The following is a 57,671-nucleotide window of genomic DNA, read 5'->3' on the forward strand; positions in this document are numbered from 1 at the left end:
CCACCTCCTTCACACCAGCTGCACAAGGCATGCGAGGATGCCGCTTAGCTCGGCGGTCCCATGCCGGGAAAAGAGGGAAGAACGCCAGTGAAGTCAAGAAAACTGAAGCACACGCGACGCCGGGCGACGATACTCACGGCGGCGGCCACATCGGCCGTCGCGGGCGTCGCACTGCTGCCCAACTGGAACGCGGGCGCCTCCACGACGGCCGAGCCCCAGGTCGACGCCAGGACCAAGGCCGCCTTCCAGAGTCTGGCCGACGCGGTCTTCACCGACCGCACCAACGCGCTGGTCGACCAGCCGCGTCACGGCGGCAAGAAGGCCCTCGCCGGACGCTTTTCGGGCAAGGTGGAGCTCTCCTCCGGCATCGGCCGCACCGAGGACGCCGCCCGGAAGCAGCTCGACGACCGCAGGAACCGGCTGGCGAGCAACGGCGAGAAGTACAGCGCCGGCACCACCAAGGTCACCCTGGACCGCACCCAGGTCAAGGGCCGCACCGCCGTCGTCGTGGTCACCGAGAACACCACCCTGACGTACGCGAAGGTCACCGGCGGCGAGCCGGGCACCACCGGCTTCCAGGCCCACCACGAGCTGACCTTCAGGGCGGACAAGCAGGGCACCTGGAAGGTCACGAAGATCCGCGAGACCGGCGACGGCTACCTCGCGGTCAACCAGCTCGCGCAGCCGAAGACCACGACCGTGGCGGCCAAGACCACCACCACCACTCCGGCCGCACCCCGCGCCGCCATCACGAAGCGCCCGACGGCTGTCCCCAAGAAGCTCACCGGCGGCGAGTACGACTACCAGGCGATGGCCGCGTACGCGGAGAAGTACTGGACGAACTACAACCCGGCCTACCCCAACTTCAACGGGGCCGGCGCGGGCGGCGACTGCACCAACTTCGTCAGCCAGGCCCTCAAGGCCGGCGGCTGGAAGCACGTGCCCGGTTACGTCTACGACTACACGCGCTGGTTCGGCACCGCCGACATCCAGTCGCACTCCTTCGTCGGCGTCAACGAGTGGTCCTGGTTCGCGCAGAACTCCAAGCGCACCACCAGCCTTGCCAACGTCTACCAGATGGACGTCGGCGACGTCCTCCAGGTCGACTTCAACAAGGACGGGTCCAAGGACCACACCATGATCGTCACGTCCCGCCGCAACGGCGTGCCGTACCTGACGTACCACTCCACCAACACCCTGCGCCGTTCGGTGACGAGCATCATCTCGTCCTACCCGAACGCCGCGTACTACGCCTACCGCACCTGACGGTCGGCCACCCCCGAACCACAGCGCCCCTCGTCCATGGACGAGGGGCGCTGTGGTGTTCCGGCCGGCCTTCTCACTCGGCCGCCGGTCCGCCTACTTGCGGATCAGGCTGCGGAGCACGTACTGCAGGATGCCGCCGTTGCGGTAGTAGTCCGCCTCGCCGGGGGTGTCGATACGGACGACACCGTCGAACTCCACACCGGTGTCGGTGGTGACCTTGACCGTGCGCGGGGTGGTGCCGTTGTTCAGCTCGGTGACGCCGGTGAAGGAGAAGGTTTCCTCGCCGGTGAGGCCGAGGGTCTCGGCGTTCTGGCCCTCGGGGAACTGGAGGGGGAGGACGCCCATGCCGATGAGGTTCGAGCGGTGGATGCGCTCGTAGGACTCGGCGATGACGGCCTTGACGCCGAGGAGCGCGGTGCCCTTGGCGGCCCAGTCGCGGGACGAGCCGGAGCCGTACTCCTTGCCCGCGAGGATCGCGAGGGGGGTGCCGGCGGCCTGGTAGTTCTGCGAGGCGTCGTAGATGAACGACACCGGGCCGTCAGCCTGGGTGAAGTCGCGGGTGTAGCCGCCCTCGGTGCCCGGCGCGATCTGGTTGCGCAGGCGGATGTTGGCGAACGTGCCGCGGATCATGACCTCGTGGTTACCACGGCGCGAGCCGTAGGAGTTGAAGTCACGGCGCTCGATGCCGTGCTCCGTGAGGTACTTGCCGGCCGGGGTGTCGGCCTTGATGGCGCCGGCCGGGGAGATGTGGTCGGTGGTGACCGAGTCGCCGAGCTTGGCGAGGACCCGGGCGCCGGTGATGTCCTCGACCGGGGTCGTCTCCATCGTCATGCCCTCGAAGTACGGGGGCTTGCGCACGTAGGTGGACTCGGAGTCCCACTCGAAGGTGTTGCCGGTCGGGATCGGCAGCGCCTGCCACTGGGCGTCGCCCGCGAAGACGTCCTGGTAGGACTTGTTGAACATGTCCTCGCCGATGGCGTTCGCCACGACGTCGTTGACCTCGGCCTCGGTCGGCCAGATGTCGGTCAGGTGGACCGGCTTGCCGTCCTGGTCGACTCCGAGGGCGTCCTTGGTGATGTCGACCTTCATCGAACCGGCGATGGCGTACGCGACGACCAGCGGCGGGGACGCCAGGTAGTTCATCTTGACGTCGGGGTTGATGCGGCCCTCGAAGTTGCGGTTGCCGGAGAGCACCGACGTGACCGCGAGGTCGTTCTCGTTGACCGCCTTGGAGACCTCCTCCGGCAGCGGGCCGGAGTTGCCGATGCAGGTGGTGCAGCCGTAGCCGACGAGGTTGAAGCCGACCTTGTCGAGGTACGGGGTCAGGCCCGCCTTGTCGAAGTAGTCGGTGACGACCTTCGAGCCCGGGGCGAGGGTGGTCTTGACCCACGGCTTGCGGGTCAGGCCCTTCTCGACCGCCTTCTTCGCCACGAGCGCGGCGGCGACCATGACGTACGGGTTCGAGGTGTTGGTGCAGGAGGTGATCGCGGCGACGGTGACGGCGCCGTGGTCGATCTCGTACGTCGAGCCGTCGGGGGCCGTGACGGTGACCGGCTTGGACGGGACGCCGTTCGGCGTCGTGGACGGGGCGTCGGAGGCCGGGAAGGACTCCTTGCTCGCCTCCATCTCGTCCGACACGTAGTTACGGACGTCCTGCGCGAACTGCTGGGAGGCGTTGGCCAGGATGATGCGGTCCTGCGGGCGCTTCGGGCCGGCGATGGAGGGGACGACCGTGGAGAGGTCGAGCTCCAGCTTCTCGGAGAAGTCCGGCTCGGCGGCCGGGTCCAGCCAGAGGCCCTGCTCCTTGGCGTACGCCTCGACGAGGGCGACCTGCTGCTCGTCGCGGCCGGTCAGGCGCAGGTACTTCAGCGTCTCGTCGTCGATCGGGAAGATCGCGGCGGTGGAGCCGAACTCCGGCGACATGTTGCCGATGGTGGCGCGGTTGGCCAGCGAGGTGGCGGCGACGCCCTCACCGTAGAACTCGACGAACTTGCCGACGACGCCGTGCTTGCGGAGCATCTCGGTGATGGTCAGCACGAGGTCGGTTGCGGTGGTGCCGGGGGTCAGCTCACCGGTCAGCTTGAAGCCGACGACGCGCGGGATGAGCATGGAGACCGGCTGGCCGAGCATCGCGGCCTCGGCCTCGATGCCGCCGACGCCCCAGCCCAGCACGCCGAGGCCGTTGACCATGGTGGTGTGCGAGTCGGTGCCGACGAGGGTGTCGGGGTAGGCCTGTCCGTTGCGGACCATGACCGTACGCGCCAGGTGCTCGATGTTCACCTGGTGGACGATGCCGGTGCCCGGGGGGACGACCTTGAACTCGTCGAAGGCGGTCTGCCCCCAGCGCAGGAACTGGTAGCGCTCCTTGTTGCGGCCGTACTCCAGCTCGACGTTCTGGGCGAACGCGTCGTTGGTGCCGAACTTGTCGGCGATGACCGAGTGGTCGATGACCAGCTCGGCCGGGGCCAGCGGGTTGATCTTCGCCGGGTCACCGCCGAGCTCCTTGACGGCCTCACGCATGGTGGCGAGGTCCACGACACAGGGCACGCCGGTGAAGTCCTGCATGATCACGCGGGCCGGCGTGAACTGGATCTCCTGGCTGGGCTGCGCCTGGGAGTCCCAGCCGCCGATGGCACGGATGTGGTCGGCGGTGATGTTCGCGCCGTCCTCGGTACGGAGCAGGTTCTCCAGCAGGACCTTCAGGCTGTACGGCAGGCGCGCGGAGCCCTCTACCTTGTCCAGCTTGAAGATCTCGTACGACTCGTCGCCCACGCGCAGCGTGCTGCGGGCGTCGAAGCTGTTCGCCGACACGACAGTCTCCTTCTTCAATGTGCGCGTCTGCCGCGCCGCGCCTCATTGGCAGCGGGCGCCGCGTTGTGCCGCCTACGGCCCCGACCATCCGCTAAGGTAAGGCTTAGTTAGGTATGCCTTACCGGGCGGCGGCTGCGGTGCGCCTCGGCAGATATCTCGATGTCGAGATAACTCTAGTACATAGCCGCCGCTCGGTCATGCCCAGGTGCCCTCTACCCGCTTCTACCCGCGCCCTCGTACCCGATGCCGCCGGTAGTAGGAGACCGTGACGGCCGCGGTCAGCGGGCCCCAGAGGAACAGCGGCTGATAGAGGATGCCGACGACCAGGTTCCCGGTGGCGGTCAGGTCCGCGTGCGGGTAGGTCCACCAGAACGGAACGGCTGCCCACATCAGGGTCAGACCCACCGCGCCGAGGGCGGCGGGGACGACGGCGGCCAGGGGGCGGACCCTCCGCCCGCCGATCAGCGGGATCCAGCGCGGTACGACATCGCCCCACGGGCGGACCAGGCCGATGGTCAGGAGGGCGACCAGCTCGCCGGCCACGGTGAGGGTCAGCATCCAGATCTTGGCGTCGACCGTCGCGAAGGGCTCGAAGCCCGCCTCCGTGTAGCCGGCGGGGTGGCCGAGCACCAGGGCGATGCGCCACAGCCCGCTCGGCAGGACCACCAGCGCGGTGAGGTGCGCGGCCAGGACCGCCCAGCGGGGCGGGGGCGGGGGCGCCACGGGGGTCTGCGGGGTCGCGGGGGTCTGCGAGGTGGCGGGGGTCCACGAGGTGGCGGGAGGCTTCCGTAAGGTCATGCGACTCATCGTGGCCGTCCGCCTCCGCACGTTCATCAGCCTGCGCGGCGGAGCTCGTGAGTCCCCGGTACGAGGGGTACGCGGCGGGGTCGGCCGGGCGGCGGAGGCGCGGTCGTCCCGGGGGCCCGGACACTCCAGGGGCCCGGACAGCGGTCCGGCCCCTCCGCCAGGTCGCGGAGGGGCCGGACGCGGTACAGCGGACGGGGCTACGGCGTGTCGCGGACCGTGCCCTCGAAGGGCGGGCCCAGCGGCTTGTCGTCGCTGTCCGAGAGCTGGAAGCGGACGTACTCGGCCGGCTCCTTCATCTGGTCACGGATGGTCGGGACGGTCAGGTCGGCGGACTTCTGCCCCGCCTCGACCGTCGTCCACAGCGTGCCGTACTCGACCTGGGAGAGCGGGATCGCCGGGTTCGGGACCCTCTCCACGAGCTGGGACAGCCACTCCTGGTCGACGTCGGCCGTGGAGAGCTCCGGGCGGCCGTCGGGGACGGGGAGCAGCTGGGCCGTGGTCCAGATCTCGACGTCCGCCTTCTCCGAGAGCGAGATGCGCCACGTCAGCGGCGCGCCCTCGGTGACGTCGGCGGCCACCGGCCTGATGCTCACCTTCGGCATCGGGTCGTCGTTCTCGGCGATGACGCCACCGGCGTCAGCGCCGACGACCGTGCCGCGGACCGCCTTGACCGCGACCCCGTGGGTCTTGTCCCAGCCGTAGCGCTTGTTGCCCTCCACCTTCACCGTGACCTTGATCCCGGCGGTGCCGGGGCCGACCTTGACCAGCCGGCCGGTCGACTTGCCGGTCTCCGGGTCGTCGACGTACAGCCGGACCGCGCCCGCGTTCTTGCCGGTGGTGCGGACGGGCACCTGGTACGTACGGAATCCCGAGTCGCCCTCCTTGACCGTGAGGGTGCCGATGTCGACGCGGGCGAGCCCGGCGGCCTTCACCGCGGGGGTGCCCGGCTGCCAGGACCAGGCGTCCATGAGCCACGCCTTGCCGGAGGAGGACTTGGGGGTCAGCTCCAGGGAGGCGATCTTGGCGAGGTTCAGCTTGGCGCGGGTCGCGGCGGCCAGCGGGAGGCGGACCTCCTGCGCCCAGTACGAGGTGGTGCGGTCGGTGCCGGGGAGCCCGTCGATCTTGACGCTGCCCAGCTTGGCCCGCTTGCCCTTGGCATCCTTGACGTGGACGTCGAAGCGGGTGCCGCTGGTGTTCGCGGGGACGGCGACGCGGAGCGCGAGGCTCTTGGCGCCCTTGACCGAGACCGGCTTCTTCGGGGTGACGCGGGCGATGGTGCCTGGCTTCTTCCAGTCCAGGGCGACCGCGCGGCGGCCGGCCTCGTGCTCGGCGCGCCAGGAGGCGAAGTGCGGCGAGGAGCCGGGGTCCTTCTCACCCATGCAGGCCGAGCGGCCGGGGGCGATGGCGTCGCACAGCCTGGCGCCGCTGACCTTCGGTGAGCCCTGGGGGTCGTCGGGGAGGAAGGCAGCACCGCGGTTGCCGCCGACCGCGTGGGTCAGGACGCGGGCGGGGTCGGCGGAGGGGGCGCGGCGGCCGGTGCCGTCGACGAGCTGGCGTACGCGGTCGTCACCGCCGACGAACAGCCGTGCGGCGGCGGCGATGTAGGTCGCGCCCGCCTTGTGCTGCTGGTTGGCGGAGAGCCGTCCGGCGGCGCCGGGCGAGCAGAGCGGGTCGCGCGCCTCGGGGTCGTGCCAGAAGTCGTCGTCGGCCGGGGCCTGGGCCTGGCCGGGCGTCCACTCGGTGTTGAAGTAGTTGTGGTTGGCGCCGATCATGTAGACCGAGCTGTGCAGGGCCTTGCCGCGGCTGACGCCTCGGGTGCCGTCCGTGAACACCTGGCCCTGGAGGTCGGAGACGTCACCGTCGCAGCCGGGCAGGATGGTGAGCGAGGGGACGTCCGGCACCGGGTTCTGGCCGAAGATGGTGGGGCCGATGTGGACCGTGCCGCGGATGTTCCAGCGGGCCTTGGACCGGTAGCCGTCCTGGGCGGCCGGCGGCTTGTACAGGCTGTCCATCACCGCGCGGTTGACGCCCTCGCCGCCGCGCGAGTGGCCGACGAGGAGCACCTTGGACAGGTCGGTCTTCGGGCCCTTGCGGACGGCGGCGGGCGCGGAGGAGGGCTTGGCGGCCCAGTCGGCCCAGCGGCCGAGGTGGTTGCGGATCAGCGAGGAACGGGCCTGCGCACCGCCGTCCTCGGCGTTCCAGTCCTGGCCGTTGATGCCGTTGGCGGAGATGGAGACGGTCACGTACCCCTGGGAGGCCAGCAGCTTCTGGTCGCGCAGATAGCCCCGGTGGCTGGGGATCGGCTTGCTGCCCTTGGCGCAGGGCCAGTCGCCGGAGGCCTCCCTGTCCTTGCCGGGGACGTAGCAGGTGGCGTGGCGGCCGTGCAGGAAGAGGGCGACGGGACGCTTGCCGGGTGCCTTCTTCGGGGCGACCACGACACCGCGCATCTCGACCGGTGCGGGGAAGCCCGGGAGCTTCACGGAGGCGAGGCTGTACTCGCCGGTGGTGGTGGCGTACTTGCCGGGCTTGCCCGGGTCGACGGTCCCCGCGGGCAGCTTGGGCGGAAGCTTCGGGGCGGGCGGCTTGGCCCGGCGGCTCGCGCCCGCGTCAGGCGCCTCGTCGAGCCGGCGCCCGGCCGCCTCGACGGCGAGGTCGCCGAGGTCGGCGGTGCTGACCTCGTCCAGGGGGAGCCGGAAGGTCCGGCCGTCGTCCTGCGGTTCGGGTACGCCCACGAGTTCGCCGTTCGCGCGGAACTCCACGCGGGCGTCACCCATGGGGACCGGCTCGGGCGCGCGCCACTCCAGGTGGTTCTGCCCCTTCTCACCGGCGATGCGCCAGCCGGGCGGCAGCGCGTCACCGGGCTGGCCTGTCGCGGTGGCGCCGGGTATCTCCGGCGGCGTCGGCGCGGCGTACACCCCCGTCGGCGCCACCCCCGCCACCGTCAGCACCGCTATCGCGGTGGCCCATGCTCTCCGGCCACGTATCAAAGCTCCTCCTCAACCCTGGTCGTGCGCGCGTCCGTTCCGGTGGTCTGTTCCGGTTCGAACGCGCTCTCGGAGATCGAGACGGGGAGGCGAACCTGTGGGTTGCCTCTGCGGGCGGAGTGATCGGCGGCCCCGGTGTTGTCGTAGCCGATCGGTAGGGTCGTGCGCCGGGAATGTTCTGCACGGGGATTGTTCTGCACGGCGGAGGGGTGGCGGAGTGAAGGTCACGGAGAGCGATCTACGGCTGGAGGACGGCCGCACGCTCCATGTGTACGACACCGGCGGCGACGGACTCGCGGTCTTCTGGCACCACGGCACGCCGAACATCGGCTCGCCGCCCGTTCCGCTCTTCGCCGCCGCCGGGAAGCTGTCCGTCCGCTGGGTGTCGTACGACCGTCCCGGCTACGGCGGTTCGTCCCCGCTCCCCGCCCGGGACGTGGCGTCGGCCGCGGCCGATGTACGGGCGGTCGCCGACGCGCTCGGCATCGACCGGTTCGCCGTCCTCGGCCACTCCGGCGGCGGCCCGCACGCGCTGGCCTGCGGCGCCCTGCTGCCCGACCGGGTCCTCGGGGTGGTGACGGCCGCGGGACTCGCCCCGTACGGCGCCGAGGGGCTCGACTGGTTCGCGGGCATGGTGCCGTCCTCGGCCGCCTCGCTGCGGGCGGCCGCGGAGGGGCGTGCGGCGAAGGAGGCGTACGAGGCGGGCGCCGGGTACGACCCGGAGATGTTCACCGACGCCGACCACGAGGCACTGGCCGGTACGTGGTCCTGGTTCGACGAGGTGGTGGGCCCCGCGCTGGAGGCCGGGCCGGACGGCCTGATCACCGACGACCTGGCGTACGTCACTCCGTGGGGCTTCGACCCCGTCCGGATCGCCGCGCCCCTGCTCCTGCTCCACGGCGGCCAGGACCGGATAGCACCGGCCGCCCACAGCCGCTGGCTCGCCGACCGCTGCCCGACGGCCGAACTGCGGGTGCGCCCGGCGGACGGCCACATCTCCGTGCTCGACGGGGGTGCGGAGGCCCTGGAGTGGCTGGCGGCGCTGCGCGGCTGAGGTCCGGGCCTTCCCCGTACAGCCGCGCGCCGCGCGCCCCGTCGTCCCGCCCGGGGGACGATGGGGCGCGGACGACCGTTGCCCCCCGCACTTCTCCCTCCTCCCTCCTCCCTCCTCACTCGAACGGCGCACCCCCACATCAGCCTCATCTCATATCTGAGATAACCTGCCGCCATGTCAGACGACTACCTCGCACGCATCGGCAAGCTCATCCGTGACGCCCGGCAGCACCGGGGCTGGACACAGACGCAGCTGGCCGAGGCGCTCGGCACGAGCCAGAGTGCCGTCAACCGCATCGAGCGCGGCAACCAGAACATCAGCCTTGAGATGATCGCCCGCATCGGCGAAGCTCTCGACAGCGAGATCGTGTCGCTCGGTTACTCCGGGCCCATGCATCTGCGGGTCGTCGGGGGCCGTCGCCTCTCCGGCGCCATCGACGTCAAGACCAGCAAGAACGCCTGTGTCGCGCTGCTGTGCGCCTCACTGCTCAACAAGGGCCGTACGGTCCTGCGCCGGGTCGCGCGGATCGAGGAGGTCTTCCGCCTCCTGGAGGTGCTGAACTCCATCGGGGTGCGCACCCGCTGGGTCAACGACGGCGTGGACCTGGAGATCGTGCCGCCCGCGCAGCTGGAGATGGAGGCGATCGACGCCGACGCCGCGCGCCGCACCCGCTCCATCATCATGTTCCTGGGCCCCCTGCTGCACCGTATGGAGCAGTTCACCCTCCCCTACGCCGGCGGCTGCGACCTGGGCACCCGCACGATCGAGCCGCACATGATCGCGCTGCGCCGGTTCGGCCTGGAGATCGCCGCCACCGAGGGGCTCTACCACGCCCAGGTGGACCGCTCCGTCTCCCCCGGCCGCCCCATCGTGCTGACCGAGCGCGGCGACACCGTGACCGAGAACGCCCTGCTGGCCGCCGCCCGCCACGACGGCACGACGGTCATCCGCAACGCCTCCTCCAACTACATGGTCCAGGACCTCTGCTTCTTCCTGGAGGCGCTGGGCGTACGGGTCGACGGCATCGGCACGACGACGCTCACCGTGCACGGGGTCCCGCAGATCGACGTGGACGTGGACTACTCCCCCTCCGAGGACCCGGTCGAGGCGATGAGCCTGCTGGCCGCCGCGGTGGTGACCGAGTCCGAACTCACCATCCGCCGGGTGCCGATCGAGTTCCTGGAGATCGAGCTCGCGGTCCTGGAGGAGATGGGCGTCGACTGCGACCGCACCCCGGAGTACGCGGCCGACAACGCCCGCACCCGGCTGGTGGACCTGACGGTCCGGCCCTCCAAGCTGGAGGCACCGATCGACAAGATCCACCCGATGCCGTTCCCCGGCCTCAACATCGACAACGTCCCGTTCTTCGCGGCCATCGCGGCCGCCGCGCACGGCCAGACCCTGATCCACGACTGGGTCTACGACAACCGCGCGATCTACCTCACCGACCTCAACCGCCTGGGCGGCCGCCTCCAACTCCTCGACCCGCACCGGGTCCTGGTCGAAGGCCCCACCCGCTGGCGCGCCGCCGAGATGATGTGCCCGCCCGCCCTGCGGCCCGCCGTGGTGGTGCTGTTGGCGATGATGGCGGCCGAAGGCACCTCCGTACTGCGCAACGTCTATGTCATCAACCGGGGTTACGAGGAGCTGGCGGAGCGGCTCAACTCGGTGGGCGCGCAGATCGAGATCTTCCGGGACATCTGAAAGCTCTCAGAAGTCGCGGGTCACAGCGAACGGCCTCCAGCGCCCAAGAGCGCCGACGACAGCAACGCCTGCCGGAACACGCATCCGGCAGGCGTTGTGCTGCCCAGGGCGCCCAGGAGAAAGGGAAACGGGACAGGTCAGTGACCGGCGACCGTGCCGGACAGTTCGTTGGTGCCCTTCGGCAGGGTGACGGATGCCAGCTTCTTCCCCGATTCCAGTTCGATGGAGTGGAGTTGGCGCTTGCCGGGGTCGGAGACGTACGCCGTGTGGTCCCGGACGAACAGGGTGGGCCTGGGCTGCTGCCAGTCCAGGGGCTCGGTCCAGTCGCCGACCGCTTCGATCTTCTTCTCGACCTTACCGGTCTCCGGGTCGATGACGTGGAGGATGCCGTTGGTGCCGAGCACGAGGGCTTCGCCGTGCGGGCCGCGGGCGAGGGAGCGGAAGGAGTAGCTGGTGCCGAGGTCGACCAGCTTCATCTTCGCCGTACGCGTGTCGATCAGGGATATGCGGGTGGGGCGTTCCAGTTCGGCGTCGGGGTCGGTCTTGTAGTCGCCGAGGAGGATCGGGGAGGCGTCGCTGCCTGCCTGGTTGCCGGTACGGGCGTAGTCGCCGGGGGCGTCGACCTTGGTGAACTCGCCGTCCTTGTAGAGCAGGACGCCGTCCTCGCAGCCGAAACCGACCACCTCGCCCTGGGCGGCGGCCTCGCCGTGGACACCCGGGCAGTTCTCGGCGCGTGCGATCTCCTTGCTGTCCTTGTCCAGGACGAGGGCTCCGGTGCGCTTCTCCTCGGTGCCGAGGGTGGTGACGAGTTCTCCGTCGGCCAGTTCGATGGCGACACCGTGATGGGGCTTCGCGGACGTGTAGGTGCGGCTCTCCGGCTTCTTCCCGTCGGACAGGGCGGCGGGGTCGAAGACGTTCACCTCGCCGGTGCCGTCGGTGAACAGGACCGTCTTGCCGCCGTGCCGGACGACGTGCCCCGGCTTGGCACCCTTGAACTCGGCGGCGGTGAACTTCTGCCGGGTGGCGTCGAACACGCGGAAGCCGGAGTCCGTGGAGACGACGACGTGGTCCTTGTCGCCCGCCGGGTTGACCCGGTTGAAGCCGGGCAGCGCGATCGTCTTCGCGAGCTTCAGGGTCTCGCCGTCGAGGACGTACAGTCCCCCGTCGTACGAGGCGACGATCGGGTTCCCGACCGCCGCGGCCTCGCTGCTCTTCTGCTCCTTGGCCTCTCCGCCGGCAGGGGCGTCGTCATGGCCGTTGCCGCCGCAGGCGGTCAGCGCCATCGACACCGCCACGGCCAGCGCCGTGCCCGTGAGGACTCTGGCGCGCGTGGGCTTGTTCATGATCGGTCTTTCCTCTCCGGCCCTCAGGCACGGGTTTGTGGGGTGGAGCGGCCGGCGTTCGACGTGCCGTACCGCGGGGAAGCTCGTTCAGTCGTCGGTGAGGCCCTCGGCCATGGCCGAGGCGTTGGCGCGCATCATTTCCAGGTAGGTACCGGCGCCCTTGCCCTTCTCGGTCAGCGACTCGGAGTGGAGCGAGACGACATTCACGTCGCCGCCCATCTCGCGCCGCAGGACCTCGGCGAGCCGGCTGGGCTGGGAGGAGTCGGCGAAGACGGTGCGCACCTTGGCCTTCTTCATGGCCTGGGTGAGGGAGCGCAGGTCGGAGGAGCTGGGCGAGGCGAGCGTGGTTCCGCTGGGGATGATCGCGCCGATGACGCGGAAGCCGAAGCGGTCGGCGAGGTAGCCGAAGACGTGGTGGTTGGTCACCAGGGCACGTCGGTCCTCGGGGATGGCGGCGAAGGACTTCTCCATCCACCCGGTGAGGTCGGCGAGTTGTCCGTCGTACCGCTCGGCGTTCTCCCGGACCTTCTTCTCGTCGACGCCCTCCACGTGCTCGGCGACCTGGTCGGCGATCAGACCGGCGGCCTCGCGTACCCGGTCGGGGTCGGTCCAGAAGTGCGGGTCGGGCTTGCCGGCGTCCGCTTCCGGGCCGCCGTCCTGTCCGGCATGGAAGGTGAGGGGGTCGGCCGCCTCAGCCGCGGCGAAGGTGGCCACTCCGGACTCGCGGGCCGCCTCCACGTGCCGCAACACGTTCTCCTCCAGGCCGAGCCCGTTGTAGACGACCAGGTCCGCGTTCTCCAACTCCGCGGCCTGCACGGCCGAGAGGCCGAAGGAGTGCGGGTCGGCGTTGGGCTTCATCAGGACACTGACCTCGGCCTCGTCCCCGACGATCTCCCGGGTGACGTCGCCGAGGATGTTGGTGGTCACCACGACCCGGGGCCGTTCGTCCCCGCCGCCCGCGCAGCCGGTCGCCGCACCGGCGATGACGAACAAGCCGACCAGGGACACCAGCAGGGCGCGCATCCGTGGAGCGCCCATGCGCGCGCTCATCGGCCCGTCTCCACCATCAGGGACGGCCGTACGTCGACGTCGAACGTACGGGCCACGCGGAGATCGTCGTTGTAGTCGATCTCGTACACGCGTTTGCCCTCGGGGTCGTTGAGGTAGGCGCGGCTGCGGTCCACCTCGATCACCGGGGCCGCGCCGCCGCCCGCACCGGCTTCGGGCAGTTCCTTCAGCAGGGGATCGGTCGCGCCGGTCTCCTTGCCGGTGGGTATGTCGTAGCCGTGCAGGGACCCGTCGGTCTCCAGGACGACCAGTGGCGAGCCTTCGCCGGCCGTGTTGGCGGCGACCACGGTGCCGGTCTTCACCCGGGTCCAGGCGCCTTCGCTGACATCCAGTACCCAGACGGCGTCCTCGCCGGCGGGTGCCGTGAGGGTGCTGCTGCCCGGGCGGTGCCGGAACTCCACGGCCCGCTCGGTCTTCGGCACGTCCTCGCCGTACGGGATCCTCTCGGCCGTGAAGGTGCCGTCGTCGCCCTCGTGGACGAGCAGGGCGCCGTCGGCGCAGCCGAGGACGACCCCGCGCCGGGTGACCGCGTCGCCCCGGGGCTCCTCGCACTCCGTCTCCGGGGCGGCGACGCGCTTGCCGGAACGGTCCAGCACGGCAACCTTCGCCGGAGCGCCGCTCTCGGTGGTGAGCGTCACCAGGTGTTCCGCGTACGGCACGACGGCGCCGGCGAACGTTCCGGGCAGCGGGGACGGCGTGCCCGGGGCGCCCTTCTCCAGGTTCGCCCGGCGATACACGCTCGCCTTCCCGTCCGCCGACGTGGCCACGGTCACGCGCGCGTCGCTGCGGATGCTCGTACCGGTGCCGCCCGGGAGGTCGCCGACCTCCCGGACTTTCGCGCGGTAGTAGTGGACGTGGTCGCCGTGGTCGACCATCCACGCACCGCTGTCGAGCACGCGTATGCCGTCCGGGCCGTAGAAGTAGCCGAAGCGGCCGTCCGTGGTGAGCACGGTGGCGCCGGGGCTGCGGGCGATGTCGTGCACCGTGCCGGTGATCAGGTCCAGCACACGGGCCTCACCGCTCCCGGCGTCGCCGAGCAGAAGTCTGGACTGCTGCTCGGCCGCCTCGGTGGCGCCTTCGACGTAGCCGTGCGGAGTGGCGGACGAAGTGGACTTCTTGGAACCGGACTTGGCCTCGTCCCCGGCCCCGCATCCGGCGGTCAGGAGGATCACTGCCGCGAGGGCCGGAGCCAGTGATGTGACGTTCTTTCGGACGAGCAAGGAGATCGCCTCAGTCCTCTCTCGGTCAGGGCGTGGGGGAGATCGCGGCCGGGGCGACCGCCGGTTCGGGAAGACCGGCACGGCGCGCAGCGCGGCGGTGCCGCAGTCCGGCTGCGAAGTGGGACAGGAAGAAGAGTCCGACGGCGAGGGCCGAGACGGTCGCTCCGGCCGCGGTGCTCAGATGCCAGGACAGGAGCAGGCCCCCGAAGGTGGCGGCGGCACCGAGGAGCGCCGCGAGGGCCATGACGCCGCTGACGCTGCGCGCCCAGGGCAGGGCGGCCGCGGGCGGGGCGATGAGCAGACCGAGGACGAGCAGCGTGCCCACGATGTGGAAGGAGGCCACGATGGCCAGCGCCAGCAGGCCGAGCAGCACGGCATGGGCGAGCCGAGGGCGCAGCCCGAGCGTCCGGGCCTTGCGCTCGTCGAACGCGAGGGCCAGGAAAGCCCGGTAGCCGAACACCGAGACGGCCAGCGCCAGCAGCAGGGCTACGCCAAGAAGCAGCAGATCGCTCCCCCGCACGGCGAGGACGTCTCCGAACAGAAAGCCGGTGAGGTCCACCGCGAAGGACTGCGAGCGCGACACGATGATGACACCGAGCGACAGCATGCCCACGAACAGCAGGCCGATGCCGGTGTCTTGGGACAGTCGCGGAGTCCGGCCGAGGGCCGTGACGCCCGCCGCCATCACGGCCGCGCTCACCACCGCCCCCACCAGCAGACTGCTTCCGAGCAGCGAAGCGACCGCGACGCCGGGCAGCAGCCCGTGCGACATGGCGTCACCGAGGAAGGCCATCCCGCGGAGCACCACCCACGTTCCCGCGAGGGCGCATATCGCCGACACCAGGATCCCGGCCCATAGGGCCCTCTGCACAAAGGCCACCTCGAAAGGGGCCGTCAACCACTCCATACGAGGACCATATAATGACAACCATGTTCAATAACAACCCCTCGCTCTCGTCGGACGTCGAATCGCGGAATGAACGCGTCCGGTTCCAGCGACTGAGCGCCGGCTACCCCGGTCGCCCCGTGCTCCACCAACTCAGCGCCGATATACCGTCGTTGGCCATGACCGCCCTGGTCGGACCCAACGGAAGCGGCAAGTCGACGTTGCTGGGCGTCCTGGCCGGAGTGATCGCCGCCACATCCGGAGAACTGCTGTACACAGAGGGCTCCCCGCCCGCTTTCGTCCCGCAGCGCGGCGCCGTCGGCGACACGCTTCCCCTCACGGCGCGGCAGACGGTGGAGATGGGCCGCTGGGGACAGCGGGGCCTGTGGCGGCGGCTGACCCGCACGGACCGCAGCGCGGTCGACTCCGCCATGGAGAGGCTGGGGATCGCCGACGTCGGCGCCCGCCAGCTCGGCGAACTGTCGGGGGGCCAGCGTCAGCGCGTCCTGATCGCGCAGGGCCTCGCCCAGCAGTCCGACCTGCTCCTCCTGGACGAGCCGACCACCGGACTCGACCCCGAGGCGCGGGAGCGGATCACGGCCCTGCTGACGGACCTGGTCGCCGACGGCACCACCGTCGTCCAGGCCACCCACGACCTGGAAGCCGCCCGCTCGGCCGACGCCTGCCTGCTCCTGGCCGACGGACGACTGGTCGGGCAGGGATCACCGGAGGAAGTGCTCACCCCGGAGGCACTGGCCCGGATCTGGCAGTCGGCGTGACGCATCCACGCAGAGCCAGGATGCGCGCTCCGGCCGACTCCAGGAGGACTCGGTGCGGCCGTCCGGCGGCCCCACCCGCTGAGCTTCAGTACGCCCCGCACAGCCCGCATGACCTGGAAAGAGCGCCTGGTCCCTTCCGGGACATCTGACGCCCTTGAGCGAGCCTTGAGGGAGATGGGCCTTCGTCACCGTCCCTGCCTGCCCGCCGGGGCGAGTTCGGCGAGGGCTCCGACCGCACGGTCGACCTCGGCCTCGGTGTTGTAGTAGTGGGGTGAGAGCCGCACCAGCGGGTGGACATCCCGGTTCTCGGTGTCGAACTGGGTCTGCACCGGGTCCGTGACGCTGACGTTGATGCCCTGCACGGACAGGGCGGCGGCGGTGTCGGCCGGGGCCATGCCGTCGACCTTGCAGGTGACGATGGCGCACCGCCGCGTGCCGAGGTCGTGGGTGCTGACGCCGGGTACGGCGTCGAGGCCGTCGCGCAGACGTGCGCCGAGGGCGAAGGCACGCCGGCCGATCTCGTCGATGCCGAGGTCCAGAGCCTGCTGGACGGCGGCGCCGAGCCCCAGCGTGTTGGCGTAGCTGACCTCCCAGGTCTCGAAACGCCGGGCGCCGTCGTGCCAGGTGAAACCGCGCCCGCCGTCCCAGGTGGCCGACGCCGTCTCCGCCACGTACGGCTCCAGACGGCCGAGCGCCTCGGGGCGGACCCACAGGAAGCCCGTGCCGCGCGGGCCGCGCAGGAACTTGCGGCCCGTGGCGGTGAGCATGTCGCAGCCCAGCTCCGCGACGTCCACGGGGAACTGACCGACCGACTGGGTGGCGTCGAGGAGGAAGGGAACGCCGGCGGCACGGGTGAGGCGTCCGATCTCGGCGACCGGGTTGACCAGACCGCCGCTGGTCGGCACGTGGGTGACGCCCACCAGCTTGCAGCGGTCGTCGATCAGGTTCGCCAGGGCGGTGGTGTCGAGCTGACCGGACGCGTCGTCGGGGACGACGACGACCTCGGCACCGGTGCGCCGGGCTGTCTGCAGATAGGCCAGAACATTGCTGCCGTACTCGGAGCGGCCGGTGAGGATGCGGTCGCCCGGCTTGAGCTCCAGGGAGTAGAACGCGGCGTTCCAGGCGTGAGTGGCGTTGTCGAAGAGCGCGATCTCGTCCGCCCGGCCGCCCACCAGCCGGGCGATGTGCTCGTGGACGGCGTCGATCCGTCCGCGTTCCTGATCGGCCGCCTCGTAGCCGCCGATCGCGGCCTCCAGTTCCAGATGGGAGGTCACGGTCCGGAGCGTGCCCCGGGACAGCAGGCCCGCGCCCGCGTTGTTGAGGTGGAGCCGGTTCGCGGTGCCCGGGGTGTCCCTGCGTAGCGCTTCGATGTCCATGCTCCCCATCCCGATTCCCGTCCGGTGCGGCGCCGTTCCGGCTCACGGCTCCTGGGCACCCTTCCAGTGGATCACGGTGCGGTCACCGCGGTCGAGGGTGCGGTCCATCCGCCCGCTACGCGAACGGGGCCAGTTCGGCGGCCAGTTGCTCCAGGCTGCCCGCCCGCCAGTCGAAGGTGTCGGTGCCCTTCGGCGGGTCTCCGCCGGGGCGGTGCACATAGGCCGTGCGCATGCCCAGGGCCTGGGCGCCCCGCAGATCCCAGGCGTGGGCGGCGATCATCACCGTACGCTCCGGCGGGCAGGCCGCGGTGTCGACGGCGAGCTGGTAGACCGCTTTCAGCGGCTTGAACGCGCGGACGTCCTCCGCCGAGAGCGCCTGGTGCCAGCGCAGCCCGGTGTGGGCGTTGAGGCGGAGCAGATCCGCGCGGGCGGCGTTCGTGAGACCGATGACCGGGAACAGGCGCGCGAGAGCGGCGAGCCCGGTGAGGGAGTCCTGCCAAGGGGCCAGGCGCTGGGAGGCCGTGGCCAGACGCCGCAGGGCATCGGGGTCCGTGAGCCCGGCATCGCCGGCCACGCGCTCGACGGCCTCGCTGTCCAGGACCGTGGAGTTCGCGTAGGGCCGTTCGCCGTTCGCGATACGACGCTGTTCATGGGCGACGTGCCCCTCCCAGTCGGCGAGCAGCCGGTCGGCGGCCGCCTCGTCCGCGGCAGGGAACGCTTCGCGGATCGCGGTCCGCAGCCCGCCCGGCTGATCGACCATCGTGCCGAGGACGTCGAAGACGGCGACCTCGATCCTGCTTGCCGGAGTCATCGACCCGCCCCTTTCCGCGCCCGGGCGTCGCGCTACGCGATCGCCGTCCCCGGCAGGCTGGCCTGCCGGCGGGCACAGAGACGCGATGGGGCCGATCGAGGGCGTGTCCTGGGCGGGCGAGGCCACGGAGCCTGGGGCGTCCTGCCGGTCAGGGCGCGTTCGGTCTGCCGGTCAGGCCGGGGCGTCCTGCCGGTCAGGGCGGGTCCGTGAAAGGCCATCGTTAAGGCACCCGCGTTCGATTCCTGCCCTGCGGACGCTATCGCCTGTATACCGCTGGGTGTACCGTTGGCCAGGTGACCATCAGTAGTGAAACCCACGCGACGAGGACAAAGCGTCGGGGTGCCCACCATCTGACGCCGGCCGGTGTGAGAGTCCTCGAAACGGCCTCACGGCTCTTCTACGATCTCGGGATCCGGGCCGTCGGTGTGGAGGCGATCGCCGAGCAGGCGGGCGTCACCAAGAAGACGCTCTACGACTGCTTCGGCTCCAAGGACGATCTCATCGTCGCCTACCTCCAGGCCCGGGACGGCCTGTGGAGGTCCATGCTGGTGAAGCATGTCAACGGCCACGAGGGGCCGCCGGGTGAGCGGATTCTCGCCACCTTCGGCGCACTCCAGGAGTGGTCGACCGAGCGGAACAAGCGGGGCTGCGCCTTCATCAACGCTTCTGTGGAGCTGGCCGAGGACCACCCGGCCCGCGAGGTGGCGCGTCATCAGAAGGCGTGGTTCCTCGGCTTTCTGGAGGACCTCGCGCGGGAGGGCGGTGCCCAGGCGCCCGGCGATCTGGCCGCCCAGGTGCTCATCCTGCACGAGGGAGCCTGCATCGCGGGTCCCATGGGTTCGGTGGACCAGGCCGTGCGCCGGGCGGAAGAGGTGGCGGCCGTCCTCATCGAGCGGTCGCTCGCCGCCTGACGCCAGGCGCTGACCACCAGGCACCGGGCACCGGGATGAGCGCTTCAGGCGACGAGGGCCGCCTCGGTCTCCGCTCGGTCCTCCCTCTGTGCGGCCGCCGTCCCGCCGTCCAGTTGCCGGCAGAGGTCCGCCGCGTAGACGCGTAAGAGATCGTGCATCAGATAGTGGCGCTCGTCCTGCTGCCGGATCAGATGAGCGCTCGCCAGATCGCGCAGCAGCCGTACGGCCTCGGCGTCGCTGACCCCCGCGGTGACCGCGGTGGCCGCGACGTCGATCACCTGGCCGGGCAGCAGCCCCAGCAGCCGGAATATCCGTGCGCTCGGCTCGTCGAGAGCCCGGTAGGACGCGTCGAACGTGTGGCGCAGGGCCACATCCCCTTCGGCGAGGGCCAGCCGGGCTTCCTCCACCTTGAGCTCCGCGGCCAGCCGGTCCGCGCTGGGGTGCTGGCAGCTCACGATGTTCTCCGCCGCCAGCACCAGGGCCAGGGGCAGCCGCCCACACCGTTCCGCCAGCACCGTCAGTGCGGCGGGGTCGGCGTCCGCGCGCGCGTCCCCGATCATGGCGCGGAGCAGCATGGCGGCCTCCGGGCGGCACAGTTCCGTCATCGGCAGGGTGGCCGCGTCCACCCTGGACAGCAGACCGGGCAGACGCGAACGGCTGGTCACCACGACGGCGCTGCCCGGCGAGCCGGGCAGCAGATGGTGCACCTGCTGGGCGTCGGCGGCGTTGTCCAGGACCAGCAGCACCTCGCGCCCGTGCAGATAGGAGCGGAAGGCGGCGGCCCGCTGGTGCAGGTCGGCCGGCAGCCGCTCGCCGGGCACCCCCACCGCGTGGAGCAGATGCCCCAGGACGTCGAACGGGTCGGCTGCCTCTCCCGGTTCGGGGCCTTCGAGGTCGACGAACAGCTGGCCGTCGGCGAAGCGGCCGTCACAGACCGCCTGGTGTGCCCACTGGACGGCCAGGGCGGTCTTGCCGACGCCCGGCGGACCGTTGATCACCGCGACGGGCACGGCGAGGGACCGGTCGTCCCCGAGCCACTGGCTCAGCTGCTTCAGATCACGCCGCCTCCCTGTGAAGAAGCGCTTGGCCGGAGGGAGTTGGGCCGGATGAACCCATCCGGCGCTCGGCCGGGAGGCGGCTTCGAGCGCCGTCGCGATGGCGGTGAACCTGCTCCCGGAGTCCAGCACCCGGTCGCAGGCCGCCCCGAGAACCACCGACGGCGTGCGCTTGCCGTTCTCCACCTTGCTGAGATGCCCTCGGTTGAAGTGCACCAGGCCGGCCAACTGCGTGAGCGAGAGCCCGCGCCGCTCGCGGTGGGCCCGGAGCAGGTGGCCGAAGGTCCCTGGCGAGTCGGCACCGCACGGACAGTCCGGGCCGCTCGGTTCCGGTCGGCTTCCCGTGCTGTCCTGCACTGAATTCCGTAACACTGCGAACTCCCTGAAGTCGTAGGACCGCGCCGTGGCTCCTGAGCGGCGCAGGTCGGCCGAGTGGGACTGCCGCTCAGGGCAGCGCCAGCAGATCGTCGAGCGTCGGGAACCGGGCGGCGATGTCGCCCGGGGGGAATCGGACACCGGACCGGTCGCCCGCACGGAGGAAGCGGACAGATGTGTAGCGGGGGGTCGCTCCGGCATCGAACCAGTGCCCCGTACGGCTGGGCACCGAAAGCAGGTCACCGGGCGTGCAGACCAGTGCGTAGACCTGGCCCGCGGCATGGAGGTAGTGACAGCCGGTACCCGCCACCAGGAAGCGCACCATGTCCTCCTCGTGCAGATGCCGCCGACGGAACTTCTCGCGGTTCGCCCGTGACCTCTGCGGCCCGGGACCGGCCGGCGCGGGGGTGAGGCGTCTGATGTCGACGGCCTGGTAGCCGTTCTCGGCGCTCACATGGTCGATATGGCTCCGGTAGGCGTTCAGAATCGTCGCGTCGTCCGCGTCGACGGGAATCCGCCGGGCGGCGCGCCACCGGGAGAAACGCACCCCGACCCTCAGCAGTTGGGTACGTACGACCTCCGGGTCCTCCGACCGCAGCTGCACCGCGCCGGGGTCGTCGGCCGCCATGACCTGTAACAACGTCACCAGGTCTTCCCCTCGGCCTCCCCGGGACCGGCGGCGGGCGTCGGCCGCAGGGCGCGGCCGAGTTCCCTGATCCGCTCCAGTCCGGACAGCGCTTCGTCCGGGCTCCGGCCCCACGTGAAGACGGCCGAACCGTCGAACAGCACGGCGGTCACGGGGCCGGAGAGGTCGATGAGCTTCTCCAGGCCGGCCACGTCGTCCCGCCCGGACGTGCTCCGCGGGCCGGGGGCGACCGTCAGCACCGTCGCGCCGGCGGAAGGGGCCGCGCCGACCGCCTCCGTGAGAGCCACGGTGGCGGGTTCGCGTGTGTGGATCACGGCACCGCCGCCCGGAAGCTGACGGTGGATCGCGAGATGTGCCGGGGTCTCGGGGGGCGGCCAGGCGAGCTCCCCGAGCAGCGGCAGCCCCTCCTCCGGGTCGATCAGCACGGCGTTCCGGCCGGTCCGGGGTGGTTCCCCGTCCTCCTCGCCGGCCGAGATGACGACGGCCTCGCCCGATCGGATCGAGACGCAGCAGGAAGCCTGTCCCGGCGGATCGGACCGGTCCAGCGACCGACAGGCGAGCAGCACCAGTTCACGGTGCCGTTCGACTTCCTCGTGGACCCGTACGGGCTTCACGGACTCCCCCTCGCTGTCATGGCGGTGATGTCCAGGGACCGTTCAGGCGCCTGGCCGGACACCGGGACTGGCACGCATGCCTCCCCCCGGAGCGAGGAGCGGCGTGTATACCAACCGGTATAGATACAAGCTAGGGAGTCGCTTCTCGCCGTGTCAACGGCGCCCCGGCGGATGGCCGGAAAGAGCCTCCGGCGGCCGATCCGGCCGATTCCCCTGCCCCTGGTGTCCGGGGAAGTTCAGGTACGGGCGTCGGGAACGGACAGCGCTCCGTGGATAGGGCATCCAGCTGTTTGCGGCCGGTTCGGTGGTGCTGCTGTTGCCAGTCGGGTGGCAACAGAGTTGCCCTGTACACGGATTCCGGGGCGGTGCGACAGTGAGTACGCCTTCAGGGGAGGAGCAATGTCTCGTAGGGGCGCTATCCGGTGCACCACGCATTTCTCTGGGCGCCGACCGCAATTCTTCGTACCGGCAGAGCTTTTGCCATGTCGCAGGAGGCTGAGATGAGTTCACGTATCGACACCACGGAACTGGTTGTGTCCCCGAGCGAGTTCTTCCAGATCGGAAAGACAGAACGGATCCGGCCATCCGTGGAGATCACGCTGTCGGATCACTCCTACCTTCCGAAGGCGGACGATCCGCGAGCGGACTGGGTCGCCAGCGTCGCCGTACCCGCGTTCAAGACCCTGGCGCGGATGGGCTTCCTCGCCCCGAAGTTCTGCACCATCGGCACCGGGGCCGGCCTGGACGTCCTGGCCGCCGTGGAGATCCTCCGCTCGCGGTCGGTGGGCTTCACGGATCTGCACGAGGACGTTCTCGAGCACGCGCGGCAGAACATCCGCGGCAACCTCCTCGCCCAGGACATCGAACTGATCGGAGGCGCCGGGGACATCCTCGCGCCGCTCGCCGGCAAGGTCGCGCAGGTGGACGTCGTCTACGAGAACCTCCCCAACATCCCCATGGCGGGCGTCGGCGACCTCGACGACGGCCAGACGAGTTCGACGTTCATCGAGGAGCGGCGTGAGGAGGTCCCCGGCTTCGCCGAGAAGAACCTGGTCACCCTGCACTACCTCGCCCTGCAGCAGGCACACCCGATCCTCCGGGTCGGCGGCCGGGTGCTCTCGTCGATCGGGGCGCGGGTGCCGCTGTCGGAGATCCTGGCGCTCTCCAGTGCCGCCGGATACAACGGCGGCATCCTGACCTACACCTGGAAGATCCAGTCCGAACCCCTGGACGTCGTCGGGGGCTACGCCCGGTGGGAGCGGGAAGGGCTCGGGCCGTTCCACTTCTACCCGGTCGACGTCCTGCGCGAGGTTTTCGCCGGTCTCACGGTCGCGGCCGCCGGTGCGCAGGCCCTCCAGCTGGAGAAGGAACTCGCGCCGCACGAGATATCGGCGGTGGACGCCCTCACCCGGGTGGAAAGGGGCGAGAAGGTCGGTCACACCGTGGCCATCCTCGACTCCGTGAAAATCCCTGATTCCGCTCTCTGATCACGGAGCGCGGCGACCGGCCGCCCACCGGCCCGCTATGCCGTCACCTTCCCGTCACCTTCCCGACGCCGCTGATGTGAGGAATCGGAATGAATGTTCAGTCGGTCATCGGCAGAACACCTCTGGTGGAACTGACCACGTTCGATGTTCCCGTCGGCGTTCGCCTTTTCGCCAAGCTCGAATTCCTGAATCCGAGCGGCAGCATCAAGGACCGCATGGTCAGTCACATACTGGCCGACGCCGAGCACCGCGGCCTGCTCCGGCCGGGCGGGACGATCGTCGAGAACACCTCGGGGAACACGGGCGCGGCGATCGCGATGATGGCGGCCACCCGCGGGTACCGCGCCATCCTCACCATGCCGGACAAGGTCAGCGACGAGAAGCGGGACGCCCTGCGTGCCATGGGTGCCGAGGTCGTCGTCTGCCCGACCTCGGCCGCTCCCGGCTCGGCGAAGCACTACGTCACCTGCGCCCGGCGCATCCACGCCGAGACACCGGGCTCGTTCATGCTGAACCAGTACGACAACCCCCTCAACGCCGAAGCCCACTTCCGTTCCACGGGCCCGGAGATCCGGGAGGCGCTCGGCGACTCCGTGACGGCGTTCGTCGCCTCGGGCAGCACCGGCGGGACGATCTCCGGGATCTCCCGCTTCCTGAAGGAACAGAACCCGGACGTCACCTCGGTGCTGCTGGACCCGGTCGGCTCCATCTACCACCGCTACTTCCACGACGGGGTGGTCGACCCCACCGAGATCGCCCCGTACTTCGTCGAGGGCGTCGGCGAGGACCACCTGGCCGAGTGCATGGACTTCTCGCTCATCGACGACGTCATGCGGTTCTCCGACGCCGACGCCTTCGCCACGTGCCACCACCTGGCCCGGCGCGAGGGCCTCGTCTGCGGTGGGACGGCCGGGGCCAACGTCTGGGGCGCCGTGCGCGTGGCCCGCTCGCTGGAGGGACCGGCCGTCGTCGTCACCGTGCTCCCGGACAGCGGGAGCAAGTACATGTCGAAGATCTACAACCCGAACTGGCTGAAGGAAAACGGATTCAGCTCCGGGGACACCTCCGAACGGAAAAGCGCTCTGTAATGGGAAGCACGCCGAAGAATGTCATCGCCGCACTGACGGCTGCCCTCCTGTGGGCCTTCGCCTTCGTGGCCCCGGCCGCGGTGCAACCCGCGAGTGAACTGCTCCTGGTGACCGGACGGTACTCCCTGTTCGGCCTCTGCGGACTCTACGTCCTGTGGCGGGGCCGGAAGCAGCTGAAGCTGATGCCCGTGCGGAGAGTCCTCTTCGGCCTGTGGATCGGTTTCGTCGGCTACTTCATCTTCTACGTCTGCGTCTCGTATTCGGCGACCATGGACAGCGGATTCATCACGGCCGTCGTCGTCGGATCGTCGCCGATCACCATCGCGGTGGCCGGGAACTTCGCGGAGAAGCGCATGCCCTGGCGTGAGCTGATCGCTCCCGTGGTCCTGATCATCATGGGGCTGGGGCTCCTCAGTGTCTCCGACCTCATCTCGGGGAAGGACCTCGAAGGCGCCAACGACTCGATCTTCGCGATCCTGCTCGCCATCGGCGCCATGCTGACCTGGTCCTACTTCGTGGTCCGCAACGCCCAGTCGCAGCGCACCTGGGAGACCAAGCCCGACCCCACCCTCTGGGCCGGACTCGTGGCCATGGGGGCCGGCGGCGCCTCGATGGTGCTGCTGCCCTTCGCCATCGCCTCGACTCCCCCCGAGACGTTCGAACCGTATCCGCTGTTCAAGATCATCGCGTGGTGTGTGTTCCTCGGGGTCATCGCCTCGTGGTGGGGGACCCTGATCTGGGTGAAGGCCGCACAAGGGATTCCCGTCCCCCTCGTCGGCCCGCTGCTCGCCACGGAGACCATCTTCGGAGCCATCCTCAGCCTTCCCGTGGAGAACCGCCTGCCCACCTGGTCGGAAGTGACCGGAGCGCTGTTCGTCCTCGCGGGCATCGCCGTCTACATGCTCTTCGACGTGAAGAACTCCCGGCTGCGTATCCGGAGCAGCCGGGACGCGGAAGGCGACGGCAACAAGAAAGCGGACGCATCGGAAGTACCTGCCCCTACCTGACAGAGAGGTCATTCCATGAGCAGCTCCTTCACGAACATCAAGCAGTCGCACGTCTTCTTCGAGGACGCCCCCGGGCTGAAGAACTACTACGAGAACTGGGCGACGGGCTACGACGCGGACCTCGCCGACCAGAAGTGGATCGCGCCGAGGGTCGCCGCCAACTTCGTGCACCTGCTCGCCTCCGCCTACGGAACACCGCAGACCGAGATATTCGACGCCGGCTGCGGCACCGGCCTCGTCGGCAGCGTGCTGAAGACGCTGGGAACGTACGAGATCGACGGCGTCGACCTCTCCGAGAACATGGCCGCCGAGGCACGGAAGACCGACGCCTACCGCAAGGTCTACGGCGGTGTGGACCTCTCGGTGCCGGAGCGGGACGAGCGGCTGTCCCAGTACGGCATCGTCGTCAGCAGCGGGGTCTTCACCCTCGGCCACGTCCGGCCGCCGGCGCTGCTCACCCTGATCGAGTACGCCAGGCCCGGCGGGCTGATCCTGGTCTCCACCCGGGGCTCCTACGCCACGGAGACCGGCTTCGAGGAGTTCGCGCTGGCGCCGGAGGTCGCCGCGCGCGCCACGCTCCTGTTCAAGATGCCGGACGCCGGCTACATCGCCGAAGAGGGCGCCGACTACTGGGTGTTCCGCAAGACCACGTCGTAGTCGTAGAGGCAGGCGCCACCGTCCCCATCCGCCACATCTCTGGAGCGCCCATGTCCCGCACCCTCTTCACCTCGGAGTCCGTGACCGAGGGGCACCCTGACAAGATCGCCGACCAGATAAGCGACACCGTTCTCGACGCACTGCTCAGCCGCGACCCCGCCGCACGCGTCGCGGTCGAGACCCTGATCACCACCGGCCAGGTCCATGTCGCGGGCGAGGTGTCGACCACCGCCTACGTCGACATCGCGCACCTGGTGCGGCAGAAGATCATCGACATCGGGTACGACTCGTCCGCCAAGGGCTTCGACGGAGCGTCCTGCGGTGTGTCGGTGTCGATCGGCGCGCAGTCGCCGGACATCGCGCGGGGCGTCGACTCGGCGTACGAGAGGAGGGTGGAGGGCGAGCGGGACGAGCTCGGCGAACAGGGCGCGGGCGACCAGGGCCTGATGTTCGGATACGCGACCGTCGAGACACCCACGCTCATGCCGCTTCCGATCGAGCTGGCCCACCGCCTCTCCCGGCGGCTGACGGAGGTCCGCAAGGACGGCACCGTCCCCTATCTGCGACCGGACGGGAAGACCCAGGTCACCGTGGAGTACGTCGGGAGCCGCCCGGTCCGGCTCGACACCGTGGTGGTCTCCTCGCAGCACGCGGGCGACGTCGACCTGGACGGCACGCTCGCCCCCGACATCCGCGAGCACGTCGTCGAACAGGTGCTCACCGGGCTGGCGGAGGACGGCATCAAGGTGGAGACGGACGAGTACCGCCTCCTGATCAACCCGACCGGCCGTTTCGAGATCGGCGGACCGATGGGGGACGCGGGCCTCACCGGGCGCAAGATCATTATCGATACGTACGGGGGCATGGCCCGTCACGGCGGTGGCGCGTTCTCCGGCAAGGACCCTTCCAAGGTGGACCGTTCGGCGGCCTACGCGACGCGCTGGGTCGCCAAGAACATCGTCGCGGCGGGTCTCGCGGCACGCTGCGAGATCCAGGTCGCCTATGCCATCGGGAAAGCCGAGCCGGTGGGGCTGCTGGTCGAGACCTTCGGCACGAACACGGTCGCCGTGTCCCGGATCGAGTCGGCCGTCCGGCGGGTCTTCGACCTCCGTCCGGCCGCGATCATCCGGGATCTCGACCTGCTGCGGCCCATCTACGCCCGGACCGCCGCCTACGGCCACTTCGGCCGTGAGCTGGAGGAGTTCACCTGGGAACGCACCGACCGTGCCGACGCCCTGCGGGCGGCGGTCGCGGCCGGCTGAGGGCGCCGGGCCCGGGTCCTCCCGGCCCTCCGGCCGGCGGTGCGCGGCTCCCCCGGGCCGCGCACCGCCGCATTCCCTCCCCCTCCCGCGCCGCGTCCACCACCGGCCACAGCTTCGAGGAGCGCCGTCCATGCGTATCGCCGTCACCGGGTCCATCGCGACCGACCATCTGCTGACCTTTCCCGGCCGCTTCGCCGAGCAGCTGATCAAGGAACAGCTGGAGCGGGTGTCCCTGTCGTTCCTCGCCGACGCCCTTGAGGTGCGCAGGGGAGGCGTCGGCGCCAACATCTGCTTCGGACTGGGCCTGTTGGGGCTGGAGCCGACTCTCGTCGGCGCCGCGGGAGCGGACTTCGCGGAGTACGGTGCCTGGCTGCGGTCGCACGGCGTGGACACCTCCGCCGTCCGGGTCAGCGAATCCCTGCACACTGCACGGTTCGTCTGCACCACCGACGAGGACCAGAACCAGATCGCCACCTTCTACGCCGGCGCCATGGCCGAAGCCCGCCGGATCGACCTGGCGTCTCTGGCGGACCGGCCCGAACTGGTGCTCATCGGCGCCGACGACCCCGAGGCCATGCTCCGGCACACCGCCGCAGCCCACCGCCTCGGCATCCCGGTGGCGGCCGACCCCTCGCAGCAGCTGGCCCGCCTCGACCGCGACCAGGCCCGCCAACTGGTCGACGGGGCGCGGTGGCTGTTCACCAACGAGTACGAGGAGGCACTGCTCGTCGAACGCACCGGATGGTCCAAGGCCGACCTCCTCGACCGCGTCGGCACCTGGATCACGACCTTGGGCGCGGACGGGGTCGCCCTGGCCCGTGGCGGCTCACCCGGACTGCGGGTCCCGGCCGTGCCCGCGGAGCGGATCGCCGATCCCACGGGCGCGGGAGACGCCTTCCGCTCCGGCTTCCTCGCCGGTACGGCATGGGGGTGGCCGCAGGAACAGGCGGCGCGACTGGGCTGCGCGCTGGCCACCACGGTGCTCGAAGCGATCGGCACCCAGGAGTACAAGCTGGCCCCGGCCGATCTGACGGCGCGCATGGAACGCACCTACGGCCCCGACGCGGCGCGCACCGCGGAACCGCGACTCGCCGAACTCTGCTGACGCGGACAGCCGTCGTCAGCAGGTTGTTGCTATACAGGTATGTATAGTTTTCATCAGGAGCCTTCCCGTAGCCCGGACCCGAGCCACAATGCAGGGAGATACCTGATGCGGACGCTGCTGCACAAAGCCTGGAACCTGTTACGGGACATCGCGTACGGCGTCAACGCGGGGCACGCCATCAGACTGGGGCTGAAGGCTCCCGCCGGCAGGCGCTGCGAGACGTCGTCCTGACGGTCGCGCGGCACTCGCGGCCGGCGGCGGTCCGCACCATCGGCCGTGCGGCATCCTGGGCCCCATGTTCATCGTCATCGGCGGACTCCCCGGCACCGGCAAGACCACCCTGGCGGCGGCTCCTGGCCGCACGTACCGGCGCTGTCCACCTGCGCGTCGACACGATCGAGCAGGCGATCGTCCGCTCGGGCCTGGCCGGGCACCCCGTCGGGCCGGCCGGGTACACCGTGGGGTACGCCCTGGCCGGGGACCACCTCCGGCAGGGGCTGTCCGTGATCGCGGAGTCCGTGAACCCGCTGGCCGTCACCCGTGATGCCTGGCGGGGCGTGGGCATCGCGGCGGGCGTCCCGGCTGTCGAGGTCGAGGTGGTCTGCTCGGATACGGCCGAGCACCGGCGCCGCATCGCCACCCGCTCCTCCGACATCCCCGGCCTGCCGCAGCCCGACTGGCAGCAGATCCTCGACCGCGACCACCAGCCCTGGGACCGGGAGCACGTCGTCGTCGACACGGCGGGGCAGGAGCCGCAGGAGTCCCTCGCATCGCTCGTCCGCCGACTGCACGCGTACGCGTAGTACCGACGGCAGACGTCGGTACCGACCGCACCACGGCATGGCCCGCCCGGACGCGCCCACCCTGCGTGCACGCCTTACCGGCCTTACTCTCTGTCCTGGAGCCGGCACAGAAGGTGCCGGGCCCCGCCTGCCCCACCCCGTGCAGGACCCGTACAGGAGGAGCCCATGCCGGAGCTGTTCATCGGCGGCCGGTGGACCGCCGCCGCCGACGGGGGCACGCGCGAGATCCGCTGCCCGGCCGACGGCACCCTGGTGGCCACCGTCGACGAGGGCGGTCGCGCGGATGCCGAGGCGGCCGTCGCCGCCGCCCGGGCCGCCTTCGACGACGGGCCCTGGCCCGGTACGCCGGCCGCCGAGCGCGGGCGGCTCCTGCTGCGGGTCGCGGAGCTGCTGGAGCGCGACAAGGATCTCTTCGCGCGGGCGGAGTCGCTGGACACCGGCAAGCGGCTGGTCGAGAGCGCGTACGACATGGACGACATCGCCAACTGCTTCCGGTACTTCGGCAATCTCGTCGCCGCCGGGGACGGGGGCCGGGTCGTCGACACCGGGATCGCGGACGTCGACAGCCGGATCACGCACGAGCCGGTCGGGGTCTGTGCCCTCATCACCCCGTGGAACTATCCGCTGCTCCAGACCGCGTGGAAGGTCGCCCCGGCGCTCGGGGCAGGCAACACCTTCGTACTCAAACCCAGTGAGCTGACCCCGCACACCGCAGTCCTGCTGATGGGGCTGCTCGTCGAGGCCGAGCTGCCGGAGGGGGTCGCCAACCTGGTGCTCGGGGCGGGCGCGGCTGTCGGCGCGCCGCTCACCGAGGATCCGCGGGTGGACATGGTGTCGTTCACCGGCGGGCTCACCACCGGCCGGGCCATCATGGCGGCCGCCGCGCCGACCGTGAAGAAGGTGGCCCTGGAGCTGGGCGGCAAGAACCCGAACATCGTCTTCGCCGACGCCGACTTCGAGACCGCCGTCGACTACGGGCTGATGGCGGTCTTCCTGCACTCGGGGCAGGTCTGCTCGGCGGGGGCGCGGCTCCTCGTGCAGGACGAGTTGCACGACCGGTTCGTGGACGAGCTGGTGGCGCGGGCCCGCCGGATCAGGCTCGGCGGCCCCTTCGACGAGGACGCCCGGAGCGGCCCGCTGATCTCGGCCGCGCACCGGGACAAGGTCGAGGCGTACGTGGCGGAAGGCATCGCCGAGGGCGCGGTGCTGCGCTGCGGCGGGGCGCGGCCCGATGATCCCGCGCTGGCCGACGGCTTCTACTACCCGCCGACCGTCCTGGACGAGTGCACGTCCTCCATGTCGGTGGTGCGGGACGAGTCGTTCGGGCCGGTCCTCACGGTGGAACGGTTCCGGGACGAGGACGAGGCCGTGCGGCTGGCCAACGACACCGTGTACGGGCTGGCGGGCGCGGTCTGGACGCAGGACGGCGGGCGCGCCCACCGGGTGGCCTCGCGGCTGCGCGCCGGCACCGTGTGGATCAACGACTTCCACCCCTACGTACCGCAAGCGGAATGGGGCGGCATGAAGCAGTCCGGCTTCGGCCGCGAGCTGGGACCGGCGGGGCTCGCCGAGTACCAGGAGGCCAAGCACATCTGGCGCAATGCCGCCGCCACTCCGCAGCGGTGGTTCGAGTGAGCCGGGCCGAGGGACCCGAGGACCGGGTCGCGGACAGCAGCCACGACGACGAAGCGCTCGGCGAGCTGGGCTACAAGCCCGAACTCAAGCGCACCCTCGGTAACTTCCACACCTTCGCCGCCGGGATCAGCTACATCTCGATCCTCACCGGCACGTTCCAGCTGTTCTACTTCGGCGTCAGCTTCGGCGGTCCCGCCTACTGGTGGTCCTGGCCGATGGTCTTCTGCGGGCAGCTGATGGTGGCCCTGTGCTTCTGCGAGCTGGCGGCCCGCTATCCGGTCGCCGGTTCGGTCTACAACTGGGCCAAGAAGATGGGCGGCCCGCATGTGGGGTGGCTCGGCGGCTGGATGATGATGACGGCCACCATGGTCACGCTCTCGGCGGTGGCGCTGGCCTACCAGATCACGCTGCCGCAGATCGACAGCTGGTTCCAGTTCATCGGCGACGGCAGCGGCCAGAACGACCAGGCGGCCAACGCGGTCCTCCTGGGTACGGTGCTCATCCTCTTCTCCACGCTGGTGAACGCGTTCGGCGTCAAGCTGATGGCCCGGATCAACTCCGCGGGCGTCTTCATCGAGCTGATCGCCGCCGTCGCCCTGATCATCTTCCTGGGCGCGCACATCACCCGGGGCCCCAGCACCGCCCTGACGGAGACGTACGGCCTCGGCAGCGGCCAGTCGCTCGGCTACTTCGGGGCGTTCCTCACCGCGTCGCTGGCCTCCGCCTATGTGATGTACGGCTTCGACACCGCTTCCTCCCTCGGCGAGGAGTCGCACAACCCGGGCCGCAACGCGCCCCGTGCCATCCTGCGGGCGCTGATCGCGTCCTTCACCATCGGCGCGTTCATCCTGCTGTTCGCCCTGCTGGCGGTGCCGGACCTGCAGGCCGAGGAGCTGTCCACGGGCGGGCTCCAGTACGTGGTGCTGGCGACGCTCGGCGAGACCATCGGGGAGATCTTCCTCTGGTCGGTGGTCGTCGCGATCACGGTCTGCGTGCTGGCCGTGCAGGCGGCCGGGATCCGGCTGATGTTCGCCATGGCCCGGGACAACAACCTTCCCGCCGGCTCGAAGCTGGCCCGGGTCAGCCCCCGGTTCCAGACACCGGTGGTGCCCGCCGTGCTGATCGGGGTGGTCGGCGTGGTGATCCTGGTGGTCAACATCAACCAGCCGCAGATCTTCTCGGTGATCACCAGCATCGCCATCATCATGATCTACGTGGCCTATCTGCTGGTCACCGTGCCCATGCTGCTGCGCCGGCTGCGCGGCACATGGGAGCCGCGCGAGGGCGCCTTCTCGCTGGGCCGCTTCGGACTGCCGGTGAACATCCTCGCGGTGCTCTGGGGCACGGCGATGTCCCTCAACCTGGCCTGGCCGCGCGCCGAGGTCTACAACGCGACGGGCCCGCAGCACTGGTACCTGCGGTGGGGCGCGTTCCTCTTCATCGGCGTCGTCGCGCTGGGCGGCTTCGCCTACTACTGGTTCGTCCAGCGGCACCGTACGGGCGTGCTCGCCGAGCACCGCTTCGAGGCCGAGGACCCCGCCGCTCCCCCGCCGAACCTCTGAACCCTGGAGACGCGATGCCCGCTCAGAGCCCTGCGCCCACGTACGACTACGTCGTGGTCGGCGGCGGTACGGCCGGTGCCGTCGTCGCCGCCCGGCTCACCGAGGACCCGGACGTCACCGTCTGCGTACTCGAAGCCGGACCGTCGGACGTCGGTGACGACAGCATCCTGCGGCTGGACCGGTGGATGGCGCTGCTGGAGTCCGGTTACGACTGGGACTATCCGGTCGAGCCGCAGGAGTACGGCAACAGCTTCATGCGGCACGCCCGCGCCAAGGTGCTCGGCGGCTGCTCCTCGCACAACTCGTGCATCGCCTTCTGGGCCCCGGCCGAGGATCTCGACGAGTGGGGCGCGCTGGGCTGCACCGGCTGGAGCGCGGCGGACTGCTTCCCGCTGTACAAACGGCTGGAGACGAACGACGCGCCCGGCGACCACCACGGCCGCTCCGGCCCGGTCACCCTCCGGACGGTCCCGGCCGACGACCCGTGCGGTACGGCGCTGCTGGAGGCGTGCGCGGAGGCCGGGATCCCCACCACCCCGTTCAACACGGGCACCACGGTGGTCCGGGGCGCGCACTGGTTCCAGATCAACGCCCGCGAGGACGGGACCCGTTCCTCGGCCTCGGTCTCGTACCTCCATCCGGTCCTCGGGAAGCGGCCCAACCTGGAGCTGCGGACCGGACTCCAGGCGAAGCGGCTGCTGTTCGACGGCGAGGACGGGCGGCGGTGCACCGGAGTGGAGTACCTGGAGCCGGACACCGTACACAGCGGCAGGGTGTACGCCCGGCGCGAAGTGATCGTGGCCTGCGGGGCGATCGACTCGCCCAAGCTGCTGATGCTCTCCGGGATCGGCCCGGCAGGCCATCTGCGGGAGACCGGGGTAGAGGTCCGGGTCGACTCCCCCGGCGTCGGCTCGCACCTTCAGGACCACCCGGAGGGCGTGATCATGTGGGAGGCGAAGCAGCCCATGGTCACCACCTCCACCCAGTGGTGGGAGATCGGGATCTTCGCCGACACGGAACCGGGCCTGGACCGGCCGGACCTGATGTTCCACTACGGCTCGGTGCCGTTCGACCTGAACACCTACCGGCGTGGCTACCCGACCTCCGAGAACGCGTTCTGCCTCACCCCGAACGTCACCCGGGCCCGCTCCCGGGGCACGGTCCGGCTCCGCACCCGGGACTTCCGGGACAAGCCGCGGGTCGATCCGCGCTACTTCACCGACGAGCACGACGTACGGGTGATGACGTACGGGCTCCGCCTCGCCCGGGAGATCGTGGCGAAGCGGCCCATGGCCGCCTGGGCGGGCACCGAGCTGGCCCCGGGGGCGGCCGCGACCACGGACGCGGAGCTGTTCGACTACATCCGCGAGACGCACAACACCGTCTACCACCCGGCGGGGACGGTACGGATGGGTGCGGCCGACGACCCGGACTCCCCGCTCGACCCGCAGCTGCGGGTCAAGGGGGTCACCGGGCTGCGGGTGGCCGACGCGTCGGTGATGCCGGTGCTCACCACGGCCAATCCGTGCATCACGACCATGATGATCGGCGAGAAGTGCGCCGATCTGATCAAGGAGAGCTGAGCCGCCCGTCCCCTACGCGCACAGGGCACTTATTCGCACACCCGTACGAATAGCGTTACGCTCGTCCCATGTCCGTACACCTCCAGACCTCGCTCTTCGACCAGGGGGACGAGGTCGCCGTCCGCCCCCTGGACGGGCTGCGCCGTGAGCATCTCGGCCACGGCGCCTGGATCGACGTCCTGCCGCAGTGGCTCCAGGGGGCCGACGCCCTGTTCGAGACGCTGGCACGCGAGGTGGCCTGGCGGGCGGAGGAGCGGGTGATGTACGAGCGGGTGGTGGCGGTCCCGCGCCTGCTGGCCTTCTTCGGCGGCGGCGACCCCCTGCCGCACCCCGCGCTGGACGCGGCCCGTACGGCGCTGAGCGCGCACTACGCGGCCGAGCTCGGCGAGCCGTTCACCACGGCGGGGCTCTGCTACTACCGGGACGGCCGGGACGGGGTCGCCTGGCACGGTGACACGATCGGCCGAGGCTCCACCGAGGACACCATGGTGGCGATCCTCTCCGTGGGAGCCCCCCGCCACCTGGCGCTGCGGCCCCGACGCCCGGGCCCCGTCCCCGTACGCCGGTCGCTCGGGCACGGCGACCTGATCGTCATGGGCGGCAGCTGCCAGCGCACCTGGGAGCACGCGATCCCCAAGACGGCCCGGGCGGCGGGGCCACGCATCAGCGTCCAGTTCCGGCCCGACGGGGTGCGCTGACCGCACCGCCCGCCGCACCGGCGGGTGCGGATCGCGCCCCGATCGCCCGTGGCGCGGGCGTACCGCAGTTGTGCCCGCCGTGGCCAGGGCGGATTCTGAAGACCATGGACCAGGCCGGTGTGGCGCGGTGAGCGCGACCAGAGCGGCGGATGCCGCCGACGACTTCCGTGGCCCCCTGGACATCGCCAGGGCGGCCACGGTGGTTCTGGACGGCCGGGACACGGTCGTCGGGTGGAGTCCCGCCGCCACCGAGCTGCTGGGGTTCGGTGCGCACGAGGCCGTCGGGCGGCCGCTGAGCGTGTTCCTGTCGCCCTTGCCCGCCGAGGGGCCCCTCCCGGCGGCCTCGGACCGGCCGGCCGGCACGGAGCCGCCGGGGGCCTCGGGCCGCCCCGGCCCCGGCCCGCCGTCCGGCGGCAACGAGATCCGGCTGGCGCGTCACCGGGACGGCCATGAACTGCTGGTGGCGACCACGGTGTGCCCGCTGGCGGGCGGGACGGACGGGACAGGCGGGACGGGTGGGGACGGCGGGGCCGGCGGGCTCCGCGCGGACTCGCCGGGCCGGGTGCTGGTCGCGGCCGAGCTCGGGGCGCTGCGGCAGTGGGAGTCCCGGCTCGCCCTGCTCCAGGGGCTCGCCACCCAGTCGCCCGTCGGCCTGGCGATCTACGACACCGATCTCCGGCTGACCTGGAGCAACACCGCCTACGAGCGGGAGATCGGCAAGCCGCTCGCCGAGTACCGGGGCATGCGGGCCGACGAGCTGTACTCCGGGGGCACCTTCGTCACCCCGGGATACCCGAAGACGCTCGACGCCGTGATGCACCACGTGATCGACACCGGGGAACCCATCCTGGACCTGCACTTCCAGGGGATTCCGCCGAGCGACCCCGGTACGGAGCACCTGTGGTCGTGCTCGTACTACCGGCTCCAGGACGCGAACGGGCATGTGTTCGGGGTCTGCGAGGACGCCTTCGACATCTCCGACCGCCAGCGCGCCCAGCAGCGCCTGGCCCTGCTGGTTGAGGTCGGCCGCCGGATCGGCACGGTCCTGGACGTGGTCACCACCGCCGAGGAGATCGCCGAGGTGACCGTGCCGGAGTTCGCCGCCGCCGTACGGGTCGACATCGCGCGGGTGACGGTGATGAGCGGGGAGCTCCCGGCGACCGGGAGTTCGGCGGCCATGGACCTGCTGCGGGTCGGTGAGCACTCCGTGGACCCGGCGGCGGCCGACGCGGCCGAACCGCTGTATCCGGGGGCGCCGGGAAATCCGGCCGACCGGTATCCCCCGGTCACCTATCCGCCGGGCTCGCCGCAGGACCGCTCTCTGGCCTCGGGCGGTCTGGTGCTCGACGACCACGTCCTGGTCGTGCCGTTGCGCGTCGGCGGCAGCGTGCTGGGGCTCGTCACCTTCGTACGGAGTCCGCGCCCCGAGGTGTCCGACCGTCCGCTCTCCCGCGGTCCCGCCAACACCTTCGACAACGGTGAGGTCGCCCTGGCCGACGAGCTGGCGGCGCGGGCGGCGGTCTGCATCGACAACGCCCGCCGCTTCACGCGTGAGCGCTCCGCCTCCCTCGCCCTCCAGCGCCAGCTGCTGCCTCACCACGTTCCGCCGCAGTCCGCGGTCGAGATCGCCTACCGCTATCTGCCGTCGGACGATGTGACGGGGGTCGGCGGTGACTGGTTCGACGTGATCCCGCTCTCCGGGACCCGGGTCGGCCTGGTGGTCGGGGACGTGGTCGGCCACGGCCTCCAGGCGGCCGCCACCATGGGCCGGCTCCGCACGAGCGTGCGCGCCTTCGCCCAGCTGGACATGGCCCCGGACGAGCTGCTGACCCGGCTGGACGACCTGGTGGGGCAGCCGCTGGACGAGCGGCCGGGCGCGCGGGACGGCGCGGCCTCCGACGCGTACGACGAGCTGACCACCGGGGCGACCTGTCTGTACGCGGTGTACGACCCGGTCTCGCGGCGCTGCGTCATGGCGCGGGCCGGGCACCTGCCGCCGGCGGTCGTGCACCCCGACGGGCGGGTCACCTTCCCGGACCTGCCGGCCGGGCCGCCGCTGGGGCTGGGGGGCCTGCCCTTCGAGTCCATGGAGATCGAGCTGCCGGTGGGGAGCCTGCTGGCGCTGTTCACGGACGGTCTGGTGGAGGCCCGCGACCACGACATCGACCAGGGGCTGGACGCGCTGGGCCGGGTGCTGGGCGACCCGGCGGCCTCATTGGAGGAGCTGTGCGACCGGGCCGTATCCGAGCTGGTGCCGGACGCCACGACCGCCGACGACACCGCCCTCCTCCTGGCCAGGACCCGGCAGCTGGACGAGGGGCAGGTCGCGGAGTGGGAGCTGCCGGCGGAGGCGGTGGCGGTGGGGCGGGCGCGCGAACTGGCCACCCGTCAACTGGGCGTCTGGGGGCTGGACGAGCTGTCCTTCGCCACCGAACTGGTCGTCAGCGAGCTGGTCACCAACGCGGTCCGGTACGGGGGCGGCCCGCTGCGGCTGCGCCTCATCCGGGACCGGACCCTGCTCTGCGAGGTCGCGGACACCGGCCACACCTCGCCGCATCTGCGGCACAGCGCGGAGGACGACGAGGGCGGGCGCGGGCTGTTCATCGTCGCCCAGCTCGTCCAGCGGTGGGGGACGCGCTACACCCCGGCCGGTAAGACCATCTGGACGGAACAGGCCTTTCCGCCGGTCGAGTTCGGCTGAGTCTGATCGCTTCGACCGGCTCCCCTGCGCCACTTTGTTGACAACCGCAACATCTTTGGACTTAGGTGTGCCTTACCTAAGTCGACTGGGTGTCCGTGGTTCTGGTTCCGATGCCGAGAAAGGTGCTCATTCGATGAGTGCTGTTCCCTCCACCCGTACCGTCGCCCGCACGGGCCTCGCCGTCCTCTCCGCCGCCGCCCTGGCGCTCTCCCTCGCCTCCCCCGCCGCCGCGGCGACCGGGACCCGCACGATCGCCGACGGGGGCACCACCTACAACCTGTCGCTGACCGCCCCGAACACGGCGACCGCCACCGGGCAGAACATCACGGTCACCGGCAGCGGCTACAACCCCGGCCAGGGCGTCTACGTCAGCCTCTGCGTGGTGGACGGGGCGCAGGGCGCCAACAAGCCCTCCCCGTGTCTCGGCGGCCAGGACGAGTCCGGTACCACCGGCGCCTCGCACTGGGTCTCCAGCCTCGGCGGCGGCCTTCCCAACACCTCCCCGTTCGGCGCCGGCGGCACCTTCAGCGTGCAGATACACGTCAAGGCCAACCTCGGCGGCGGCAACATCTGCGGCGACACCGTCGAGTGCGCCATCGTGACCCGCGCCGACCACACCGACACCAACGACCGCAAGTACGACGTCCACACGCCGATCGACTTCGTGTAGGACGCCGGTCCGCGCAGGACATCGGTCCGCGTAGGACACCACCATCCAGCCATCGGCCCGGCCCCGGCGCTCCTCGCCGGGGCCGGGCTCCCCGCGTCGTGACGAGGAATGACATGACACCCACCCCGGGTACCCCGCCGAACGGCCCCGGCAGACCCCGCAGGCCCGGCCCGCGCCGCCTCTCCGCGGCCGCCGTCGCCGCGCTGCTCCTCGCGGCCGTCCCGGCGGGCGCGGCGATGAGCGCCGGCGCCACCCCGAAGAGCGCCACCGGCCCCGAGGGCCAGAAGCTCACCGTCTCGGCCACCACCGGGCTCGACCCGGCGGGCGAGAAGGTCCGGGTCACCGGCGAGGGATACGGGTCGAAGAGCGGCATCTACGTCGCGCTCTGCAAGGACAACGGGGCGAACCGGGTCTCCTCCCCCTGCCTCGGCGGCGCCGACATGAGCGGCGGCTCGAAGACCTCGCAGTGGATCGTGCCTCCGGGCGACCCGTACGAGGGTGACCTCGCCCTGCCCTTCGGCCCCGGCGGCACCTTCGACGTGGAGATAGAGATCCGGTCCAAGGGCGACGGCCTGGACTGCGCCGAGGTGCCGTGCTCCGTCGTCACCCGCGCCGACCACCGCGCGAGCGGCGACCGTACGCAGGACGTACGCATACCGGTCACCTTCGCGGGCCAGGGGCCCGGCGAACCGGGCGGCGAGGGGGTCGACGTACCCGCCGGGACCGTCTCCTACAAGCCCGTCGCCGACTTCACCTCGGCGGGCAAGCCGCTGGACCTGCTGCTGCACCCCGAGTCGAAGAAGCTGTACGTCGGTGCGGACAACCTCCCCGACACGGCCGACGTCGACGAGCGCGGCCTGTATGTGCTGAACCCGGAGGACGGCAAGGCCGAGAGCTGGATCAGCCAGGCCCCCGGGCCGACCGGGGAGCCGCGCGCCTCGACGGCGGCCCGGATCTCCGGACCGCTGCCGGGCGACGGCGTGGTCTACAACTACCCGCTGCGGGGCGTCGGGACCGCCAAGGCGGGCGACAAGACCGCCGCGGGCGTCTGGCTGGCCGGGTCGACGATCACGGACATCGCGCCCGGCACGGCCGCGGGCACGGTACTGGTCGCCCAGGGGACGAAGCTCTCCGAGATCGCTACGGCGACCGGGGCGGCCACCCGGAGCGTCACGGTGCCGGGCGGCAGCCGGTTCGCCGCCGACCACGCCCGGGGCGCGGTCTGGTTCAGCGACGTCGCGGCCGGGAAGCTGCACCGGGTCGATCTCGTCTCCTTCACGGTGTCGGACACCTTCGACCTGCCGGGCGCCGACGGCCTGGCCGGTTTCATCCAGACGGACCCCGCGACCGGCGCCGTGTGGGTGGGCGTCAACCGCTCGGTGCTGGTCTTCGACGCCTCCGGCAAGCTGGTGAAGACGCTGGTCGGCAAGGACCTGGCCCGGGACGCCGCCTTCGACACGGAGAGCGGCCGCGCCTTCGTCGTCTGGCAGGACGGCGGGGACCTCTCCGACCCGGCCAACGACAACAACGGCACGCTCACCGTGTACGACAGCGCGAAGTTCACCCCGGCGGCGAAGGACCTCTCGCTGCCCGGCAACCAGTCGCAGCTCGGCGCCGCCTCGCTCGCCGTCGCGCCCGGCGGGGCCACGGTCTTCGTGACCAGCCCCGCCGAGGGGAAGATCACCCGGCTCATCCGGCAGGTCTCGCCCCTGGTCACCCAGGCGCCCGCCGACCGCTCGGTGAAGGCCGGGGAGGAGGTGGCCCTCACGGCGCGCGCGGAGGGCACCCCGGAGCCCTCGGTCCGCTGGCAGGTCAGCACCGACGGCTCGCAGACGTGGCGGGAGCTGGACGGGGCCACCGAGCCCGTGCTCACGTTCACCGCGAAGACCGCCCAGGACGGCTACCGCTACCGCGCCGAGTTCCGTAACGACGTCGGCACCACGCGGACCGCGCCCATCACCCTGACGGTCACCGAGGCGACCGGAGGCGGGGAGAACGGCGGCCAGAACGGCGGAGTCGCGGGCGGTGACAGCGGTGGCGACAGCGGTGGCGACAGCAGTGGCGGCTCCGGAGACACGTCAAGTGGCTCTGCCAGCAACGGCAGTGACGCCTCTTCAGGTACGTCCGGCAGCGGCGGCGGGTCCTCCGCCGGTACGTCCGGCGGCTCCTCCGGCTCCTCCGGTTCCACCGGTTCATCGGCGGGCGGTGCAGGTTCGACGGTCGGCGGCGGTGCCGGGGGCTCTTCCGGTACGGAGACGACGTCCGGCGGCAGTCTCGCCGCAACCGGGCTCACTGTGATCTCGGTAACTCTCCTTGCCGCCGCGCTCGTTGGCGGCGGGCTGCTGATCCACCGCCGGGCCAGGAGGCGCACGACCGGTCTCGCCTGACCCCGTGGGCGCCCCCTTCCACCCCGGGCGGGCCGCCCACGGACCACGAACCCCCTGGCAGCGCAGGTCGCCGCCAGGGGGTTCGTGCATTCACTCCGGCGCACGCCGGAGTGCGCGCCTCCGCGCACAACCCCCGGCGCCCCCGCCCCACAAGCGCTTGCCGACCTGTTGAGCTGTCAACTACCGCCCCCTGCTGGCGAGATCGGCCAGATGCGCCGGATCGCGGGTGTCTGGACCGAGCCGTCTGAACTTCACGGGAACTCCAGCGAAATGGCACGTGTGTGGATATCGTGCACCGAGCGAGGGCGCATCCGTCAGTCCATGGGATCGACGGATGCGTCGCGTTTGTGGGGGTGCGACTGTGACTGGGGGGTTCATGGGGCATGTCGAAATACCGGAAACTGACATATCCGGGCCGGTGGGGCTCCGGGGCGCGCCGCGTCCCCGTACCGCCGCCTCCCGGAATCGTACGGCGGCCCTGGAACAGCTGTGGAGGGCCCCGACAGCACAGCGCGACCCGGCCGAGCGGGTTCCGGCCCGGCGGAAGCCGGTCCACCGTGCGTGGGTCGGTGCGCTGACCGACCTGCTGGCCCTGGCCGGGCCGGCCTGGCTGCTGCTGACCCTGGGCGAGCAGCCCCGCCCGTGGCTGGCCGCCGCGGTGGCCGGCCTGCTCTGGACCGGTCTACGCGGTGTGCGCGGGCGGTACGCCGACCCGGTGCGGGCCGAGCCGGGCGGCGCTTTCGGCGCCCTCGGGGACTGGCTGGTGCTGCTCGGGGTGCTGGCCGTGCTGCACGCGGCGGCGGGGGGCTCCGTGGACCCGGCGACGGCCGTCGTGGCCGTGGCGCCGGGGCTGCTGGTCGCCACCGCCGTGGAGGGGCTGCGGGCCGGACTGCGCGGGCGGGCGGTGCGCAAGGTGCTGCTGGTGGGTGAGGCCGCGGGGCTGGACCGGGCGGCCGAGCTGCTCAACTCCCGTACGGACCACGCCTATCAGCTGGTGGCCGCGATCCCCGTGGGGCCCGGCCTGCCGGGGTTCGAGAACCTGCAGGTGCCGGGGCGGCTCGCCTCGTCCCCGGCTGACGACGATGTGACGACGGTGCTCGGCGGGGCCTACGCCCACGACGCGGACCTGGTGCTGGTGGCTCCCGGGCCCCAGCTGACCGGGGACCGGCTGCGGCGACTCGGCTGGGGGCTGCACGACGCGGGCGTCGCCCTGTGCGTGGCCTCCGAGCTCTCGGGCGTCGCGGCCGGCCGGGTCCGCCCGGTGACGGCGGCCGGGCTCACCCTGCTGCACGTCGCGCCGCCGCTGCGCGGAGGCCCGCAGGGGGCCCTCAAGGCCGCGCTGGACCGCGGCGGCGCCCTGTTCGGCTTGCTGGCGCTCGCCCCGCTGCTGCTCACGGTGGCGCTGTGCGTGCGGTTCTCCTCGCGCGGTCCGGTCTTCCACCGGCAGGTCCGCCAGGGTCAGCACAACCGGCCCTTCACGATGTGGAAGTTCCGCACGATGGTGGCGGACGCGGAGGCGCGCAAGGCGCAGCTCAGCGAGGACAACGAGGTCGACGGGCCGCTCTTCAAGATGCGGCAGGACCCCCGGGTGACCCCCGTGGGGCGGACGCTGCGCCGGACGTCGATCGACGAACTCCCGCAGCTGTTCAACGTGTTGCTAGGTCAGATGTCCCTGGTGGGACCTCGGCCGCCGCTGCCCGAGGAGGCGTCACGGTACGACGAACGGGAGGGCCGCAGGCTGGCCGTGAAGCCGGGGCTGACCGGGCTGTGGCAGGTCAGCGGGCGCTCGGACCTGTCCTGGCAGGAGACCGTCTCGCTGGACCTCTGGTACGTCGACAACTGGTCGGTGGCCACGGACATGGGGCTCCTCGCCCGTACGGTGCGCGCCGTCACCGACGGCCGCGGGGCCTACTGAGAACGGCGGGCGCGGTGATGCGAGGAACCCCGGTGCGCCACTGCGCGTCCGGTGCGCGCAGTGGCGAACGGTCATGCGGTGGGGGCGAGTTGGCCGAGCCACCAGGCGTAGGTGCGGGCGATGCCGTCACGCAGCGGAATCTGCGGCTTGAAGCCGAGGGAGGTCAGACGGGAGACGTCGAGCAGCTTGCGGGGGGTCCCGTCGGGCTTCGAGGTGTCCCAGCCGATGCGTCCCTGATAGCCCGTCACCTCGGCGATGGTCGCCGCGAGTTCGCGGATGGTGAGGTCCTCGCCGCAGCCGATGTTGACGGGCGCGTCACCGTCGTACGCCTCCAGCAGGCGCACACAGGCGGCGGCCAGGTCGTCGACGTGGAGGAACTCACGGCGCGGCGATCCGGAGCCCCACAGGGTGACCTCCGGTGCCCCGTCGCGTTGGGCCTCGTGGAAGCGGCGGATCAGCGCGGGCAGGACGTGCGAGGTCTCCAGGTCGAAGTTGTCGCCGGGCCCGTAGAGATTGGTGGGCATGGCGCTGATGTAGGAGGCGCCGTACTGCCGGCGGTAGGACTGGGTCTGGACGATGCCGGCGATCTTGGCCAGCGCGTACGCCTCGTTGGTGGGCTCCAGCTCGCCGGTGAGCAGCGACTCCTCGCGGATCGGCTGGGGCGCGAGCCGGGGGTAGATGCACGACGAGCCGAGGAAGAGCAGCCGCTCGGTCCCGGCCGCGTGCGCCCCGGCGATCACGCTGAGCTGGATGCGGAGGTTGTCCTCCAGGAACTGCACCGGGTAGGTGCTGTTGGCCATGATCCCGCCCACCTTGGCGGCGGCCAGCACCACGGCGTCCGGGCGGATGTCCCGCAGATACGTCTCGGTCCGCGCGGCGTCGCGCAGGTCGAGGAGGTCGCGGCCACGGGTGAGGACCTCGTGGCCGTCGTCGGCGAGGCGGCGGGCCACCGCCGAGCCGACCAGCCCGCGGTGCCCCGCGACGAATATGCGGGAGCCCGGGCGCAGTAGGGGACGGGCGGATTCCTGGGGTGGGACGGGGAGTTCGGTCGTCATGGCTCGGATTGTGCCAGCAGTAAGGGACTGCGGAGATGTTTCGCCGCAGAACGCTCCAATTCCGATATGTCGGTGACCTGTTCGTCGCACAGACGGACAGCAGAGAAGGGGGAATCGTGGCGAAGACCGCGCTCATCACGGGAGTGACCGGCCAGGACGGCTCGTACCTGGCGGAGTTGCTGCTCGACAAGGGGTACACGGTCCACGGCCTGATACGTCGCTCGTCGAGCTTCAACACCGAGCGGATCGACCACATCTACCAGGGCCCCGAGGAGCCGGAGCGCTCCTTCGTCCTGCACCACGCGGATCTGACCGACGGTGTGGCCCTGGTGAACCTGTTGCGCGACATCCAGCCCGACGAGGTCTACAACCTGGGTGCCCAGTCCCATGTACGGGTCTCCTTCGACGCCCCGCTCTACACCGGTGACGTCACCGGCCTCGGCACCATCCGGCTCCTGGAGGCGGTCCGGGCCAGCGGGATCCAGACCCGGATCTACCAGGCTTCGTCCTCCGAGATGTTCGGCGCCAGCCCGCCGCCGCAGAACGAGAAGACCCCGTTCCACCCGCGCAGCCCGTACAGCGTGGCGAAGGTCTACTCGTACTGGGCGACGGTCAACTACCGCGAGGCGTACGACATGTTCGCCGTCAACGGGATCCTCTTCAACCACGAGTCGCCGCGCCGCGGGGAGACCTTCGTGACCCGGAAGATCACCCGGGGGGTGGCCCGGATCAAGGCCGGCCTCCAGGACCGGCTGCACCTGGGCAACCTGGACGCGGTCCGGGACTGGGGGTACGCGCCGGAGTACGTGGACGCCATGTGGCGGATGCTCCAGTGCGACACCCCGGACGACTACGTGGTGGCGACCGGCGAGGGCGTCAGCGTCCGGCAGTTCCTGGAGTTCGCCTTCGAGCACGCGGGCCTCGACTGGGCCGAGCATGTGCGGTACGACCCGAAGTACGAACGCCCCAGCGAGGTCGACGCGTTGATCGGTGACGCCTCCAAGGCGGAGGAGCTGCTGGGCTGGAAGCCCGAGGTCAAGTCCCGCGAGCTGGCCCGGATCATGGTCGACGCGGACATCCGCCTGCTCTCGGACCAGCTGACCGGGGCCGCCGTCCGGGTGGACAGATGAGGGGGCCGGGCCTCCGGAAACGTACCGCCGTTCTCACCGCCGCACTCGCGCTGGCCGCCGGGGTGCTCGCCCCGGTGGCCGCCGCGCCCCCGGCGGCGGCGCTGACCGCCCCGGTCGGCTTCACCGCCGACCATCTGCCCACGTACCAGACCAACGGGATCGTGTGGTCGCTGGCCGAGGCGAACGGGGTCGTCTACGCGGGCGGCACCTTCTCCTCCGTCCGCCCGGCCGGTACGCCCTCCGGCGGCGCCTCCACGCCCGCCGTCAACTTCGCCGCGTTCAACGCGGCGACGGGGGCTCCGGCCGGCTGCTCGCTCTCCTTCACCCGGAGCAGCGGCACCGCCACCGTGCGGGCGCTCGCCGTATCCCCGGACAACTCGACGCTGTACGTGGGGGGTTACTTCAACGCGGTCAACGGGAGCAGCGCCAACGGGCTGGTCGCCATCGACACCGCCACCTGCACGCGGCGGGCGGGGTTCTCGCCGAACTTCTCGGCGACGGTCCGCGCGCTGGACGTCGCGGCCAACGGCACGGTCTACGCGGGCGGCGACTTCCAGTCGGTGAACGGGCAGACCCGGCGCTCCTTCGGTGCGCTGACCCCGGCGGGTGCGGTGACCGGGTGGAATCCGGACGCGGACGCCCCGGGGCGGACGCTGCGGGTGACACCGGACGGGCAGTCCGTGCTGATCGGCGGCGACTTCTTCACCGTCGGCGGCACCAACTCCCATGCCATCGCGGTGACCGGTGCGGCCACCGGCTCCCTCACCCGGGGCTACCCGAACAACTTCATCCCCTCCACCGCCGTCATCAAGGACATCGTCACCGACTCCGCGTCCGGCGGCTGGTACGCGGCCGGTGAGGGCCGGGGCGGCAACTCCTTCGACGGCCGCCTCGCGATGGAGCTGGACGGCTTCGGCCAGCGCTGGCGGGACACCTGCCAGGGCGCGACCCAGGCGCTGCGCGTGTACAAGTCGGTGCTCTACGCGGCGAGCCATGTGCACGACTGCTCCACGATGGGCGGCTTCCCCAACCAGGCGCGCAAGCACCTCACCGCGCAGAGCGTCGACGACCCGGCGCTGCTGGGCTGGCTGCCCGACACCAACGACGGGATCGGGGAGCCGGTCGGGCCGCGCGCGCTGACCATCTCCACCCGCGACGGCCGTGACTTCCTGTGGGTGGGCGGGGAGTTCACCACGGTCAACGGGGTGCAGCAGCAGGCGCTGACCCGGTTCGCCAGCACCCCGGACACCGGTGCGCCGAGCACGCCCGCCGCCAGTGTGTCGGCGCCGCGCGCGGGTGAGGTGCGGGTGAGCTGGCGGTCCTCGCTGGACCTGGACGACAGCCTGCTGACGTACCGGGTGTACCGCAACGGGGGTTCGGCTCCGGTGCACACCACGACCGGCCCGTCCCTCTTCTTCAGCCGCCCCCAACTGACCTTCACCGACCGGAACGTGACCGCCGGGCAGACGTACTCCTACCGGATCACGGCGACCGACGGCGCCGGCAACACCAGCGCCCTCTCCCTCGCCGCCTCCGTGGCCGCCGCGTCCGCCGCCTCCCCGTACCAGGAGCGGGTGCGGGCCGACGGGGCGGATCTGTACTGGCGTTACGACGAGCCCGGCGGGGCGTTCGCGGCGGACGCCTCGGACAGCCGGAACGGCGGGGTGTACGTGAACACCCCCACGTACCGGGCCACGCCCTCGGCCGTCGCCGGTTCGGCCGCGCTCGCGCTGAACGGCAGCGACGAGTACGTGTACAGCGACCGGCTGCACCGCTATGTCTCGCCCACCCCCTACTCCGTCGAGACGTGGTTCCGTACGACGTCGACGAGCGGCGGGCGGATCGTCGGGTTCGGCAACAACATCGGTACGGCACAAGGCCATACGAGCTCGATGTCCGACAAGCTGCTCTACCTGACGGACAACGGCCGGCTCGCCTTCGGCGTCCAGGCGGGCAGCACCAACAGCCGTCCCACCCTGACCAGTTCGGCGAGCTACAACGACGGGCGGTGGCACCACGCCGTCGCCACGCAGGGGCCCGGCGGAATGGCGCTGTACGTGGACGGGGTGCGGGTCGCCGCCAACACGACCGCGGGGGCCCGCTCGTACAACGGGTACTGGCGGGTCGGCGGTGACGCGATGCACAACGCCTGGCCGAACCGGCCCACCAGCACCTACTTCGCCGGTCAGGTCGACGAGACGGCCGTCTACCCATCGGCGCTGACCGCCGCCCAGGTCGCCGCCCACCACCAGCTGGCCCAGGCGCCCGCCCCGCCCGGCGACACCACGGTGAGCCTCCTGCCCACCGAGGACGCGTACGTCAACGGCGTGTCGGCCAACACGAACTACAACGACCAGCAGCTGGCCTCGCGGGGCACCACGCCCTATCTGAGCTATCTGCGCTTCACCCTGCCCGCCGCCCCGGCCGGGCAGGTCCTCAAGGGGGCCCGGCTCCAGTTCCGTACGTCGTCGGATCCGACGGCGGGCTCCACCGACAGCCACACCGTGGTGCCGGTCACCGGCACCTGGACCGAGTCGGCGGTCACCTACAACTCCCGGCCGGCGCTCTCCGCGTCCGTGCTGGGGAGCATCACCGGCGCAACCGCCGTCTCCACCGACTACTCGGTGGAGCTCACCGCGCCGGCACTGGGCGGGGCCCTCGGCTCCGCCTACTCACTCGCCCTGACCAGCAGCGGGACCGACAGTCTGCGCATCTGGTCGAGCGAGGCAGGATCGGCGGCCGCCAGGCCGCAGCTCGTTCTCACCTTCGGAGCTGAATGATGAACGGAAGTACGGGGCAAAGAGCCGGAGGACGTGGCCGCATTCGGGCCGCTGCCGCCGCTCTCTGCCTGCTGGCCGGAGCCCTGACCGCCACGGCGGTCGGGGGTTCTCCGGCAGCGGCGCTGACCCCTCCGGTGGCCATCACCGCGGACGACCTCTCCACCTGGCAGACCAACGGCATCGTCTGGTCGATGGCGGCCGGCGACGGCGTCGTCTACGCGGGCGGCACCTTCTCCACCCTGCGGCCGCCCAATGCGGCGGCCGGCACCAGTGAGCAGCCCGCGGTGAACTTCGCCGCCTTCGACGCGGCGACCGGCGCTCCCACCGACTGCTCGCTGTCGTTCACGATCTCCTCGGGGACCGCGACCGTACGATCGCTGGCGCTCTCCCCCGACGGGGACACGCTGTACGCGGGCGGCCAGTTCGGGGCGGTGAACGGCGTCGGGGTCAGCAACATCGCCGCCATCGACACCGAGACCTGCACCGTCCGCAACAACTTCAAGATCGCCGTCTCGGCCACCGTGCGGGGGCTCGCCGTCACCTCCGACACGGTCTATCTGGCCGGTGACTTCACCACCGTCGGCGGGCAGACGAGGAGCCATTTCGCGGCCGTCTCCACCGCCGGGGCCTCACTCCTTCCGTTCACAGCCAACGCGGACGAGACGTCCCGCGCGATCGAGGTGACTCCCGACGGGCAGAACGTGCTGCTCGGCGGGGACTTCTTCCGGATCAACGGCACCAACACCCACGCACTGGCCGTGGTGAACGCCACCACCGGACAACTCACCAAGTCCTACCCGGGGTTCATCCACAACAACTCCACCGTCCAGGACATCACCACCGATGCCACCGGCTTCTACACCGCCAACGAGGGCAGCGGCGGCGGGGTCTTCGACGGCCGGATCGCGCTGAACCTGAGCGACTTCCAGCAGCGCTGGCGTGACACCTGCCTGGGCGCCACCCAGGCGGTGGCCGTCTACTCCGGGGTCCTCTACAGCGGCAGCCACGCCCACGACTGCGCCTCCATGGGCGCCTTCCCCGACCAGCCGCGCAAGCACCTGCTGGCCCAGTCGGTCGACGACCCGAAGCTGCTGCCCTGGTTCCCGGACACCAACGACGGCATCGGGGAGCCGGTCGGTCCGCGGGTGATGGCCCAGACCGGCAAGGGCGACCGCCACTACCTGTGGGTCGGCGGCGAGTTCACCACCGTCAACAGCGCCCCCCAGCAGGGGCTGACCCGGTTCGCGGACGGTCCGGACACCGGGGCGCCCTGGGTGCCCAACGTCAGCCTGTCCACGCTGGATCCGGGGAAGATCGAGGTGAACTGGCAGACCAGCTTCGACACCGACGACGGTGAGCTGACCTACCGGATCTACAAGGACAACGCCGCCACGCCCATCCACACCACGACCGGCTACTCGGTCTTCTGGAACCGGCCGCAGCTGACCTGGACGGACACCGACGTGGTGCCGGGCCAGACCTACTCGTACCGGATCACGGCGAGCGACGGCATCAACACCAGCGCCAAGTCCCCGGCCCAGTCCGCCACCGTGGCGACCACGACCGAGGCGTACCCCGCCCGGGTCAGGGCCGACGGGGCCACCCTCTACTGGCGCTACGACGAGGGCACCTCCACCTTCGCCCACGACAGCAGCGGCAACCTCAACAACGGGTTCCTGCGCAACGCCCCGGCCTACCGGCAGACACCGGCGGCCGTCGCGGGCCCGTCGACCGCGATCGGGTTCAACGGCACCAACCAGTACGCGTACAGCAACCGGCAGCACCCCCAGCCGACCCGGTTCTCGGTGGAGACCTGGATCAGGACCACCACCACCCAGGGCGGGAAGATCATCGGGTTCGGGAACCTGAACCAGCAGAACAGCACCCGCCACGACAAGCACGTCTACATGCGCAACGACGGACGCCTCGTGTTCGGCGTCAACAGCAGCGGAACACGCACGGTCACCACCTCGGCCGCCTACAACGACGGCCAGTGGCACCACGTCGTCGCCACCCAGGGCCCCCTGGGCCAGGGGATGTCGCTGTACGTCGACGGGCAGCTGCGCGCGTCGAACATCCTGGTCTCCGGCAACGAGAACTACCCGGGGTACTGGCGGGTCGGCGGGGACAACCTGTCCGGCTGGCCGAACCGTCCGACGAGCAATTTCTTCGCCGGGCAGATCGACGAGACCGCCGTCTATCCGACCGCACTGACCGCTTCCCAGGTCAGCGCCCACTACGCCCTGAGGAACAGCTGATCCGATGAGGAATCCGTTCCTGGCCGGCGCCGCCGTCGTCATGACGGTGGCGGTGCTGGCCGCCTGCGGCTCGTCCGCGGACGGGAACGACCCGGAGGCCGCGGGCGCCCAGCGCCCCGCGGCCTCCGGGCCCGCCGTCCCCGGCCCGTCCGCCACCACACCGACCGCGCCCGCCGCGCCCGCTCCGCCCACGGGCTCCGCCACCGAGGAGCCCGCGGCCCCCGGACCGTCCGCCCCCGCCGCGACCGCCGAGGGTCCGAAGACCCCCTCCGACGAGATCACCCCGGCCACCGGCACCTTCACCAAGAAGCAGAAGGAGTATCTGGAGGACCGGGTGCCCAAGGGCATGGACCCGGCCGCCGTGCTCCAGACCGGCCAGGAGACCTGCGACAAGCTGCGCTACCTGGTCAAGGCCGACCGGGACACCGCCGTGGGCGCCATCGCCACGGAGGAGATCCCCGACGCACCGGCCGCGGTGGCGGGGCTCTGCCCCCAGCACCAGGACCTGGTCGACGAGGCCGCGTACGCCTACGCCGACGGCACCCACACGGGCAAGACCGTGCGGCCCGGCGTCTACCGCTCCGCATCGCCCACCACGAACTGCTCATGGCAGATCGAGGGGGCGGGCGGCAAGGAGCTGGCCTCCGGCACCTCCGACACGGGTAAGTCCCGGAAGATCACCATCCCGAAGTCCGCCGTTACGTTCACCTCCACAGGCTGCTACGCCTGGCTGGCCGAAGGAGCCAAGGGATGACCGCAGGTAAGACGAAACTCCCGATAGCCGTGGCGATCCCCACGAAGAACGAGGGCCTCAACATCGCCGAGGCGGTGAAGTCGGTGCTCGGCCACTTCGAGGCGGTCGTCGTGGTGGACTCCCACAGCACCGACGACACGGTGAAGATCGCCGAAGAGTGCGGGGCCGAGGTGGTCACGTACACCTGGGACGGGGGCCACCCCCGGAAAAAGCAGTGGTGCCTGGAGAACGTCCGCACGGACCTGGACTGGATCCTGCTGCTCGACGGCGACGAGCGGCTCAGCCCCGGGCTGCTGGCCGAGCTGCGGGAGATCTTCCGGGATCCGGCGGCGCCCAAGCCCGCCGCGTACGACATCCCCCTCGGGTACTGGTTCTCGGGTAAGCGGCTGCGGCACGGATACACCATCCGCAAGCGGTCGTTGACCGACCGCACCCGCTCGTACTACCCGGAGGTCGGGGACCTCGACGCGCCGGGCATCGGGGAGGTGGAGGGGCACTACCAGCCGGTCGCCGCGACCGCGGGGACGCTCAAGAACCCCATCGAGCACCAGGATCTCGACCCGGTGACCGCCTGGTTCGAACGGCACAACCGGTACTCCGACTGGGAGGCGTGGCTGGAGCACCACCCCCAGGTGAAGGAGCAGGTGCGCCAGGTCAAGTCACGCCAGGGGCAGTTGTTCCACAAGGCCCCGTTCAAGCCGGTGGTGTCGTTCGCGTACATGTACCTCTACCGGCGGGGCTTCCTGGACGGCCGCGCCGGGTTCGACTTCGCGCTGGCGATGAGCTTCTACCGGTGGCAGATCGCCCTCAAGTCCCGCGAGAAGCCCGTACGTTGAACGAGCGGGCCCTCACCCTCGCCTCCGGCGGACCACGTCCTCGTAGGTCCGCCGGAGGGTGGCGGTGACGACCTCGATGGTGAACTGGTCGTTGACCAGGTCCCAGGCCGCCTTGCCCGCCTGCTCGGCGGCCTCCGGCTCCAGCAGCTCCAGGATCGCGTCGGCGACCTTGCGGGCGTTGGCCGCGTCCTCGCCGACCCGGCTGTCGATGACCCGGCCCGCTCCGGCCTCCGCCACATCGGGGGCCTGCCCGCAGGTGCGGGTGATGACGACGGGGGTGCCCACCGACATCGCCTCCAGCACCGAGACCGGGAAGGGCTCCTCGATCGCGGGCAGCACATACACATCGGCCTCGCGTCCGGCGGCGAGCACCTCGTCGTGCTCCAGCGGGCCCACATGGTCCAGGGAACCCTCGACGCCCAGCTCCCGGGCGAGGGCGAGGGTGCCGGGCAGCGAGCCGGTGTCCGGGCCGGCCAGGACGAACCGGGCGTCCGGGTGACGGGCCAGGACGTGCGGCATCGCGGCGATGAAGTCCTCGGGCCGCTTGCGCTTCTGGATCCGGGCCAGGTAGAGCACGGTCGGCGGCCGGTCCGCGTCGCGGGCGGGCTTGCGCTCCTGCGGGCGGACGCCGTTGACCAGCCGTACGGTACGGGTGAGCGGGACCGGGGCGGCGACGGCGTTCACGTCGAGCCGCTCCATCTCGGTGAGGTGCAGGACGGCGCCCGCGCTGCGCAGCACCTTGCGCACCCCGAGCACATCGGTGAGCTGGGCGACCTTCTTCTCGGTCGGGTCGATCATGCCGTGGGTCTGGACGACCAGGGGGGTGCGGGTCGCGAGCGCGAGGAGTGCTGCGGGCAGGGTCACCAGGTCCCGCATCAGATGGATGTGGACGAGGTCGGCGCCGCGCATCATGCGGCGTGCGGTGTTCAGCAGTGCGGCGGAGGTGATGCCGCTGACCTCGAACATCGGCAGCAGGTGCCGGGCCTGGAAGAGATGGACCGGAACTCCCTCGACATGGCTGGGGAGTTCGCCGCCCGGGAAGCCGTCACCGAGGGCCATGATGCGGGCGTCGTCCCCGGCGGCCCGCTGGACCTTGGACAGGTTGAGCGCCACCCGGGTCGGACCGCCGAAGGCGTGGTCCGGAGTGTGGAGTGTGACGACGTGCAGGATTTTCACCAGAGTTCCCCTCGACCATGGCCACTTGTTCACAGCCTAGCCATCGGCCCTCCCCAAGTGGGCTGATTCGTTAGAGTGTTCAGCGGTTCACTGATCTCTGGGGGGCGCATGACGTCGGTGCACACGTCGGCGCGGGGAGAGGCCGACGACGCGGTCGCGCGGCCCACGTGGCCAGGCGCCCCCGACGGTGTCCTGGAGCCGGCCGAGCGGCCGATCGCCTGGTCGATGCTGTCGCGGGCGCTCTCGGTGCCGCTCATCCTGGGTCTGGTCTGCTTCCTGCCCGCGGTGATCGCCGCGCAGCCCGGCAACGGCGTGCGGGACACCGCGTACTGGCTCCAGCTGGTCCTGACCTGCTACGCGGGGGCCCGGCTCGCGACGATGATCCTCTCCACCCGGCGGCGGCTGCTCCAGGGCGTCTTCTGGATGTTCGTGTACATCGCGATGGGCGTGGCGCCGTTCGCCCAGGTGGTGATCGGGCAGACGCCGACGCCGATGGTGGGACCGCGCCAGGACCTCATCACGGCCGTCGCGATGGTCCTGCTGGGGTGTGCCGCCTACGACCTGGGGGCGCTGCTCGCCTCGCGCCGCCCGCTGCGTCGGCGTACGCCTTCCGCGCGGACCACCGTCGGGCCTGCCGTGGCGCATCCGCTGCGGCTGCGGCTGCTGGTGGTGGTCGCGTTCGCGGCGAGCGCGTTCTACGTGCTGAAGCTGGGCGGGCCCGCGGTCTTCTTCTCCAGCCGCCAGGAGATCACCGAGACCGTCGCGGCGAGCGGAGTGGTCACGGAGGGGTCCAATGTGGGCTCGGCCTTCATCAAGGGCTTCGGCCAGGTCCCGGCGCTGCTGGCGCTGCTCCTCTACACCCGCCGCCTGGCGACCTCCTACCGGGCCCGGCGCACCCCGTCGACGGTGCTGGTCTGGGTGGCGCTGGGGGCGCTGAACCTGGTGGTGAACAACCCGATCTCCAACGCCCGTTACTGGTTCCTGACGGTGCTGATGGCGTTCGTGTTCACCGCGCTCCCGAGCAGTGCGGCGGTCTACCGCACGGTGCTGGCGACGGGGGTGGTGGGGGCGCTGGTGGTGTTCCCGTACGCGGACAAGTTCCGGTACGACGACGAGGGGCAGCGGCCCGCGCAGTCGGCCTCGGTCTTCGAGCCGCTGGTGACCAAGGACTACGACCAGATGGTGATGTTCGCCAACACCATCTCGTGGGTGGACACCCGGGGCCACACCTACGGCCGCCAACTGACGGGCTCCGCCCTGTTCTTCGTGCCGCGCGCGATGTGGAGCGGGAAGCCGGAGGACACCGGGGTCCGGGTCGGGCAGTGGATGGGGCTGCGGATGACCAACCTCTCGGCCCCGCTGTGGACCGAGTTCTGGGTCGACTTCGGCGCGACCGGGATGGCCGGCGGGATGGCGCTGATCGGGTACGCGGCGGCCCGTACCGACCGCCGGTACGCGCGGGCCGTCACCCGGGCGGGGCCCGGTCCCGGAAGCGTGCTGGCCGTCGCAGCGCCGCTGATCGCCGGGTACACCTTCATCCTGCTGCGCGGCCCGCTGCTCCAGGCGGCGGGGAAGCTGGCCATCGCCGCTCTGTGTCTGCTGCTGATAGCCACGTTCAGGGAGCAGCGGGCGAAGCGCCGGCGGTGACGGTCTCCGCCGGGGCCGGGGTGCGGCGGCGCAGCCGGGCCACCCTGATCCAGGTGGCGGCGGCCTTGCAGAGCGAGCCGAGGAAGAGCCCCCAGGCGGCGCCCAGGGCGCCCCCGACGACGTAACCGCCCGCGAGGAACGCCACGGTGGTGAGCGAGAAGACCACCTGGATGGCGAGCGTGGTGCGCGGGTCCAGCATCCGCAGGGCGAGCAGTCCGCAGGTGCCGACGGCCATCGCTGCGTACTGGCTGCCGGTCGCGGGCAGCAGGGCGGCGGCCACCGACCAGGTGTCGCCGAGGAGTTGGCGCCCGGCACGGTCGGGGAGCAGGGCCAGGACGATGGCCCAGATCCCCGCGGTGGTGGCGAGGACGGCGGCGAGGGCGGCGGTGGCCCGGACCCGGCGGCCCTCGTCGGTGATGCGGCCGAGCAGCGGGGGGCCGAAGGAGGTGGCGGAGGTGAACAGCACGTTCAGCGGTCCGAACAGGGTGGTCGCCCCGCGCAGGGCGCCGACCAGGAGCGGGTTGCCGACGGCGCCGAGGCCGAGGACGGAGAGCTGGCTGGTGGCATTGCCGACGCCGAACTCGACGGTGAACCGCTGCCCGAGGTGGCCGCGCCGGAGCATCGGCCGCAGCAGCAGCGGGGCCCCGGCGGTGGAGCGGTGGAGCAGGGCGGCGGAGAGCAGGAGCGCGGGCAGGGCGGAGAGGCCCCAGAGGGCGATCAGGCGGGCGGGAGACGCCCCGTACACCTGCGTCCCGAGCGCGCCGAGGACGCACGCCAGCCGCAACAGGTCGGACAGCAGGGCGAGATGGGGCTGCTGGAGCGTGGAGAACGCGTACCGTACGGCGTCCTGGCCGAGCACCACCGGGAGGACGAGGCCGAGCATCAGCAGCGCCCGGGCGGTGTCCCCGGAGACGAGGAGGCAGACGGCGGCCAGGAGCGCGCCGAGCGCCGCCGCGGCCGACACCGTGAAGGCGACGGCGGAGCGGCAGGCACTGCGGGTCTCCTCCCCCGCCCCGCGCTTGAGGACGAGGGGCTGTCCGGTGTACGCGCCCGAGACGCCGAGCAGCACCGTGAAGACCAGGTAGACCGCGGAGAAGCGGGCGAAGTCGGCCACGGTGGAGAGCCGGGCGGCGGCCACCAGCACCAGGATGTTGGTGAGCGCCGCCACGCCCTGGTCCGCGACCGAGCAGAGGACGGCCGTACGGGCTCTCACCGCCGCGCCGCCGGAAGCGTCAAGGAGCGCAGGCCGAGGGTCTCGGTGGGATCGCCGGTGATCTCGGGGGCGTCCGGCTCGGCGGTGGGGGTGGGCCCGTCGCCACCGTTGCGGCGCCGGGCGGACTTCGGCCGGCGCTCCGACCGTGTGAGCCGCCGCCGGCCCGGGTGGAGCAGGGCGCCGAGGACGTGGCCCCCGGAGGCGCCGATGATCTCCCGGATGCGCTCCAGGTCGCTGCGGTGGACCGCGCGCGGGTCGCAGACGATCATCACGCCCTCCACCCGGTCCACCAGGGCGACCGCGTCCGCGTAGGAGAGGACGGGCGGGGCGAGGACGATGACGACGCTGCCGGGCCGATCGGCCTCGGCGACGATGCGGCCGACCGGGGTGGAGGTGAGGGCCCGGGGGACGTTGTCGACGGCGGTGCCGGGGATCAGGGCGAAGGCGCCGGAGCCGGGGACGTCCACGTTGGCGCGGCCGCCGGTGGGCCAGCTGCCGTCGCCCTCCTCGGCGGCCCAGCGCGGCGGGCGGACCTCGTGCGCGGCGGAGCCCAGGGCGCGGGCGAGGGACGGCGTCCGCAGGTCGGCCTCGACCAGCAGGACGTCGCGGCCCATCTCGGCGAAGGCGGCGGCCAGGTTGGCGGCGGCCGCGGCCGCCTCCTCGTTGTCGCCGCGCGGGGAGGTGACCAGCAGGCGGCGGCTCTCGGCGAAGGAGGGGTCGTAGGCGAGCCGGAAGGCGACGGCCCGGTATTCCTCGGCGAGCCGGGAGCCGCTGCGGCCGATGGCGAGGACCGACCCGGCGGCGCCGCGTTCGCGGGGCAGGGTGCCGAGCAGCGGGGCGCCGAGCGAGCGGACCAGCTCGCGGGTGGAGCGTACGGCGGGGTCGAATACGAGCCGCACCCAGGAGAGCAGCAGCCCCAGCGCCAGGCCGACGACACCGCCGAGACCGAGCAGCAGCGGCAGGCCGGGGCCGGTGGGCGAGGTGGGGGCGACGGGCTTCTTGTTGAGGTAGCCGGGGGTGGTGTCCAGGGCCTTGAGCTCGGAGATCTTCCGGCTGAGCTCGGAGATGGAGACGATGATGTTGGCCCGGGCGCTGGTGACGTCGTCGGCCGCGCCCACGCCGATCTGCTTCTCCAGCAGGTCGCGCTTCTCCTCCAGCGGGTCCAGCTGCGCCCGGTAGCCGTCGGAGATGTTCTTGATGGATTCCTCGGTGCGCGCCTTGCGGTGGGCCAGATAGGCGCCTGCGAGGGCTTCGGCGCGGGCCCGGGACTGCTCGGGGGTGGCGCCGGTGTAGGCGAAGCGGAGGGTGAGGGTGTTGGGCGGGTTGGTGACCTGGAGACCGGCGAGCAGCTCGCGGGCGGCGACGTCGTCGCCCTTCTTGAGCAGGGTGCCCGCGGCCAGGGTGCCGACGGTGTCGCTGACGGCGGTCTGGCGCTCGGAGCCGATGTTGATGCCCTTGTCGGCGGTGGCGCCGCTGGCGAAGGGGTCGGAGATGGCGGAGCGGACCAGCACCTCGCCGGTGGCGGTGTAGGTGTCCTCGCCGCTGAGGGCGAGGTAGCCGCCGCCGATCAGCCCGATGACGACGCCGAGCGCCAGCAGCGCCCGGTAGCGCAGGAGTTGGCGGAACTGGTCGCGCAGCAGCGCCGGTTCGTCCTGGTCGTCCAGGACACGGTTCACAGGGGTCATCGACGGGGGCTCCCTTGTCCGTCCCGCAGGGCCTCGGCAAGCAGGTCGTCGAAGCGGGCGAGGCCCGCCTCCCGGCTCAGGTGGCGCGCCACGTAGCGCGGCCCCTCGGCGCCCAGCGCGTCGGCCGCGGCCGGGTCGGCGGCCAGCTTCCGTACGGTCTCCAGCAGGGCGGCCGGGTCCTCGGGGGCGACGAGCACCCCGGCCCCCGAGCGGCGCACCTCGTCGGCGGTGCCGCCCTCGTCGGCGACGGAGGCGATGACGGGGCGGCCGGAGACGAAGTACGAGGTGAGCTTGGAGGGGACGCTCATGTCGAGGACGGAGGCCCGCTGGGTGACCGCGAGGACATCGGCGGCGGCGAGGACATCGGTGAACTCCGCGGCCCCCGCGGGCTCCAGGAAGTCCACGTTGGCCAGCCCCTCGGCGCGGGCGCGCAGGGCGTCGCGCTGGTTGCCGTCGCCCATCAGGACGACCCGGACGTCCCTGGCGAGGCGGGCGGTGTCGATCAGGACTTCGAGGCCCTGCTTGAGGCCCATGTTGCCGGAGTGCAGCAGGACGGGGGTGGCGGGGTCCCAGCCGAGCCGGGCCCGGGTGGCGGCCCGGTCGGCGGTGGGGCCTTGCACATGGGTCCAGTTGGGGACGAGCCGGATGCGGCCGGGGTCGACGCCGAGGGCGGTGACGCCGGGGACGAAGCTCTCGTGGATGACGCCGACGAGGGTCGCGCCGCTCAGCGCGTACCGCTCGGCCGCCGCGGCGACGGCTGCCGCCCTGCCCCCGCCCCGTATGCCGCTCTGCGCGGCGGCGGCGCCCATCAAATCCTGGACGACGGGGATGTACGGGACGCGGTGGCGGCGGGCGAGGCGGGCACCG

Annotated in this window: 43 protein-coding genes and 1 pseudogene (1 of these 44 cut by a window edge); 27 read left to right on the forward strand and 17 right to left on the reverse strand. The window is 71.3% G+C overall.

Translation table 11 applies throughout. From position 1 onward, the window contains the following. Positions 1-87: 87 nt before the first annotated feature. Positions 88-1,266 carry an amidase domain-containing protein gene (locus R2B67_RS06200; protein ID WP_317816801.1) on the forward strand — a complete coding sequence of 393 codons (1,179 nt, stop codon included), beginning with the start codon at positions 88-90 and terminating at the stop codon, positions 1,264-1,266. A 93-nt stretch (positions 1,267-1,359) separates the two neighbouring features. On the opposite strand, the gene acnA is transcribed toward R2B67_RS06200, so the two are convergent. From acnA to R2B67_RS06215, 3 genes are all read right to left on the reverse strand, one after another. Beyond that, positions 1,360-4,077: an aconitate hydratase AcnA gene (gene acnA / locus R2B67_RS06205; RefSeq protein ID WP_317816802.1), complete on the reverse strand. Its 2,718-nt coding sequence runs from the start codon at positions 4,075-4,077 to the stop codon at positions 1,360-1,362. A gap of 222 nt (positions 4,078-4,299) precedes the next feature. Beyond that, positions 4,300-4,875, reverse strand: a complete 576-nt coding sequence (locus R2B67_RS06210; protein WP_317816803.1) for a hypothetical protein — start codon at positions 4,873-4,875, stop codon at positions 4,300-4,302. Positions 4,876-5,081: 206 nt separating this feature from the next. Further along, complete coding sequence (locus R2B67_RS06215) at positions 5,082-7,871, reverse strand: alpha/beta hydrolase (RefSeq protein ID WP_317816804.1); 2,790 nt, start codon at positions 7,869-7,871, stop codon at positions 5,082-5,084. A 214-nt stretch (positions 7,872-8,085) separates the two neighbouring features. Here R2B67_RS06215 and R2B67_RS06220 point away from each other — a divergent pair, with 214 nt between their 5' ends. Together R2B67_RS06220 and R2B67_RS06225 are read left to right on the forward strand one after the other, a co-directional pair. Continuing rightward, positions 8,086-8,922, forward strand: coding sequence for an alpha/beta fold hydrolase (locus R2B67_RS06220; RefSeq protein ID WP_317816805.1), 837 nt, complete (start codon positions 8,086-8,088; stop codon positions 8,920-8,922). Positions 8,923-9,096: 174 nt separating this feature from the next. After that, positions 9,097-10,626: a type II toxin-antitoxin system RelB family anti-toxin gene (locus R2B67_RS06225; protein WP_018514476.1), complete on the forward strand. Its 1,530-nt coding sequence runs from the start codon at positions 9,097-9,099 to the stop codon at positions 10,624-10,626. 137 nt (positions 10,627-10,763) lie between these two features. Here R2B67_RS06225 and aztD read toward each other — a convergent pair whose 3' ends face one another. The 4 genes from aztD to aztB form a co-directional block, all read right to left on the reverse strand. Then, a complete protein-coding gene (gene aztD / locus R2B67_RS06230) occupies positions 10,764-11,969 on the reverse strand; it encodes a zinc metallochaperone AztD (RefSeq protein WP_317816806.1) in 1,206 nt (401 codons plus the stop codon). A gap of 87 nt (positions 11,970-12,056) precedes the next feature. Then, positions 12,057-13,019, reverse strand: coding sequence for a zinc ABC transporter substrate-binding protein AztC (gene aztC / locus R2B67_RS06235; protein WP_317816807.1), 963 nt, complete (start codon positions 13,017-13,019; stop codon positions 12,057-12,059). After that, on the reverse strand, positions 13,016-14,257 hold the full coding sequence (locus R2B67_RS06240) for a hypothetical protein (protein ID WP_317816808.1): 1,242 nt from the start codon (positions 14,255-14,257) through the stop codon (positions 13,016-13,018). The genes aztC and R2B67_RS06240 overlap by 4 nt, the downstream gene beginning before the upstream one ends. Before the next feature lie 25 nt (positions 14,258-14,282). Beyond that, positions 14,283-15,164, reverse strand: coding sequence for a zinc ABC transporter permease AztB (gene aztB, locus R2B67_RS06245; protein WP_317816809.1), 882 nt, complete (start codon positions 15,162-15,164; stop codon positions 14,283-14,285). 23 nt (positions 15,165-15,187) lie between these two features. On the opposite strand from aztB, the gene aztA reads away from it, so the two are divergent. Beyond that, the gene (gene aztA, locus R2B67_RS06250; protein ID WP_381073612.1) at positions 15,188-15,922 is read left to right on the forward strand and encodes a zinc ABC transporter ATP-binding protein AztA; all 735 of its coding nucleotides are present in this window, start codon (positions 15,188-15,190) and stop codon (positions 15,920-15,922) included. 185 nt (positions 15,923-16,107) lie between these two features. Here the strand turns inward: aztA and R2B67_RS06255 are convergent, their stop codons facing one another. Together R2B67_RS06255 and R2B67_RS06260 are read right to left on the reverse strand one after the other, a co-directional pair. Further along, complete coding sequence (locus R2B67_RS06255) at positions 16,108-17,298, reverse strand: aminotransferase class V-fold PLP-dependent enzyme (RefSeq protein WP_317816811.1); 1,191 nt, start codon at positions 17,296-17,298, stop codon at positions 16,108-16,110. A gap of 115 nt (positions 17,299-17,413) precedes the next feature. Next, the gene (locus tag R2B67_RS06260) at positions 17,414-18,109 is read right to left on the reverse strand and encodes a haloacid dehalogenase type II (protein ID WP_317816812.1); all 696 of its coding nucleotides are present in this window, start codon (positions 18,107-18,109) and stop codon (positions 17,414-17,416) included. 365 nt (positions 18,110-18,474) lie between these two features. Here R2B67_RS06260 and R2B67_RS06265 point away from each other — a divergent pair, with 365 nt between their 5' ends. Next, a complete protein-coding gene (locus R2B67_RS06265) occupies positions 18,475-19,020 on the forward strand; it encodes a TetR/AcrR family transcriptional regulator (protein ID WP_018514457.1) in 546 nt (181 codons plus the stop codon). A 44-nt stretch (positions 19,021-19,064) separates the two neighbouring features. On the opposite strand, the gene R2B67_RS06270 is transcribed toward R2B67_RS06265, so the two are convergent. The 3 genes from R2B67_RS06270 to R2B67_RS06280 are packed head-to-tail and all read right to left on the reverse strand — an operon-like array spanning position 19,065 to position 21,710. Then, complete coding sequence (locus R2B67_RS06270; RefSeq protein WP_317816813.1) at positions 19,065-20,609, reverse strand: helix-turn-helix domain-containing protein; 1,545 nt, start codon at positions 20,607-20,609, stop codon at positions 19,065-19,067. Beyond that, positions 20,521-21,096, reverse strand: a complete 576-nt coding sequence (locus R2B67_RS06275) for a cupin (RefSeq protein WP_317816814.1) — start codon at positions 21,094-21,096, stop codon at positions 20,521-20,523. The genes R2B67_RS06270 and R2B67_RS06275 overlap by 89 nt, the downstream gene beginning before the upstream one ends. Then, a complete protein-coding gene (locus R2B67_RS06280) occupies positions 21,093-21,710 on the reverse strand; it encodes a class II aldolase/adducin family protein (protein ID WP_317816815.1) in 618 nt (205 codons plus the stop codon). Before R2B67_RS06280 ends, R2B67_RS06275 begins: the two co-directional genes overlap by 4 nt. A 500-nt stretch (positions 21,711-22,210) precedes the next feature. Between R2B67_RS06280 and R2B67_RS06285 the strand changes: the two genes are divergently transcribed. The 16 genes and pseudogenes from R2B67_RS06285 to R2B67_RS06360 all read left to right on the forward strand — a co-directional run bounded on the left by R2B67_RS06285 (position 22,211) and on the right by R2B67_RS06360 (position 42,270). After that, positions 22,211-23,197, forward strand: a complete 987-nt coding sequence (locus R2B67_RS06285) for a class I SAM-dependent methyltransferase (RefSeq protein WP_317816816.1) — start codon at positions 22,211-22,213, stop codon at positions 23,195-23,197. 89 nt (positions 23,198-23,286) lie between these two features. Beyond that, positions 23,287-24,285 (forward strand): PLP-dependent cysteine synthase family protein, encoded by a 999-nt coding sequence (locus tag R2B67_RS06290; RefSeq protein ID WP_317816817.1) that lies wholly within the window; start codon positions 23,287-23,289, stop codon positions 24,283-24,285. Next, positions 24,285-25,292 (forward strand): DMT family transporter, encoded by a 1,008-nt coding sequence (locus R2B67_RS06295; RefSeq protein ID WP_317816818.1) that lies wholly within the window; start codon positions 24,285-24,287, stop codon positions 25,290-25,292. The genes R2B67_RS06290 and R2B67_RS06295 overlap by 1 nt, the downstream gene beginning before the upstream one ends. A gap of 15 nt (positions 25,293-25,307) precedes the next feature. Then, positions 25,308-25,949: a class I SAM-dependent DNA methyltransferase gene (locus R2B67_RS06300; RefSeq protein ID WP_237328432.1), complete on the forward strand. Its 642-nt coding sequence runs from the start codon at positions 25,308-25,310 to the stop codon at positions 25,947-25,949. Between the two features lie 50 nt (positions 25,950-25,999). Then, positions 26,000-27,211, forward strand: a complete 1,212-nt coding sequence (gene metK, locus R2B67_RS06305; RefSeq protein WP_317816819.1) for a methionine adenosyltransferase — start codon at positions 26,000-26,002, stop codon at positions 27,209-27,211. A gap of 130 nt (positions 27,212-27,341) precedes the next feature. Beyond that, positions 27,342-28,316: a carbohydrate kinase family protein gene (locus R2B67_RS06310; RefSeq protein ID WP_317816820.1), complete on the forward strand. Its 975-nt coding sequence runs from the start codon at positions 27,342-27,344 to the stop codon at positions 28,314-28,316. Between the two features lie 105 nt (positions 28,317-28,421). After that, positions 28,422-28,547: a hypothetical protein gene (locus R2B67_RS06315; protein ID WP_019764170.1), complete on the forward strand. Its 126-nt coding sequence runs from the start codon at positions 28,422-28,424 to the stop codon at positions 28,545-28,547. A 64-nt stretch (positions 28,548-28,611) separates the two neighbouring features. After that, positions 28,612-29,119: pseudogene (locus tag R2B67_RS06320) on the forward strand (AAA family ATPase). A gap of 165 nt (positions 29,120-29,284) precedes the next feature. Then, the gene (locus tag R2B67_RS06325; RefSeq protein WP_317816821.1) at positions 29,285-30,754 is read left to right on the forward strand and encodes an aldehyde dehydrogenase family protein; all 1,470 of its coding nucleotides are present in this window, start codon (positions 29,285-29,287) and stop codon (positions 30,752-30,754) included. Next, complete coding sequence (locus R2B67_RS06330) at positions 30,751-32,316, forward strand: APC family permease (RefSeq protein ID WP_317816822.1); 1,566 nt, start codon at positions 30,751-30,753, stop codon at positions 32,314-32,316. Before R2B67_RS06325 ends, R2B67_RS06330 begins: the two co-directional genes overlap by 4 nt. A 14-nt stretch (positions 32,317-32,330) precedes the next feature. Then, the gene (locus R2B67_RS06335) at positions 32,331-33,899 is read left to right on the forward strand and encodes a GMC family oxidoreductase (protein WP_317816823.1); all 1,569 of its coding nucleotides are present in this window, start codon (positions 32,331-32,333) and stop codon (positions 33,897-33,899) included. Positions 33,900-33,967: 68 nt separating this feature from the next. After that, a complete protein-coding gene (locus R2B67_RS06340; protein ID WP_237328426.1) occupies positions 33,968-34,597 on the forward strand; it encodes an alpha-ketoglutarate-dependent dioxygenase AlkB in 630 nt (209 codons plus the stop codon). 127 nt (positions 34,598-34,724) lie between these two features. Beyond that, a complete protein-coding gene (locus R2B67_RS06345; protein ID WP_317816824.1) occupies positions 34,725-37,298 on the forward strand; it encodes a SpoIIE family protein phosphatase in 2,574 nt (857 codons plus the stop codon). Positions 37,299-37,431: 133 nt separating this feature from the next. After that, positions 37,432-37,968, forward strand: a complete 537-nt coding sequence (locus R2B67_RS06350; protein ID WP_317816825.1) for a hypothetical protein — start codon at positions 37,432-37,434, stop codon at positions 37,966-37,968. Positions 37,969-38,081: 113 nt separating this feature from the next. Next, positions 38,082-40,355, forward strand: a complete 2,274-nt coding sequence (locus R2B67_RS06355; protein ID WP_317816826.1) for a hypothetical protein — start codon at positions 38,082-38,084, stop codon at positions 40,353-40,355. Positions 40,356-40,731: 376 nt separating this feature from the next. Beyond that, positions 40,732-42,270: an exopolysaccharide biosynthesis polyprenyl glycosylphosphotransferase gene (locus tag R2B67_RS06360; RefSeq protein ID WP_317816827.1), complete on the forward strand. Its 1,539-nt coding sequence runs from the start codon at positions 40,732-40,734 to the stop codon at positions 42,268-42,270. A 71-nt stretch (positions 42,271-42,341) separates the two neighbouring features. Here R2B67_RS06360 and R2B67_RS06365 read toward each other — a convergent pair whose 3' ends face one another. Next, the gene (locus R2B67_RS06365; protein WP_317816828.1) at positions 42,342-43,325 is read right to left on the reverse strand and encodes a GDP-L-fucose synthase family protein; all 984 of its coding nucleotides are present in this window, start codon (positions 43,323-43,325) and stop codon (positions 42,342-42,344) included. Between the two features lie 116 nt (positions 43,326-43,441). Between R2B67_RS06365 and gmd the strand changes: the two genes are divergently transcribed. From gmd to R2B67_RS06390, 5 genes are read left to right on the forward strand one after another with little or no spacing between them, the layout of a single operon-like run. Further along, positions 43,442-44,455, forward strand: coding sequence for a GDP-mannose 4,6-dehydratase (gmd, locus tag R2B67_RS06370; protein WP_018514437.1), 1,014 nt, complete (start codon positions 43,442-43,444; stop codon positions 44,453-44,455). Next, positions 44,452-47,235, forward strand: coding sequence for a DNRLRE domain-containing protein (locus tag R2B67_RS06375; protein ID WP_317816829.1), 2,784 nt, complete (start codon positions 44,452-44,454; stop codon positions 47,233-47,235). Before gmd ends, R2B67_RS06375 begins: the two co-directional genes overlap by 4 nt. Beyond that, positions 47,232-49,493, forward strand: coding sequence for a LamG-like jellyroll fold domain-containing protein (locus tag R2B67_RS06380; RefSeq protein WP_317816830.1), 2,262 nt, complete (start codon positions 47,232-47,234; stop codon positions 49,491-49,493). Before R2B67_RS06375 ends, R2B67_RS06380 begins: the two co-directional genes overlap by 4 nt. Positions 49,494-49,497: 4 nt before the next feature. After that, complete coding sequence (locus R2B67_RS06385) at positions 49,498-50,247, forward strand: Rv1352/Rv1906c domain-containing protein (protein WP_317816831.1); 750 nt, start codon at positions 49,498-49,500, stop codon at positions 50,245-50,247. Beyond that, on the forward strand, positions 50,244-51,083 hold the full coding sequence (locus R2B67_RS06390; RefSeq protein ID WP_018514433.1) for a glycosyltransferase family 2 protein: 840 nt from the start codon (positions 50,244-50,246) through the stop codon (positions 51,081-51,083). Before R2B67_RS06385 ends, R2B67_RS06390 begins: the two co-directional genes overlap by 4 nt. 12 nt (positions 51,084-51,095) lie before the next feature. On the opposite strand, the gene R2B67_RS06395 is transcribed toward R2B67_RS06390, so the two are convergent. After that, on the reverse strand, positions 51,096-52,259 hold the full coding sequence (locus R2B67_RS06395) for a glycosyltransferase (RefSeq protein WP_317816832.1): 1,164 nt from the start codon (positions 52,257-52,259) through the stop codon (positions 51,096-51,098). A gap of 108 nt (positions 52,260-52,367) precedes the next feature. On the opposite strand from R2B67_RS06395, the gene R2B67_RS06400 reads away from it, so the two are divergent. Further along, positions 52,368-53,906, forward strand: coding sequence for a hypothetical protein (locus tag R2B67_RS06400; RefSeq protein WP_317816833.1), 1,539 nt, complete (start codon positions 52,368-52,370; stop codon positions 53,904-53,906). On the opposite strand, the gene R2B67_RS06405 is transcribed toward R2B67_RS06400, so the two are convergent. The 3 genes in view from R2B67_RS06405 to R2B67_RS06415 are tightly spaced (each overlapping or abutting the next) and all read right to left on the reverse strand, a layout consistent with a single transcriptional unit that may run on beyond the window. Continuing rightward, complete coding sequence (locus tag R2B67_RS06405; RefSeq protein WP_317816834.1) at positions 53,875-55,119, reverse strand: MATE family efflux transporter; 1,245 nt, start codon at positions 55,117-55,119, stop codon at positions 53,875-53,877. The genes R2B67_RS06400 and R2B67_RS06405 overlap by 32 nt on opposite strands. Beyond that, positions 55,116-56,804 (reverse strand): tyrosine-protein kinase domain-containing protein, encoded by a 1,689-nt coding sequence (locus tag R2B67_RS06410; RefSeq protein ID WP_317816835.1) that lies wholly within the window; start codon positions 56,802-56,804, stop codon positions 55,116-55,118. Before R2B67_RS06410 ends, R2B67_RS06405 begins: the two co-directional genes overlap by 4 nt. Further along, positions 56,801-57,671 carry the 3' portion of a glycosyltransferase gene (locus tag R2B67_RS06415; protein WP_317816836.1) on the reverse strand. The gene runs 392 nt beyond the window's last position, so only the last 871 of its 1,263 coding nucleotides appear in the window; its start codon lies beyond the right edge, outside the window — the gene reads right to left on this strand; the stop codon is at positions 56,801-56,803. Before R2B67_RS06415 ends, R2B67_RS06410 begins: the two co-directional genes overlap by 4 nt.

The sequence above is a fragment of the Streptomyces cyaneofuscatus genome (genome assembly GCF_033109485.1).
GTDB classification, from domain to species: domain Bacteria; phylum Actinomycetota; class Actinomycetes; order Streptomycetales; family Streptomycetaceae; genus Streptomyces; species Streptomyces cyaneofuscatus.

Coding starts and splice junctions, on each gene's coding strand:
- R2B67_RS06325 (WP_317816821.1), top strand. CDS start 29,285: ATGCCGGAGCTGTTCATCGGCGGCCGGTGGACCGCCGCCGCCGACGGG.
- R2B67_RS06335 (WP_317816823.1), top strand. CDS start 32,331: ATGCCCGCTCAGAGCCCTGCGCCCACGTACGACTACGTCGTGGTCGGC.
- R2B67_RS06365 (WP_317816828.1), bottom strand. CDS start 43,325: ATGACGACCGAACTCCCCGTCCCACCCCAGGAATCCGCCCGTCCCCTA.
- R2B67_RS06300 (WP_237328432.1), top strand. CDS start 25,308: ATGAGCAGCTCCTTCACGAACATCAAGCAGTCGCACGTCTTCTTCGAG.
- R2B67_RS06290 (WP_317816817.1), top strand. CDS start 23,287: ATGAATGTTCAGTCGGTCATCGGCAGAACACCTCTGGTGGAACTGACC.
- R2B67_RS06360 (WP_317816827.1), top strand. CDS start 40,732: ATGGGGCATGTCGAAATACCGGAAACTGACATATCCGGGCCGGTGGGG.
- aztD (WP_317816806.1), bottom strand. CDS start 11,969: ATGAACAAGCCCACGCGCGCCAGAGTCCTCACGGGCACGGCGCTGGCC.
- aztB (WP_317816809.1), bottom strand. CDS start 15,164: ATGGAGTGGTTGACGGCCCCTTTCGAGGTGGCCTTTGTGCAGAGGGCC.
- R2B67_RS06295 (WP_317816818.1), top strand. CDS start 24,285: ATGGGAAGCACGCCGAAGAATGTCATCGCCGCACTGACGGCTGCCCTC.
- R2B67_RS06225 (WP_018514476.1), top strand. CDS start 9,097: ATGTCAGACGACTACCTCGCACGCATCGGCAAGCTCATCCGTGACGCC.
- R2B67_RS06400 (WP_317816833.1), top strand. CDS start 52,368: ATGACGTCGGTGCACACGTCGGCGCGGGGAGAGGCCGACGACGCGGTC.
- R2B67_RS06260 (WP_317816812.1), bottom strand. CDS start 18,109: ATGACTCCGGCAAGCAGGATCGAGGTCGCCGTCTTCGACGTCCTCGGC.
- R2B67_RS06285 (WP_317816816.1), top strand. CDS start 22,211: ATGAGTTCACGTATCGACACCACGGAACTGGTTGTGTCCCCGAGCGAG.
- R2B67_RS06315 (WP_019764170.1), top strand. CDS start 28,422: ATGCGGACGCTGCTGCACAAAGCCTGGAACCTGTTACGGGACATCGCG.
- metK (WP_317816819.1), top strand. CDS start 26,000: ATGTCCCGCACCCTCTTCACCTCGGAGTCCGTGACCGAGGGGCACCCT.
- aztC (WP_317816807.1), bottom strand. CDS start 13,019: ATGAGCGCGCGCATGGGCGCTCCACGGATGCGCGCCCTGCTGGTGTCC.
- R2B67_RS06340 (WP_237328426.1), top strand. CDS start 33,968: ATGTCCGTACACCTCCAGACCTCGCTCTTCGACCAGGGGGACGAGGTC.
- R2B67_RS06380 (WP_317816830.1), top strand. CDS start 47,232: ATGATGAACGGAAGTACGGGGCAAAGAGCCGGAGGACGTGGCCGCATT.
- R2B67_RS06255 (WP_317816811.1), bottom strand. CDS start 17,298: ATGGACATCGAAGCGCTACGCAGGGACACCCCGGGCACCGCGAACCGG.
- R2B67_RS06385 (WP_317816831.1), top strand. CDS start 49,498: ATGAGGAATCCGTTCCTGGCCGGCGCCGCCGTCGTCATGACGGTGGCG.
- aztA (WP_381073612.1), top strand. CDS start 15,188: ATGTTCAATAACAACCCCTCGCTCTCGTCGGACGTCGAATCGCGGAAT.
- R2B67_RS06310 (WP_317816820.1), top strand. CDS start 27,342: ATGCGTATCGCCGTCACCGGGTCCATCGCGACCGACCATCTGCTGACC.
- R2B67_RS06350 (WP_317816825.1), top strand. CDS start 37,432: ATGAGTGCTGTTCCCTCCACCCGTACCGTCGCCCGCACGGGCCTCGCC.
- R2B67_RS06210 (WP_317816803.1), bottom strand. CDS start 4,875: ATGACCTTACGGAAGCCTCCCGCCACCTCGTGGACCCCCGCCACCTCG.
- R2B67_RS06410 (WP_317816835.1), bottom strand. CDS start 56,804: ATGACCCCTGTGAACCGTGTCCTGGACGACCAGGACGAACCGGCGCTG.
- R2B67_RS06375 (WP_317816829.1), top strand. CDS start 44,452: ATGAGGGGGCCGGGCCTCCGGAAACGTACCGCCGTTCTCACCGCCGCA.
- R2B67_RS06390 (WP_018514433.1), top strand. CDS start 50,244: ATGACCGCAGGTAAGACGAAACTCCCGATAGCCGTGGCGATCCCCACG.
- R2B67_RS06355 (WP_317816826.1), top strand. CDS start 38,082: ATGACACCCACCCCGGGTACCCCGCCGAACGGCCCCGGCAGACCCCGC.